The organism is Streptomyces sp. NPDC015139 (assembly GCF_043079785.1).
Taxonomy (GTDB): domain Bacteria; phylum Actinomycetota; class Actinomycetes; order Streptomycetales; family Streptomycetaceae; genus Streptomyces; species Streptomyces albidocamelliae.
The window spans coordinates 168,376-224,802 of sequence record NZ_JBIBUW010000010.1; the positions used below are offsets into that span (position 1 = coordinate 168,376).

Consider the following 56,427-nt stretch of genomic DNA (forward strand, 5'->3'; position numbering starts at 1 on the left):
TCGCCTTCGACCAGTACGAGAAGGACATCGCCAAGGGCCGCTACGGCGTCTACGTCAAGGGCTGGGTGCCCGACTACCCCGACGCCGACAACTTCACCGCACCCTTCTTCGGCAAGGGCAACGTGCTGGCCAACCACTACAGCAACCGCGCCATCACCGGATCCCTCATCCCCGGCACGGCCGCACAGAGCGACCGCGCCGCCACCGACAAGGACTTCGGCCGGCTCCAGGACATCGTCGCCGACGAACTGCCCATCCTGCCGGTCTGGCAGGGCAAGCAGTACGCCGTCGTCCGCGACGGCGTCTACGGCCTGGAGTACTGCCTGGACGCCTCCACGGTGTTCCGGTTCTGGGAACTCCACAAGAGCTGACCCCGGCCACGACAAGGGCGCCCCCTCCCACCCGGGAGGGGGCGCCCTTCGCCGTCGTACCGCCTACTGCGCGCCGGGCCGCACCAGCCCGCTCTCGTACGCGTACACCGCCGCCTGCACCCGGTCCCGCAGCCCCAGCTTGGTGAGCACATGCCCCACATGCGTCTTCACCGTCGTCTCACTGACGAACAGGTCCGCCGCGATCTCCGCGTTCGACAGCCCCCGCGCCACCAGCTTCAGCACCTCCACCTCACGGTCGGTGAGCGTGTGCAGGGTGTCCGGCACCGGCTCCTCACCCGACGGCAGATGCGTGGCGTACTTGTCCAGCAGCCGCCGGGTGATGCTCGGCGCCAGCATCGCCTCACCGCCCGCCACGACCCGGATCGCCTGCACCAGCTCGTTCGCCGGCGCGTCCTTCAGCAGGAAGCCGCTCGCACCCGCCCGCAGCGCCTCCACCACGTACTCGTCCAGATCGAACGTCGTCAGCACCAGCACCTTCGCCGGGCCGTCCCGCCCCGGCCCGGTGATCTGCCGGGTCGCCTCGACGCCGTCCATCCGCGGCATCCGGATGTCCATCAGCACGACATCCGGCTGCAGGGCCCGCACCTGGTCCAGGGCCTGCAGACCGTCGCCGGCCTCACCGACGACCGCGAGATCCTGCTCGGCCTCCAGGATCATGCGGAACCCGGTACGCAGCAGCGGCTGGTCGTCGACCAGTAGGACGCGGATCGCCACGTGACACTCCTTCGCTAGTCCGGCCCCATTCTGCCCTGCGCGCCCGCACCGACGGGCCGCCGGGGCACCCCCTGCACCGGCTCAGCCCGCCCCGGGACCGGGCTCCACGACCGGCAGCGGATAGGGCGGGGGAGTACCCCCGAACTCCGGGCAGTGCGCCCGGTGATCGCACCAGCCGCACAGCTTGGTCGGCCTCGGCCGCCACACCCCCGTCCGCGTGGCCTGCGAGATCGCCTCCCACAACGCGTGCAGCTTGCGCTCCACCCGCTCCAGGTCCGCGAGATCCGGGTCGTACGTCAGCACGTCCCCACTGCCCAGATAGACCAGCTGCAGCCGGCGCGGGACCACCCGCTTCAGCCGCCACACCACCAACGCGTAGAACTTCATCTGGAACAGGGCGCCCTCCGCGTACTCCGCCCGCGGCGCCTTCCCCGTCTTGTAGTCGACGATCCGTACCTCGCCCGTCGGCGCCACGTCCACCCGGTCGATGATCCCGCGCAGCCGCAGCCCCGACTCCAGCTCCGCCTCCACGAACAGCTCACGCTCGGCCGGCTCCAGCCGCGTCGGATCCTCCAGCGAGAACCAGCGCTCCACGAGCCGCTCGGCCTCCGCCAGCCAGCGGGCCAGCCGCTCGCCCTCCGGATCGTCCGCGAACAGCTCGGTCACCTCCGGCCTGCTCTCCCGCAACCGGTCCCACTGCCCCGGGATCAGCGCCTTGGCCCGCGGCACCGTCCGCTCCCCGGCCGGCGCGTCGAACAGCCGCTCCAGCACGGCGTGCACCAGCGTCCCCCGGGTCGCCGCCTCACTCGGCTTCTCCGGCAGCCGGTCGATCACCCGGAACCGGTACAGCAACGGACACTGCATGAAGTCACCGGCCCGCGACGGAGACAGCGACGAGGGCGCCACCGCGACCCGCCCGGCCTCCGGCGACCCTCCCGCGCCGGTCCCGGACTCCGTCTCACCGACCCCGGACTCCGTCTCACCGGTGCCGGCCGCCGCCGAACCGGGCACGGCCGCGTCCGGCTCCGGCCCGTCCGCGGCCCCGGCCATCGAGGGGACCGGTCCCACCTGGGCCGGCAGCGCCGCCCCGGGCACCCTCGGCCGCGACGGGGCGACCGGTTCCGTCTGATCGGCGCCGCCCGTCCGGGCCCCCGCCTCCTCGATGCTGCTGTCCATTCCACAGACCATACGGCCCGCCACCGACAGTGACCCAGCCCGCGACCGCGTCGGCCACCCCACCGCGGGGCAAACACAAGGGGTGCCGGGGCGAAACACGCCACCACGGCCGCATACCATCGACCAGAGACCCTTCCGCCCCGTCAGGCGCGGAAGACGCTTCGAACGAGGGGAAACCGTGGACGTGAGCGGCGGGAGCGGGCAGCCGCGGTCCGGCAACGACGAGCCGGCCGAGCACCCCGCAGGTCCAACGGCCCCGGCGACCGGACCCACCGATCACCCCGGCCCCGGGCCCGCACGGCCCGAGCCCCCCGCCCCCGAGCAGGACCGGCCCGAACGGTCCGAGACCCCCGCACCCGCACAGGACACCCCCCACCCGGACCACCCCACGGCCGACGACGAGCCCGCCCCGCAGCCGGACACCACCACCGGCACCCGCCCCGTGATGTCCGACGAGGACACCGGCACGACCGCCCCGGAACGGGGGACCGCCACCCCCGCCGAACCCGGCGGCACCGACAGCACCCCGCACGCCGACCACGCCGAGCACCGCACCCTCGCACACTCCGGGATCGCCAAGGGCGCACCGCCCCGGCCACGGCCCAAAGAACCCGGCGGCGGCATCCTCATGGGCCGCCCCTTCGGCGTCCCCGTCTACGTGGCCCCCAGCTGGTTCCTCGTCGCCGCCCTGATCACCTGGGTCTTCGGCGGCCAGCTCGACCGCGTCCTGCCCGAACTCGGCGCCGCCCGCTACCTCGTCTCCCTCTTCTTCGCGGTCGCCTTCTACGCCTCCGTCCTCGTCCACGAACTCGCCCACACCGTCGCCGCCATCCGCTTCAAACTCCCCGTCCGCCGCATCCAGCTCCAGTTCTTCGGCGGCGTCTCCGAGATCGAGAAGGAAGCCGAGACCCCCGGCCGCGAATTCGTCCTCGCCTTCGTCGGCCCCCTGCTCTCCCTCGTCCTCGCCGGCCTGTTCTACCTCGCCATGAAGCCGGTCGAACCCGGCACCGTCCCCGGCGTCCTGCTCGCCGGACTCATGGTCTCCAACCTCATCGTCGCGATCTTCAACCTCCTGCCCGGCCTGCCCCTCGACGGCGGCCGCATGCTCCGCGCCGTCGTCTGGAAGCTCAGCGGCAAACCCATGACCGGCACCGTCGCCGCCGCCTGGGTCGGCCGCGCCCTCGCCGTCTCCGTCCTCATCGGCCTGCCCCTGCTCAACCAGTCCGGCGCCCTCGGCGGCAGCGGCGAGGACACCGGCGGCATGGACACCGTCACCGACGCCCTGCTCGCCGCCATCCTCGCCGCCATCATCTGGACCGGCGCCGGCAACAGCCTCCGCATGGCCCGCCTGCGCGAACACCTCCCCGAACTCCGCGCCCGCACCCTCACCCGCCGCGCCGTACCGGTCGAGACCGACACCCCCCTCTCCGAAGCCCTCCGCCGCGCCAACGCCGCCGGCGCCCGCGCCCTCGTCATCGTCGACGCCGACGGCCACCCCCTCTCCCTCGTCCGCGAGGCCGCCATCGTCGGCGTACCCGAACACCGACGCCCCTGGGTCGCCGTCAGCGGCCTCGCCCAGGACCTCACCGACGGCATGCGCGTCTCCGCCGAGCTGTCCGGCGAGGAACTCCTCGACACCCTGCGCGCCACCCCCGCCACCGAGTACCTCGTCGTCGAGGAGAGCGGCGAGATCTACGGCGTCCTGTCCGCCGCCGACGTCGAACGGGCCTTCGTCAAGGCCATGGCCAGACCCACGCCGTAGTGGTCCGCGGCCCCGGCAAAGGCCGGTAGTCTGTTCACATGTCCGAACCGACCGGTGCTGCCCGCAGGCGCGGGCCCTTCAAGGTCGGGGACCAGGTACAGCTGACCGACCCCAAGGGTCGCCACTACACGTTCACGCTCGAAGCCGGGAAGAACTTCCACACCCACAAGGGCTCCTTCCCGCACGACGAACTGATCGGCGCTCCCGAGGGCAGCGTTGTCCGCACCACCGGCAACGTCGCCTACCTCGCGCTGCGCCCCCTGCTCCCCGACTACGTCCTGTCCATGCCCCGCGGGGCAGCCGTCGTCTACCCCAAGGACGCGGGGCAGATCCTCGCCTTCGCCGACATCTTCCCCGGCGCACGCGTCGTCGAGGCCGGCGTCGGCTCCGGATCGCTCAGCAGCTTCCTGCTGCGCGCCATCGGCGACCAGGGCATGCTGCACTCCTACGAGCGCCGCGAGGACTTCGCCGAGATCGCCCAGGCGAACGTGGAGCGCTACTTCGGCGGCCCGCACCCCGCCTGGCAGCTCACCGTCGGCGACCTCCAGGACAACCTGTCCGACACCGACGTCGACCGCGTCATCCTCGACATGCTCGCCCCCTGGGAATGCCTGGAGTCCGTCTCCAAGGCGCTCGTCCCCGGCGGCATCCTCTGCTGCTACGTGGCCACCACCACCCAGCTCGCCCGGACCGTCGAGTCCATCCGGGAGATCGGCTGCTTCAACGAGCCGACCGCCTGGGAGACCATGATCCGCAACTGGCACATCGAGGGCCTGGCCGTCCGCCCCGACCACCGCATGATCGGCCACACCGGCTTCCTGCTCACCGCCCGCCGCCTCGCGGACGGCGTCGAGCCCCCCATGCGCCGCCGCCGCCCCGCCAAGGGCGCCTACGGCGAGGACTACGCCGGCCCCAACGCCGACGGCGGCACCGGCCGCTGAACGGCCGCACACCCGAACAACGCCAGGGCGCCGTGCCCGAGTTCCCCCACCACAACGGGAACTCGGGCACGGCGCCTGTCTGTTGACAGGACACCAGGACTCCCACGCCCCCACGGCCCCGCCCGCCCCGGACACACCCGGGCGCGCCACCCGCGGAAATCCCGGACCCCGCCGTTCCCCCGCACTGTGACGTGTGGCACCATGCTGGCCACCCCCACCGGCACAGCCCTCACAGGAGACACTCCTAGTGCAGCAATCCGCCGTTCCGGAGCTCGCCCACACCCAGACCCGGCCCATCCACTGGGTGGCGACCGCCACCGCCGTCGCCGGCGTCGTCGCGCTCTCCTCCGTCGTCCAGCCCGGATCGGCCACCGCCGCCCAGGCCGCCCCCGGCATCCGGACCCAGTCCGCCCCCGCCGCCGCGGCCCCGCCCAGCACCACCGGCGTGGCCTTCCCGCTGCGGTGCGGACCCGTCAAGGCGGTCGTCGTCAAGAAGACCACCGGCGACCTCGACGGCGACGGCAGGCCCGAAACCGTCGCCGTCGTCCACTGCGACGCCCCCATGGGCACCCCGCCCGACGGGGTCTACGTCCTCACCCGCCCCGCCGGCGGCGCCAAGCCCCGCGTGGTCGCCACCCTCGTCGACCCCAAGGACCGCTTCACCGTCACCGACTTCGCGATACGCGAGCGGACGGTCGCCGCCACCCTCCTCGGCTACTCCTCGGACGACGTACCCAGTTGCTGCCCCGACGTGAAGACCCCGGCCACGTGGCGGTGGAACGGCAGCGCCTTCCTCCGCTCCACCCCGGCCGGGGCCCACAGCGTCTGAACCGGACTACTCCGCGTCGGGCCCGTACACCTCGACCTTGTCCGAAACCCGGCGCACATGGATGCACTCACCGGGACACTCCCTGGCCGAATCCACCACGTCCGTCAGCAGCGGCAGCGGCACCGGCGTCGTCGCACCGCCCGCCTGCAGCAGCTCGTCGTCCGCGCCCTTCACATAGGCCAGCCCGTCGATGTCCAGCTCGAACACCTCAGGGGCGTACTGGGCACAGATCCCGTCGCCGGTACACAGGTCCTGGTCGATCCAGACCTCCAGCGCCTCGCCGCCCGGGGCCTCCTGCTGCACGGTCATCTCTCCTGCCGTCGGTTCGCCGGGCGGTCCCGGCAACCCGAGGGCCAGCCGGTTCCGCTCCAGCGGCTGTTGAACACCCCCGACCCTACCTCCGCCCGGAACACGGCCGTCCTCCACCGCCCCGGGGTTTTTGGCCCCGGCCCCCGGGTACGAAGGCCCGACCGGAGACAGAGGTACCCCCGCCACGGACCCGCACACTTCAGGCCCCGCCCGCGGTGACCCCACCCGCCCGGACCGTCGCTCTGCGTGATGATCGTACGAGCGCCCTCAGGGCTGCCCGCGCCAGGGCCACCCAGCCCGACCGGACAACTCCGGCCAGTAATGAAGGAATTTGACCACCCCGTGCTTGGAACAGGCTGCTTCCCCATCACGTTGAGTGGGTATCCCCTCCGTGCGAGGGAGAGCGCACCGGGTGACCGACGACACACCTTGACAGTCTTTGTGATCTAGGGGTTTCAATCGACACCCACCCAGGTAGGGTCTGGAAGCGTCCAGCTCCCCTTGGAGGAGGTGAGGACCGTGGCAGCCCACGACGACGACATGAACCGCGGCATCCGCCCGGGACGAGGGTCCGACGACCCGGCCGGGCAGATCGCCTACCTTGAGCAGGAGATCGCCGTCCTGCGACGTAAGCTCGCCGACTCTCCGCGACACACGAGGATTCTCGAAGAGCGGATCGTCGAGCTGCAGACGAACCTGGCCGGCGTGTCCGCCCAGAACGAAAGACTGGCCAACACACTCCGCGAAGCCCGCGACCAGATCGTGGCCCTCAAGGAAGAAGTCGACCGGCTCGCCCAGCCACCGGCCGGCTTCGGAGTCTTCCTGCAGGCCAACGAGGACGGCACCGCCGACATCTTCACCGGCGGCCGCAAACTCCGCGTGAACGTCAGCCCCAGCGTCGAGCTCGACGACCTCCGGCGCGGCCAGGAAGTCATGCTCAACGAAGCGCTCAACGTGGTCGAGGCCATGGAGTACGAGAGCGTCGGCGACATCGTCACCCTCAAGGAGATCCTCGAGGACGGCGAACGCGCCCTCGTCCTCGGACACACCGACGAGGAACGAGTGGTCCGGCTCGCCGAACCGCTGCTGGACGTCACCATCCGCCCCGGCGACGCCCTGCTCCTCGAACCGCGCTCCGGATACGTCTACGAGATCGTCCCCAAGAGTGAGGTCGAAGAACTCGTCCTCGAAGAGGTCCCCGACATCGGCTACGAGCAGATCGGCGGCCTCGGCGGACAGATCGAGGCCATCCGCGACGCGGTCGAGCTGCCGTACCTCTACCCCGACCTGTTCCGGGAGCACGAGCTGCGCCCGCCCAAGGGCGTCCTGCTCTACGGCCCCCCCGGCTGCGGCAAGACACTCATCGCCAAGGCCGTCGCGAACTCGCTGGCCAAGAAGGTCGCCGAGGTCACCGGCCAGGCCGCCGGCAAGAGCTTCTTCCTCAACATCAAGGGCCCCGAGCTCCTCAACAAGTACGTCGGCGAGACCGAGCGGCAGATCCGCCTCGTCTTCCAGCGCGCCCGTGAGAAGGCCAGCGAGGGCACCCCCGTCATCGTCTTCTTCGACGAGATGGAATCCCTCTTCCGCACCCGCGGATCCGGCGTCAGCTCGGACGTGGAGAACACCATCGTCCCCCAGCTGCTCGCCGAGATCGACGGCGTGGAAGGCCTCCAGAACGTGGTCGTCATCGGCGCCTCCAACCGCGAGGACATGATCGACCCCGCCATCCTGCGCCCCGGCCGGCTCGACGTGAAGATCAAGATCGAGCGTCCCGACGCCGAGGCCGCCAAGGACATCTTCGGCAAGTACCTCACCGAACGCCTCCCCCTGCACGGCGACGACCTCGGCGAGCACGGCGGCGACAAGGCCACCACCGTCCAGAGCATGATCCAGACGGCGGTCGAGCAGATGTACGCCGAATCCGAGGAAAACCGCTTCCTGGAAGTCACCTACGCCAACGGCGACAAGGAAGTCCTCTACTTCAAGGACTTCAACTCCGGCGCCATGATCGAGAACATCGTGGGCCGCGCCAAGAAAATGGCGATCAAGGACTTCCTCGAAAAGAGCCAGAAGGGCCTCCGCGTCTCCCACCTCCTCCAGGCCTGCGTGGACGAGTTCAAGGAGAACGAGGACCTGCCCAACACCACCAACCCCGACGACTGGGCCCGGATCTCCGGAAAGAAGGGCGAACGGATCGTCTACATCCGTACCCTCATCACCGGAAAGCAGGGCGCGGACACGGGACGCTCCATCGACACGGTGGCGAACACCGGTCAGTACCTGTAAAAGCAGGGCGGCTGCGGGTGCCCTCACCGGGTACCCGCAGCCCTTGCGTTTTTCAGGCCACGACCGGAGCAGCCAATGACGCAAATGATCTCCCCACCAGCGCAAAGGCGTTCTAGGCTCGTTCCTACCGCCGAATCGCGCAGTGCGGGGACGGGCACCGCACACGCACCGGAGCGCCAGCGGTACTTGAGCGACGCCCACGACCGAGGGTGCCGCCGGGCAAGGAGGGCCGCATGACCGTACGGCGAGTAATGGGCATCGAGACGGAGTACGGGATCTCCGTCCCCGGCCACCCCAACGCCAATGCCATGCTCACCTCGTCCCAGATCGTCAACGCCTACGCCGCGGCGATGCACCGGGCCCGCCGGGCCCGCTGGGACTTCGAGGAGGAGAACCCGCTGCGCGACGCGCGAGGCTTCGACCTCGCCCGGGAGGCCGCCGACTCCAGCCAGCTCACCGACGAGGACATCGGCCTCGCCAACGTGATCCTCACCAACGGCGCACGCCTCTACGTGGACCACGCCCACCCCGAATACAGCGCCCCCGAGGTCACCAACCCCCGCGACGCCGTCCTCTGGGACAAGGCCGGCGAACGCATCATGGCCGAGGCCGCGGAGCGGGCCGCCCAGCTCCCCGGCGCCCAGCCCATCCACCTCTACAAGAACAACACCGACAACAAGGGCGCCTCCTACGGCACGCACGAGAACTACCTGATGAAGCGGGAGACCCCCTTCTCGGACATCGTGCGCCACCTCACGCCCTTCTTCGTCTCCCGCCAGGTCTTCGCGGGCGCCGGCCGCGTCGGCATCGGCCAGGACGGCCACGAACACGGCTTCCAGCTCAGCCAGCGCGCCGACTACTTCGAGGTCGAGGTCGGCCTGGAGACCACGCTCAAGCGCCCCATCATCAACACCCGCGACGAACCCCACGCCGACGCGGAGAAGTACCGCCGCCTGCACGTCATCATCGGCGACGCCAACCTCTCCGAGATCTCGACGTACCTCAAGCTGGGCACCACCGCCCTGGTCCTGTCCATGATCGAGGACGGCTTCATCGCCGTCGACCTGGCCGTCGACCAGCCTGTCCGCACCCTCCACCAGGTCTCCCACGACCCCTCCCTCAAGCGCCTCGTCACCCTCCGCAGCGGCCGCACGCTCACCGCCGTCCAGCTGCAGATGGAGTACTTCGAGCTCGCCCGCAAGTACGTCGAGGAACGCCACGGCGCCGACGCCGACGACCAGACCAAGGACGTCCTCAGCCGCTGGGAGGACACCCTCACCCGGCTGGAGAACGACCCCATGAGCCTCGCCGGCGAACTCGACTGGGTCGCCAAACGCGAACTCATGGAGGGCTACCGCCGCCGCGACGACCTCGACTGGGACGCCGCCCGGCTCCACCTCGTCGACCTCCAGTACGCCGACGTACGGGCCGAGAAAGGCCTCTACAACCGCCTGGCGGCCCGCGGACGCATCAAGCGGCTCCTGGACGAGGCCGAGGTCGACAAGGCCCGTACGAAGCCGCCGGAGGACACACGCGCGTACTTCCGCGGCCGCTGCCTCGAGCAGTACGCCGACGACGTCGCCGCCGCCTCCTGGGACTCGGTCATCTTCGATCTCCCCGGCCGCGACTCGCTGCAGCGCGTTCCAACCCTGGAACCGCTACGCGGAACGCGAAATCACGTCAAGGAGCTGCTCGACCGCTGCCGTACCGCGGAAGACCTGGTCAGGGTCCTGTCGGGCGGCTGAGCGCGACCAGCGGGTACTCGTACCGCTCCGGGCGGTCGGGGTGGAAATCCCACCGCTCGGGAATCATCGAGGTGGCCCCCGCACGTTGTGGAAACTGCGGGGCCGATGTCGGACCCGGCTTGTAGGGTCTGATCATCACCGATCGGCAGGCGAACTGAGCGGGGTGAGGGTTATGGCAACCAAGGACACCGGCGGCGGCCAGCAGAAGGCGACGCACTCGACCGAACAGGCCGAGGAGCAGACGCAGGAAGCGCAGGCCTCGGAAGACCTCAAGGAACGGCACGAGAAGCTGTCGGACGACGTGGACTCGGTGCTGGACGAAATCGACGATGTCCTAGAGGAAAATGCCGAGGACTTCGTGCGCTCCTTCGTTCAGAAGGGTGGAGAGTAGGTTCTTCCTTCGAATCGAAGGCTGCGGGGGAGTCGGAAGTTGGAAGGCCTAGACGACGCGAAGCGCTGCTCGCGGTGCAAGCAGAACAAGCCGCGGGCGGCGTTCGCGCGAAACAAGGCTATGCGTGACGGGCTGCAGGCCTATTGCCGGGAATGCGCGGCTGCCTACCATCAGGCGCGGCAACTGGCCAAAGGGAAAAACGTACGCCCCCCGGTGGAAACACCGGAGGGGCACAAGTTCTGTCGACGCTGCGGGGTGATCAAGCCGCACAGTGAGTGGCACCGCAACGCGACGGCTTCCGACAAGCTGTCGACAAGCTGTAAAGCCTGCCGTGCCCAGAAGGGGCGCGCCGATCACCTGAAGCGCAGTTACGGACTCACCGAGGCCGAGCGGGATGCGATGGTCGGCTCTCAGCGCGGACTCTGCGTGATCTGCCTGAACGCTCCGGCCGTACATGTGGATCACTGCCACAAGACGGGTAGGGTCCGTGGCGTACTGTGCTTCAACTGCAATTCGGCCATCGGCAAGTTGGGAGACGATCCCGACGCCGTCCGCCGGGCCGCCGCCTACCTGGAAGGAAACTCGTGGAAGCCAATACTCGTGGCACCGGGCGTCTACCAGCTGCCTTCCTGACGCCGGGATCCTCCTCGTTCATGGACTTCCTCTGCGAGCACCAGCCCGAGCTGCTGCCGGGCAAGCGGCAGCTGCCGCCCACGCAGGGTGTGCTCGAGGCGCCGCACGGGACGACGATCGTGGCGGTGACGTTCCCCGGTGGTGTGGTCCTCGCCGGTGACCGTCGGGCCACGATGGGGAACGTGATCGCGCAGCGGGACATCGAGAAGGTGTTCCCGGCGGACGAGTACTCGGCCGTCGGTATCGCCGGCACGGCGGGTCTCGCCGTGGAGATGGTGAAGCTCTTCCAGCTGGAGCTGGAGCACTTCGAGAAGGTCGAGGGCGCCCAGCTGTCGCTGGAGGGCAAGGCCAACCGGTTGTCGACGATGATCCGGTCGAATCTGGGGATGGCCATGCAGGGTCTGGCCGTCGTCCCGTTGTTCGCCGGGTACGACGTGGACCGGGAGAAGGGCCGGATCTTCTCGTACGACGTGACGGGCGGGCGTTCCGAGGAGACCAATTTCGCGGCGACGGGTTCCGGCTCGATCTTCGCGCGGGGCGCGATGAAGAAGCTGTTCCGTGGCGACCTGTCCGAGGAGCAGGCGACCACACTGGTGGTGCAGGCCCTCTACGACGCGGCCGACGACGACTCGGCGACCGGTGGTCCCGATGTCGCCCGCCGGATCTACCCGATCATCACGGTGATCACCGAGGACGGTTTCCGCCGGCTCACGGAGGAGGAAGCCTCCGGGATCGCGCGCGCGGTGCTCCAGAAGCGTCTGGAGGAGCCGGACGGTCCCAAGGCCGCCCTGCTCTGAGCGCGGGCTTGTGTGTGCAAGGTGATCCAGTGACCATGACAGAAAGGGACGGATAGCCGGTGTCGACGCCGTTCTATGTCTCACCTCAGCAGGCCATGGCCGACCGGGCGGAGTACGCCCGCAAGGGCATCGCCCGGGGCCGCAGCCTGGTCGTTCTCCAGTACGCCGACGGCATCGTGTTCGTCGGTGAGAACCCGTCCCGTGCGCTGCACAAGTTCAGCGAGATCTACGACCGGATCGGTTTCGCGGCCGCCGGGAAGTACAACGAATACGAGAATCTGCGCATCGGTGGTGTGCGGTACGCGGATCTGCGTGGGTACACCTATGACCGGGACGACGTGACCGCGCGTGGTCTGGCGAACGTGTACGCGCAGACGCTGGGCACGATCTTCTCCTCGGCGGCCGAGAAGCCGTACGAGGTGGAGCTGGTCGTGGCGGAGGTGGGGGAGACGCCCGAGGGCGATCAGATCTACCGGCTGCCGCACGACGGTTCGATCGTGGATGAGCACGGTTCGGTGGCGGTGGGCGGCAACGCGGAGCAGATCAGCAGTTTCCTCGATCAGCGGCACCGCGAGGGGATGACTCTGGCGGAGGCTCTGAAGCTGGCCGTGCAGGCCTTGTCGCGGGACACCAACGGCAGTGAGCGGGAGATTCCCGCGGAGCGGCTGGAGGTGGCGGTGCTGGACCGTACGCGTCCGCAGAAGCGGAAGTTCAAGCGGATCGTGGGTCGTCAGCTGGCGCGTCTGCTGGAGGCCGGCGGGGCGGCCACGGAGGCGGAGAGCGCCGAGGAGGAGTAGCCGTCGGTCCGTCGTGTGACGGTGTGTGCCCCGTCCGGGTTCTCCCGGGCGGGGCACGCGGCTGTTCAGGGGGTGCGTGGCGGGGCTGTGGAGCCGCGGACGACGAGTTCGACGGGGATGTCCTGGCGGTCGGGCTCGCGGCCGTCCAGGACGGCGAGGAGGGCGTGCATGCCGCGTTCGCCGAAGAGTTCGGCGTCGAGTCGGACGGTGGTGAGTTCGGGGTCGAGGGCGGTGGCGAGGGCGAGGTCGTCGAGGCCGGTGACGGAGATGTCGTCGGGGATGCGCAGGCCGAGGCGGCGCAGGGCCTTGTAGGCGCCGGCGGCGAGTTTGTCGTCGTCGCAGACGATGGCGGTGGGGCGGGGGCCGGGGGCGGTGAGTGCGGTGGTGGTGGCGGTGAGGGCGCCTTCGATGGAGATCGGGGCGTGGGCGGTGCGGAGGTGGGTGCCGGGTGCGGCGGCGATGCGGGCCGTGAGTTCTTGTCGGCGTACGTCGAAGGTCCAGGAGGGGACGTCGGCGGCGAGGTGGAGGGCGTCGCGGTGGCCGAGGGTGAGGAGGTGGTCGGTGACCTGGCGGACGCCGTCGGCGATGTCGAGGTTGACGGTGGCGGCGCCGAGGCTGCCGGTGGGGTCGCTGTCGAGCATGACGAGGGGGAGTTGGTCGCCGCGGATGGCGGTGAGGGCGTCGGCGGCCATGGAGGAGGCGATGACGCCGTCGAGGGCGGCCTGGGCGGAGGCGAAGGGGTCGCGGGCGGGGCCGATGCCTTCGGGGGAGGGGTAGAGGACGACGCCGAAGCCGTGGTCGGCGGCGACGCGTGCGGCGCCGGTGTAGACGCCGGCGAAGAATTCGGTGGTGAGGGCGGGGACGACGAGGAGGACGGTGCGGGTGTGGCCGAGGCGGAGGTTGCGGGCGGCGAGGTTGGGGCGGTAGCCGAGGTCGCGGGCGGCTTCGCGGACGCGTTCGGCGGTGGTCTCGGAGACTCGGCCGCGCCATTTGTCGCCGAGGACGAGGGAGACGGCGGCCTGGGAGACTCCGGCTGCCTGGGCGACGTCACGGCTGGTCGGGCGCGTGCTGCTGCGTGCCACCGTGGGCGTGCTCCTCTTCTGGTGGTGCGCCGTCGGGGTGTCCTGGGGCTCACTCACGGTCGTCTGGACGGGTGAACTGCGCACATGGTACGTATGACGGGGGACGTTATACGTAACACTTCGGGCCGTCGAGGCGTCCCGGGCGAGCCGTTGGAGGCTGGACATGGCCACGGGATACCTGGAGATCCTGCGGGCGCGGCACGCGCTGCGGCTGCTCACGGGCACTCTGGTGGGGCGACTGCCCAACGCGACGGCCGCGATCGCCCTGGTGCTGTTCGTGCGGGCGGAGGGGGGCACGTACAGCCTCGCGGGCGCGCTGGCGGCGGTGTACGGCGTGGCGAACGCCGTGGGCCAGCCGGTGCTGGGCCGGCTGGTGGACCTGTACGGGCAGCCGCGGGTGCAGTTTCCGGCGGCGGTGCTCTCGGCGCTCGCGATGACGGTCTTCGCCTTCTCGGGGACGGATCCGCTGCCGGTGGCGTACGCGGCGGTCGCGGCGTCCGGTCTGTTCACGCCGCCGCTGGAGGGCGGTCTGCGGGCGCTGTGGCCGTCGGTGCTGGGCCGTGAGGAGCAGGTGCACACGGCGTACGCGATGGACGCGGTGGCGCAGGAGATCATGTTCACGGTCGGGCCGCTGCTGGTGACGGTGTGCGTGTCGGTGTGGGACGAGCGGGCGGCTCTGCTGGTGCTGAGCCTGCTGGGTGTGCTGGGTGCGCTGTCGGTGGTGGTGTCGCCGCCTTCGCGCGCGTGGCGGTCGGCTCCGCGGGAGGCGCACTGGCTGGGTGCTCTGCGTTCGCCGGGGCTGCTGGCGCTGCTGGGGGCGTTCCTGTTCGTGGGGATCGCGCTGGGTTCCATCACGGTCGCGTCGGTGTCGTACGCGGACGGTCACGGTGGGGACGCGGTGTACGGGTGGCTGATGGCGGGGCTGGGGCTGGGGGCGCTGGCGGGCGGGACGGTGTACGGCGCCCGGCGGTGGGCGGGTGTGCCGGAGCGGCGACTGCGGGTGCTGGTGGCTCTTCTGGCGGTGTGTTACCTGCCGCTGATGCTGATGCCGGGTGCGGTGGCGATGGTGTTGCTGAGTGTGGTGTCGGGTGTGTTCCTGGCGCCGTGCATCGCCTGTGCGTTCATCATCGTGGACCGGCACGCGCCGGCGGGGACGGTCACCGAGGCTTTCTCCTGGCTTGTGACGACGTTCACCGTGGGTGCGTCGGTGGGAACGGGCCTGGCGGGGCCGGTGGTCCAGGCGGGTGGCACGCTGTGGGGTTTCGCGCTGCCGGGGGCCGCGGGGGCGGTGTCGTTGCTGGTCCTGCTGGCCACGGGGCGGGTCCTCGCAGCTCCCGTGCGGGGCGCGGTCGTTGCGGCTTCATCGGAAAATGATCCAAATCGTGCTGCCGAACCCCGTTTCAGCTCGGGGGATCGGGCGTAATGTTCAGTCATGGACCGCCGCATTTTCGGGCTGGAGAACGAGTACGGCGTCACGTGCACGTTCAGGGGACAGCGCCGCCTGTCGCCTGACGAGGTGGCGCGGTACCTCTTCCGCCGTGTCGTGTCATGGGGCCGTAGCAGCAATGTCTTTCTGCGGAACGGCGCCCGGCTCTATCTCGACGTGGGATCGCATCCGGAATACGCGACACCCGAATGTGACAACGTGACCGAGTTGGTCACCCACGACAAGGCCGGCGAGCGCATTCTCGAAGGACTCCTGGTGGACGCGGAACGACGCCTGCACGAGGAGGGAATCGCGGGCGACGTCTACCTCTTCAAGAACAACACCGACTCGGCGGGCAACTCCTACGGGTGTCACGAGAACTATCTGGTGGCACGGCACGGGGAGTTCTCCCGGCTCGCGGACATCCTCATTCCGTTCCTGGTGACGAGGCAGCTGCTGTGCGGTGCGGGCAAGGTGCTGCAGACGCCGCGCGGTGCGGTGTACTGCGTGAGCCAGCGCGCGGAGCACATCTGGGAGGGCGTCTCCTCGGCGACGACCCGTTCCCGGCCGATCATCAACACCCGCGACGAGCCGCACGCGGACGCCGAGCGCTACCGCCGGCTGCACGTCATCGTGGGCGACTCGAACATGTCCGAGACGACCATGCTGCTGAAGGTCGGGGCGACCGATCTGGTGCTGCGCATGATCGAGGCGGGCACGGTGATGCGTGACCTCACGCTGGAGAACCCGATCCGGGCGATCCGCGAGGTCAGTCACGACATCACGGGCCGGCGCAAGGTGCGTCTGGCCAGCGGCCGGGAGGCGTCGGCGCTGGAGGTGCAGCGCGAGTACTTCGACAAGGCCGTGGACTTCTGCGACCGGCGCGGGATCCGTACGGGTACGGTCGCGCAGGTGCTGGAGCTGTGGGGCCGCACTCTGGACGCGATCGAGACGGAGGAGCTCGACCGGATCGGGACCGAGATCGACTGGGTGATGAAGTACAAGCTCATCGAGCGGTACCGGGCGAAGCACAACATGACGATGTCGCATCCGCGGGTCGCGCAGATAGACCTCGCGTATCACGACATCCACCGTCGTCGTGGTCTGTACTACCTGCTGGAGAAGAAGGGGCAAGCCACCAGGATCTGCAACGACTTGAAGATCTTCGAGGGCAAGTCGGTGCCGCCGCAGACCACTCGGGCGCGGTTGCGCGGTGACTTCATCCGGCGGGCGCAGGAGCAGCGCAGGGACTTCACGGTGGACTGGGTGCATCTGAAGCTCAACGACCAGGCGCAGCGGACCGTGTTGTGCAAGGACCCGTTCCGTTCGGTGGACGACCGGGTGGAGAAGCTGATCGCCGGAATGTAGCGAAAAGCGGGCGAGTCAAGCGTTTGGGCCCTGAAATGCCGGAACGCCACACGGGCGCCGTACGTTTACCGTACGGCGCCCTTCTCACGTCGTAGAGTTGCGCGCACGCCCACCACAAGATCGACCGATTACGAGGCCTTCCGTGCGCCGACGTTCACTCCTCCTCGCCGCCCTTCCCGCGGGACTCGTCACGCTCTCCGCCTGCGGTGACGACAAGTCCGGCGCGAGCAAGGGCGCCTCGCCGTCGCCCTCGGTGTCGAGCGCGCCGCCGCCGAAGATCGTGGACGGGCCGTTGCCGGCGATCACGGCGGGCAAGAAGTTCGGTGAGAAGCCGACCGTGGCGAAGGGGACGGGGGAGCCGTCGCCGAACCTGGCGGTGAGGACGGTGATCGCGGGCAGTGGCCGGACGATCGCGGAGAACGACTTCATCGAAGCGAACTACCTGGGCCAGATCTGGGACACCGCCAAGGTCTTCGACAACTCCTACGACCGGGGGCGTCCGCTGCTGATGCAGCTGGCGCAGGGGACGATCATCGACGGCTGGCGGTATGCGCTGGCGGGCAAGAAGACCGGCAGCCGGGTGGAGATCGCGGTGCCGCCGAACCTGGGGTACGGCAAGGCGGGCCAGCCGGACGCGGGGATCAAGGGGACGGACACGCTGGTGTTCGTGATCGATCTGATCGAGTCCTTCAACTCCAAGAGCTCCGCCCAGGGCAAGCCGGTGGCGCAGGATGATCCGGCGCTGCCGAAGGTGGGCACGAACACCGACGGGCAGGTGCCCAAGGTGACGGTGCCGAAGTCGGACCCGCCGAAGAAGCTGGCGTCGGTGTATGTGCTGGAGGGCGACGGACCGGAGCTGAAGGCCGACCAGACGGTGCTGTGCCAGTTCCAGGGCCTGGTCTGGGAGGGCGGGAAGACCTTCCAGCGGACGTACGGCTCGGGCCGGCTGAGCCAGTTCTCGCTGGAGCAGATGCAGCAGACGGTGAAGGGTCTGGCGCAGGGGCTGACGGGCAAGAAGGTCGGCAGCCGGGTGCTGATCGTGGTGCCGCCGGAGCTGGGGTACGGCGACAACCCGCCGAGCGGTGGGGTCATCAAGAAGGACTCCACCCTGGTGTTCACGGTGGACATCCTCGCCGCGATGTAGCGGCGCGGTGCGTCCGTGGCGGGCGGGAGAGCTGCGGGGATGAAAGACTGTCCGCGTTTCGTGTCGTACACAAGCAGGAGCTTTTGACGTGAGCATCGAGAAGCCCGAGATCGACTTCCCGGGCGGCGAGCCCCCGGCGGACCTCGAGATCAAGGACATCTGGGAGGGCGACGGCGAGGTCGCCTCGGCCGGCGACTTCGTCAAGGTCCACTACGTGGGCGTCGCGTTCTCCACCGGTGAGGAGTTCGACGCCTCCTGGAACCGCGGTACCCCGCTGGACTTCCAGCTGGGTGTCGGCCAGGTCATCCAGGGCTGGGACAAGGGCGTGCAGGGCATGAAGGTGGGTGGCCGCCGTCAGCTGGTCATCCCCGCGCACCTGGCCTACGGCGACCGCGGTGCGGGTGGCCGCATCGCTCCGGGTGAGACGCTGATCTTCGTCTGCGACCTGGTCGGTGTGACCAGGCGCTGACCGGATCCGGTCGGAAGAGGGCCCGTGCGGTGCGCGCGGGCCCTTCTTCGTTGCCGCTTGCCGATCAGGAGGGGTCACCTTCCTGGTCCGGCTTTTGTCCGGACACCTGGGAGCGGTACGGTCATCGGTCGGAAGCACCATAGGGAAGGCGAAGGGCGTCGATGGCCATTGCCAAGGCCGAGCGGCTGATGAACCTCGCGTTGTGTCTGCTCGGGACACGACGGCCGCTCAGCAAGCGTGAGCTGCGCGAGTCCATTGAGGCCTATCTCGAAGCCGGGAGTGACGACTCGTTCAACCGGATGTTCGAGCGGGACAAGGACGACCTGCGCGAGCTGGGCCTGGTCATCGAGACGGTGGAGAACCTCGAGGGCGAGGTCGGCTATCTCGCGCGCCGGGACAGCAACCGGCTGCCGCCGATCACCCTGGACGCCGAGGAGGCCGCGGCCCTGGGTCTGGCCGCGAAGGTGTGGCAGCAGGCCCGGCTGGCCGGTGCGGCCAGCGGTGCCCTGCAGAAGCTGCGCGCGGCGGGGTTGCCGGAGGACGTCGATCCGTACGAGGCGCACGGGGCGCTGGAGCCGCGCATCCCGGTGCACGAGGCGGCCTTCGAGCCGTTGATGCTGGCCTGCCGGGACCGTCGGCCGGTGCTGTTCGACTACCGCAAGGCCTCCGCCGTGCATCCGGAGCCGCGGCATGTGGAGCCGTGGGCGCTGGAGTGCTGGCGCGGCCACTGGTATCTGGCGGGGTGGGACCGGGACCGGGGCGCCGAGCGTGTCTTCCGGCTGTCGCGGATCACCGGCCGGGTGCGCTCCCGTGGGACGGGTTTCACCGCGCCGGTGCCCGACGTCGTCACCGTGCGGGAGACCGTGGCGGGCTGGGCGGGGGAGATCGCGGACCGTTCGGCGCTGATCCGGCTGCGGTCGGGTGCTGGTTACCCCCTGCGGGCGAAGGCCGTCGGGGTGCGGGAACTCGGTGACGGCTGGGACGAGTTGGAGATTCCGTACGGGCACGGTCTGGACGCCTGGCTGGTGGAGTTCGGGCCCGACGTGGTGGTGCTGGAACCGGCCGAGCTGCGGGCGGACGTGGTGGACCGGCTGCGTGCCGTGGCCAAGGGCTGAGGGGGAGCAGGACAGTGGCAGGCAAACCGGCCAGGCCCGTGAACGCCATCGACCAGACCCGGCGGATGCTCTCCCTGGTGACCTATCTGCGGGAGCGTCCGGGGGCCCGGATCGCGGACGTCGCCCGTGCGTTCGGCATCAGTGAGGACGAGCTGGTCGCCGACCTCGATCTGCTGCCGATGTGCGGGACCAGTTTCCGCGGCGGGGATCTGCTGGACATCGACACCGACGGCGAGCGCATCTGGTGGCACAACCCGGCGGCGCTGGGCGAGGAGGCGGCGGAGCCGTTGCGGCTCGCCGCCGACGAGGCCACCGCGCTGCTGGTGGCGGCCCGTGCCGTCTCGACGCTGCCGGGGCTGCGCGAGGGCGACCGCCAGGCCCTGCTGCGGGCCACCGCGAAGGTGGAGACGGCGGCCGGTGAGGTGGCCGGTGCCAGCTCCCGGCTGTCGGTGACGTTCGAGTCCGAGGGCGGGGTGTTCGCCGACGTCGACCGGGCGATCTCCGAGCGCCGCCGGCTGTGGATCCGCTACTACTCACCGGCCCGTGACGAGGTCACCGAGCGCGAGATCGACCCGATCCGCCTGGTCAGTGTCGGGCACACGTACGTCGAGGCGTGGTGCCGCCGCTCGGAGGCCCGGCGCACCTTCCGGCTGGACCGGGTCGCGGAGATCCGGATTCTCGACGAGCCGTCCGCGCCGCCCGAGATCGAGCTGCGCGATCTGTCCGAGGCACTGGTGCAGCCGGCGGCCGAGGATCCGGAGGTCGTCGTCGAGGTCGGTCCGGGCGGTCGCTGGGTCGCCGAGTACTACCCGCACGACAGTGCCGATGAGCTTCCGGACGGCGGGTTGCGTATCACTCTGCGGACCCCCGATCCGGCCTCCCTGCGCCGGCTGGCGCTGCGGCTGGGCCGCGACGGCAGGATCGTCTCGCCGCCGGAGCTGGCCGACAGTGCCCGCAGGGCGGCCGGGGAGGCGCTGGCGGCGTACGACGTGCCGCCGGTCGCGGCGCGGGGTGCCGACGGCGGGGACGAGCGGCCGGAGTGAGCCGCGGCGGGGCGGCACCGGCCGCGGCGGCCCGGGCGTCGGCGACCAGCTACGAAGGAGCGAGGGATTTGAGCGAGTCTCCGGGGTCGGGCGCGGGTGAGATGACGGTGGCGGCGGCCTTCGCCGGGATGAGAAGAGTGGTCCCGGTGTTGTTCAGAGCCGGCTGCCCGGACTGCCGGGGCCGTTTCGAACTGGCGGCGAGTGCCCTGCGGCTCGCGATCGGCGGGAGCAGCCGGACGACGTTCTACTCCTTCACCTGCCCCGAGTGCGGGTCAGCGGTCCGCAAGCCGGCGGGGGAGCGTGTCGTGGAGCTGCTCACCGGCGGCGGGGTGCGCACCCTGCGGCTGCACTCCACGGCGTAGGCGGCTGCGTCCGGCGGCGCGGGACGGTCTAGGCTCGGCGGCATGTTCTGGCCGATGTTCGCGGTAGCCGTGGGTTTCCTGGGTCTCGCCGTTCTGGGGGTGCTCGCCGTCCGGGTCTTCGTGGAGGCGCGGCGTCTGGGGCGGCAGGTGGCGGCCTCGGCGAGCCGTATCGACCGGGCTGCCGAGGATCTGGAGCGGTCCGTGGCGAGCGCGTCGCGTGCGGTGGACGCGCTCTGAGCCGTCGCGGGGGCACGGGTGAGGCGGGCGGCACAAGCGGTTTGCGTCACTTCGCCCTGTCATGCTGCCCATCGGGAAAGGTACGCTGCTGGTCGTGGTGCGGCGAACGAGGCCCGTGCCGCTGACCGGGAGTACGCACGGGGATTGCCTGACGTTTACCCCTGAGCGTTACGATCGCTGACAGCACGACCATCGGACGCATGTCCGAAGGGTCGGACAGCACCCACCCCCAGCCGCCTCGGTGAGAAGGTAAAGACTTATGTTCGGAAGGCTCGGAGCTCCCGAGATCATTCTCATCCTCGTCGTCATCATCCTGCTGTTCGGCGCGAAGAAGCTTCCGGACATGGCCCGCTCGCTCGGCAAGTCCGCGCGCATCCTCAAGAGCGAGGCCAAGGCGATGAAGGAAGAGGGCAACTCCTCCCAGCAGGCGCCCGCGTCCAACGAGCAGCCCCCGGCCCAGCGCACCATCCAGGCGTCCCCCGGCGACGTGACCAGCTCGCGTCCCGTCAACGAGCCGACGGATTCCACCCAGCGCTGACGCAGGGCCGGACCGCTCCGGCCCGCCGCACGAGATGAGGACGTGGGTTGCTCAAGCCTGCCCGCAAGAAGGAGAGAGATCCCGAGGGGCGGATGCCCCTCGCGGATCATCTTCGTGAGCTCCGCAACCGGCTCGCGAAGGCCATGCTGGCCATCGTCATCGTGACGGTCGTCGCGGCCTTCTTCTACAACGACATCATCAACTTCCTGACGAAGCCGATCCTCGACTCGGTGGGTTGCCAGGAGACCTTCGAGCAGCTGGCGAAGTCCTCGGACCAGCACACCTGCGCGGAGATCACGATCAACGGCCTGCTCGCGCCCTTCACGCTGGCCCTGCAGGTCTCGCTGACGGCGGGTGTGGTCCTCGCGTCGCCGATCTGGCTCTACCAGCTGTGGGCGTTCGTCGCGCCGGGTCTGCACCAGCACGAGAAGAAGTACGCCTACGCCTTCGTCTTCACCGGCGCCCCGCTGTTCTTCGGCGGTGCGTTCTTCGCGTACAAGGTGCTGCCGACCACCGCGAAGGTGCTGATCGACTTCACGCCGAACGGCCACATCAAGAACCTGCTGCCGCTCGACGACCTGCTCCAGCTGGTCACCCGCATGGTGCTCGTCTTCGGTCTCTCCTTCGAGCTGCCGCTGCTGCTGATCATGCTCAACCTCACCGGGGTGCTGACGGGCCGGCGGATGCTCGGCTGGTGGCGGGCGATGATCCTCGGCATCACCGTCTTCGCGGCCGTGGCCACGCCGAGCACCGACCCGCTGTCGATGCTGGCGCTCGCGGGACCGATCTGGGTGCTGTACTTCGGGGCCGTCGGCTTCTCGCTGCTCAACGACCGCCGCAAGCTGCGCCGCGACGCGGCCGGACCCGGTGACGACGAGGCCTCCGAGCTGGACCTCACGCCCGAGGAGATCGGGGCGGTCGAGCCCGTCCCGGCCGCCCGGGTGCTGCCCGAGCAGGCGAGCACGGACCGGGTCAACGGCTACGACGACGTCACCTGAGCCGCGCCGGACCGCTGTGCGATGCCCTCGTCCCACCGGGACGGGGGCATCCGTGTTCTCCGGTCGATCGGCCCCCGTTCCCGATAATGATCGTCCTGTTGTCAGTGGGGCCCGGTACGCTCGAAAGTACGATGACAGAGGACCTCTCACCGGCCGAGCGGTACGCGGCAGCCCGCAGGCGGGCAGCCGAGCAGGCCACCGCGCTCGCGTCCTTCCGCGAGATGTACGACTTCGGCCTCGACCCCTTCCAGATCGAGGCCTGCCAGGCGCTCGAGGCGGGGAAGGGCGTGCTGGTGGCCGCCCCCACCGGCTCGGGCAAGACGATCGTGGGCGAGTTCGCCGTCCACCTCGCCCTCCAGCAGGGCAAGAAGTGCTTCTACACGACACCCATCAAGGCGCTGTCGAACCAGAAGTACGCCGACCTGTGCCGCCGTTACGGCGCCGACAAGGTCGGCCTGCTCACCGGCGACAACAGCGTGAACTCCGAGGCGCCGGTGGTCGTGATGACCACCGAGGTCCTGCGGAACATGCTGTACGCGGGCTCGCAGACCCTCCTCGGCCTCGGCTACGTGGTCATGGACGAGGTGCACTACCTCTCCGACCGCTTCCGCGGTGCCGTCTGGGAGGAAGTGATCATCCACCTGCCGGAGTCGGTGACCCTCGTGTCGCTGTCGGCGACCGTGTCCAACGCCGAGGAGTTCGGCGACTGGCTGGACACCGTCCGCGGCGACACCGAGGTGATCGTCTCCGAGCACCGGCCCGTGCCGCTGTTCCAGCACGTGCTCGCCGGGCGGCGGATGTACGACCTGTTCGAGGAGGGCGAGGGCCACAAGAAGGCCGTCAACCCCGATCTCGCCCGCCTCGCCCGCATGGAGGCCACCCGGCCGTCGTACCAGGACCGCCGGCGCGGCCGTGCGATGCGCGAGGCCGACCGGGAGCGGGAGCGCCGGCAGCGCTCACGGGTGTGGACGCCGGGCCGCCCGGAGGTCATCGAGCGTCTGGACTCCGAGGGCCTGCTGCCCGCGATCACGTTCATCTTCAGCCGCGCCGCCTGCGAGGCCGCGGTCCAGCAGTGCCTGTACGCGGGCCTGAGGCTCAACGACGAGGAGGCGCGGGACACGGTCCGCGCCCTGGTCGAGCAGCGCACGGCGCACATCGCGCCGGAGGACCTGCACGTCCTCGGCTACTACGAGTGGCTGGAGGGCCTGGAGCGGGGCATCGCCGCCCACCACGCGGGCATGCTGCCGACGTTCAAGGAGGTCGTCGAGGAGCTGTTCGTGCGCGGTCTGGTCAAGGCCGTGTTCGCGACCGAGACCCTCGCGCTCGGCATCAACATGCCCGCCCGTTCGGTGGTGCTGGAGAAGCTCGTCAAGTGGAACGGCGAGCAGCACGCCGACATCACGCCCGGCGAGTACACCCAGCTGACCGGCCGGGCCGGCCGCCGGGGCATCGACGTCGAGGGGCACGCCGTGGTGCTCTGGCAGCGCGGCATGAGCCCCGAGCACCTGGCCGGTCTCGCGGGCACGCGCACGTACCCGCTGCGCTCCAGCTTCAAGCCGTCGTACAACATGGCGGTCAACCTGGTCGAACAGTTCGGCCGGCACCGCTCGCGGGAGTTGCTGGAGACCTCCTTCGCGCAGTTCCAGGCCGACAAGTCGGTCGTCGGGATCTCCCGGCAGGTGCAGCGCAACGAGGAGGGCCTGGAGGGCTACAAGGCCTCCATGACCTGCCACCTCGGTGACTTCGAGGAGTACGCGCAGCTGCGCCGCCAGTTGAAGGACCGGGAGACGGAGCTGGCCCGCCAGGGTGCGAACGAGCGGCGTGCCGAGGCCGCCGTCGCCCTGGAGAAGCTCAAGCCGGGCGACGTGATCCATGTGCCCACCGGCAAGTACGCCGGCCTGGCGCTGGTGCTGGACCCGGGCCTGCCCGCCGGCCGTTCCAACGGGCATCGCGGCTTCGACCACCACGACGGTCCGCGCCCGCTGGTGCTGACCGCCGAACGGCAGGTCAAGCGGCTGGCGTCGATGGACTTCCCGGTGCCGGTCGAGCCGCTGGACCGGATGCGGATCCCGAAGAGCTTCAACCCGCGCTCCCCGCAGTCGCGTCGGGATCTGGCCTCGGCGCTGCGGACCAAGGCCGGGCACATCCCGCCGGACCGGGCCCGGAAGAAGCGCTCGCAGGCCGCGGACGACCGGGAGATCGCCCGGCTGCGGACGGCGATCCGCGCGCATCCCTGCCACGGCTGCAACGACCGTGAGGACCACGCGCGTTGGGCGGAGCGGTATCACCGGCTGCTGCGGGACACCTCGCAGCTGGAGCGCCGCATCGAGGGCCGTACGAACACGATCGCCCGGACGTTCGACCGGATCGTCGCCCTGCTGACCGAGATGGACTATCTGCGCGGCGACGAGGTCACCGAGCACGGCAAGCGGCTCGCCCGGCTGTACGGCGAACTGGACCTGCTGGCCAGCGAGTGCCTGCGCGAGGGCGTCTGGGAGGGCCTGAGCCCGGCCGAACTGGCCGCGTGCGTCTCGGCGCTGGTGTACGAGGCGCGGGTCGGCGACGACGCGATGGCGCCGAAGCTGCCGTCGGGCAAGGCGAAGGCCGCGCTGGGTGAGATGGTGCGGATCTGGGGCCGGCTGGACGCCCTGGAGGAGGACTTCCGCATCAGCCAGACCGAGGGTGTGGGGCAGCGCGAGCCCGATCTGGGATTCGCCTGGGCCGTGTACATGTGGGCCTCCGGGACGGCGCTCGACGAGGTGCTGCGGGAGGCGGACATGCCGGCGGGCGACTTCGTGCGCTGGTGCAAGCAGGTGATCGACGTGCTCGGGCAGATCTCGGCGGCCGCTCCGACCGAGGGCTCGACCGTGGCGAAGACGGCGCGCAAGGCCGTCGAGCAGGTGCTGCGGGGTGTCGTCGCCTACTCGTCGGTGGGCTGAGCGGGAGGCGGCCACCGGCCGCCGCACGGTGTGAACTCCGGGCCCCCGCCCGGTGGATGCGCCCCCTTCGCGAGGGGAGCGGATCCGCCGGGCGGGGGCCGTGTTTCGTCACGCGCCAAACGCCTTTTCACTCATCACGGTGAGTGACTTTCGTATGTCCATTCTCGGTGACCGAACGTGTTCGAATGGGAGCCGTGCGTGTAAATGGAGCTGAGCGTACTCCTGTCGCGCAAGGGATTTCCGGTGCTTGCCGAATATGACACAGCGATGATCCGGTCGGACTAAGCTCGCCCGCGGCGCACCGGGTTGAGGTGAATTCGGGCGCCTGTTCCCAAATCTCCCGAAGATCCCGTCAGTTCCATGAACCTTCCCCTCCCACGCTCCCCCGACACCCAGCCGATTCGTCTCAGAAGGCATCCATGGTGAGTGTTCAGAAGCCTCCCGGTCGCCGTGAACGTCCCTATGCGCGCGTCATGTTGCCGCCGGCCATAGTGATGGCCGCCGCGAGCGCGGTCGCCGTGGCCCTGGTGCCGGCGCCGGCCCGGCTCGCCGTCGGCCTGTGCGGGGCGCTGGCGGTGCTGCTGGTGCTCGTCACCGGCGCGGAGGCCGCCCGCCGGGGCCGCATCCTCCGCGAGACCAGGGCCGAGCACGCCCGTCACCGCGCGTATCTGGAACACCGGCTAGCCGCCCACGACGACCTGATCACCCGATTCGCCACGGACATCATCCCGACCGGCCTGCTCCGGCTGCGCGCCGGCGAACCGCTGCGGGACGTGCTGACCAACGTCTACGACGTCGACCCCGAACTGCGCGGACTGCACGAGTCGTACCGCGAGATGTTCCGCGTCTCGCTGCGCGGCGCCGACCACGAGATCTCGATGCGCGACGCCACCGAACGCTCCTTCGTGAGCATCGCCCGCCGCGTCCAGGCCATCGTCCACCAGCAGGCCAAGGAACTGCGGGAGATGGAGGAGGACCACGGCCGCAACCCCGAGGTCTTCGACGACCTCCTCCGCCTCGACCACGGCACCTCGCTGATCGGCCGGCTCGCCGACACCATCTCCGTCCTCGGCGGCGGCCGCCCCGGCCGCCAGTGGCCGCTGCCGGTCTCCCTCTACAGCGTGCTGCGCGGCGCCATGTCCCGCATCCTCGAGTACCGGCGCATCGAGCTGAGCTCCATCGTCAACATCAACATCAAGGGCACCGCCGTCGAGCCGGTCATCCACGCCGCCGCCGAACTCCTCGACAACGCCACCCGCTACTCGCCGCCCACGAACAAGGTGCGCGTCACCGCCGCCGAGGTGCAGGCCGGTATCGCCGTCGAGATCGAGGACGCCGGTGTCAGCCTCAGCGAGGAGTCCCGCGCGCGCATCGAGCAGATGATCGAGGACGCCAAGAACGGCGACGACGCGCAGAACCTCGGCGAGAACCCGCGCCTCGGCCTCGCCGTCGTCGGCCGACTCTGCAAGCACTTCGACATGGAGGTCTCGCTGCGTGCCTCCGCCTACGGCGGTGTCCGCGCGATCCTCATCATCCCGCGCGTCATGACCACCACCGAGCCCGGCGTCGGCGCCGCGCACGGCATCGGTGCCACCGGCGTGCCCCAGGCCGAACTCGGCGCCGTGGAAGGCCCCAAGCGCCCGCCGAAGCGCCGCCGCCCCACCAGCCCCAAGATCCCGGCCGGCATCTCCATGGAGGACGACGTCCCGGAGGTCACCGAGTGGACCGCGGGCGGCCTGCCCCAGCGCCGCAGCCGGGTGAAGACCTCGCTGACCCAGCGGTACGCCGAGCAGGCCGCCATCGAACGCGCCGAGCGCGAGGGCAGGCCGACCATCTGGTCCCAGACCCGGGCCGAGCCGGAACCCGAGCCCGAGATCGACCCCGAGCGCAAGAAGCTCATGGACCGGCCGCCCGGCATGTGGATGGAGGCCTTCTGGGACGGCCTGCGCAAGGGCATGCCCGAGGACGCCACCGCCTCCGAGCTGACCGACTTCACGCTCAACCCCACCAAGTACGTGCACCTGCTCAACGATTCGGACGACCCCATCGAGGGGGCCACCGAGGCCGACGACGAGGGGACTCTCAAGTGATCCAGCAGCGAGCGAACCTGGACTGGATGCTCAAGCAGCTCAACGACGGCGTGCCGGGCATCGAGATGATCGTGGTGCTGTCCGCCGACGGACTGCGTATCGCCCGCTACGGCGGCGACCCCGACGCCGCGGACCGGGTGGCCGCCGCCTGCGCGGGCGTGCAGAGCCTGGCCGGCGCCATCATCCAGGAGATCCCCGGCGCCGGGGACATGAAGGTCGTCGTCATCGAGATCGAGGGCGGCTACTTCTACCTGATGAACGCCGGCGCCAACGCCTACCTCGCCGTACTCGCCGACGTGACCTGCGAGCCGGGCCGGATGAGCGGCATGATGCGTGACCTCGTCGTCCGGATCGGCGCCCATCTCACCAGTCCGCCCCGGCGGAACGGGCAGACCGTATGACACCTCCACGACGCAAACGGCGCCAGCCGCAGCACCAGCGACAGCACCTGCCGCCCCCGCCTCCGCCCCCACCGTCCCCCCAGCCTGCGGGCGGCCAGGCGCCGCCCAGGAACCCCGAGCGGCTGTACACCATCGCCGGATCCGTGGACGGCGCACGGGCCGAACTCGACCTCGTGACGCTGATCGTGGCGCGTTCCGCACCCCAGCCGGCCGCGTCACCCGAGGAGTCGGCGGTGCTCCGGCTCTGCGCGGCCCCCCTGTCCGTGGCCGAGCTCTCGGCCTATCTCCAACTGCCGTTCAGCGCGATGACCGTACTGATCACCGAGCTGATCGCGGCCGAACTGGTGCAGGCGCGCGCCCCGATCGTCCGCCAGGCGCTCCCCGACCGTTCACTCCTCGAAGCGGTGATGCATGGACTTCAACGGCTCTGACACGCTCCCCGGCCCGCGCACCGAGGACCACCTGCCGCACACGGCGCAGGCCGCGGTGAAGCTGGTGATCGTGGGCGGTTTCGGCGTCGGCAAGACCACCATGGTCGGTTCGGTCAGCGAGATCAGGCCGCTGACCACCGAGGAGACCATGACCCAGGCCGGCATCGGCGTCGACGACAACTACGGCTCCGACTCCAAGACGGCCACCACCGTGGCCATGGACTTCGGCCGCATCAGCATCACCGACAAGCTGGTGCTCTACCTCTTCGGCACCCCCGGCCAGGAGCGCTTCTGGTTCCTGTGGAACGGCCTGTTCGAAGGCGCCCTCGGCGCGGTCGTCCTGGTCGACACCCGGCGCCTGGAAGTCAGCTTCGACGTCATGGGCCGGCTGGAGGAGCGCGGCGTGCCGTTCGTCGTCGCCGTCAACTCCTTCCCCGACGGGCCTCGCTACCCCGTGGAGGAACTGCGCACCGCGCTCGACCTGTCCCCGGAGATCCCGATCATCGAGTGCGACGTGCGCCGCCGCGCCTCCAGCAAGGACGTGCTCATGACGCTCATGCGCTTCCTGCACTCCCTGGCCATGTCCGGTGCCCTCACCTGACCCGCGGCCGACCGACCCCCCTCCATCCGTTCCGGAGCGATCACTGTGACGCCTGAACCCCAATCCCTCACCGGCACAGACCCCACCCCCGGCCCGCCGCCCGGCTGCCCGGCGCACGGGCTCGGCCCCGGGGGACTGCACCGGCTCTACGGCCCCGACGCCGAGGACCTCGGCGACCTCTACGAGCGGCTGCGCGACCAGCACGGCCCCGTGGCCCCCGTACTGCTCCACGACGACGTACCGATGTGGGTGGTCCTCGGGCACGCCGAGAACCTGCAACTCGTGCGCAGTCCCTCGCAGTACACCCGCGACAGCCGTATCTGGACGCCGCTGCTGGACGGCGAGGTCAAGCCCGACCACCCGCTCATGCCGCACATCGCCTGGCAGCCGATCTGCTCGCACGCCGAGGGCGACGAGCACCAGCGGCTGCGGGCCGCCGTCACCGCGGCCATGTCGACCATCGACCACCGCAGCGTCCGCCGGCACATCGGCCGCTCCACGCAGGCCCTGGTCAACAGCTTCTGCGAGCGGGGCCGGGCCGACCTGGTCTCGCAGTTCGCCGAGCACCTGCCGATGGCCGTCCTGTGCGAGATCCTCGGCATGCCCGAGGAGTACAACGACCGGATGGTGCAGGCCGCCCGGGACGCGCTCAAGGGCACCGAGACCGCCATCCAGAGCCACACCTACGTCATGGACGCGCTGAGCCGGCTCACCACCCGGCGCCGCGCCCGGCCCGAGGACGACTTCACCAGTCACCTCATCACCCACCCGGCCGGACTCGGCGACGACGAGGTGCGCGAACATCTGCGCCTCGTCCTGTTCGCGGCCTACGAGGCCACCGCCAACCTGCTCGCCAACGCGCTGCGGATGGTCCTCACCGAGCCGGGTTTCCGCGCCCAGCTCAACGGCGGCCAGATGACCGTGCCCGAGGCGATCGAGCAGTCGCTGTGGGACGAACCGCCGTTCAGCACGGTCCTCGGCTACTACGCCAAGCAGGACACCGAGCTGGGAGGGCAGCGCATCCGCAAGGGCGACGGGCTGCTCTTCGCGCCCGCCCCGGGCAACCTCGACCCGCGCGTCCGCCCGGACCTGTCGGCGGGCATGCAGGGCAACCGGTCCCACCTGGCCTTCGGCGGCGGCCCGCACGAGTGCCCCGGCCAGGACATCGGCCGTGCCATCGCCGACGTCGGTGTCGACGCCCTGCTGACCCGGCTGCCGGACGTCCAGCTCGACTGCGCGGAGGACGACCTTCAGTGGCGGGCGTCCATCGCGTCCCGGCACCTGGTGGCGCTGCCGGTGCGGTTCGAACCCAAGCCGCAGCAGGACGTCGACCTGCCGCCGCGGGCCATGCCCCTGCCGCAGCAGCGCGCCGACTGGCAGGTCGGCACCCTGAGCAGCGACCCCGCCCCGGCCGCCGAACCGCTGCCCGCCCAGCGCCCCGCGCCGGACTTCGTCCCCGCGGCGGCCGCACCGGCCCGGCCCAAGGGCGTCTGGCAGCGGCTGCTGCACTGGTGGCGCGGCGAGTGACCTAGGGCTGTTCGCCGCCGGCCCAGGTGTCGTACGACGACCAGGCGCGGAGCACGCGGCCGCTGACGAACGCGTGCTCCGCCCCGGTGACCGGATCGGTGAACGCCAGCCTGCGCGCCAGCAGTTGCAGCGGGCGCCGGAAATCGCCGGGCGGCACCGGGCCGGTCACCTCCGGGTACAGCGGGTCGCCGAGGATGGGCACGCCCAGCGTGTTCAGGTGCACCCGCAGCTGATGCGTCTGCCCGGTCGCCGGGAGAAGCCGGTACCGGGCCAGCCGTTCCCGGTGGGCGGCGAGTTCCACGTACGTCTCGGCGTTGGGCTCGCCCTCGACCTCGCGCGCCGCCTGCACTCCACGCTCCTTCACGATCCGGCTGCGCACGGTGCGGGGGAGGCGCAGCGCGGGGTCGTGGGGCGCGATCGCCTCGTACTCCTTGCGGACCAGCCGGTCGGCGAACAGCGACTGGTACGCGCCGCGCTCCTCGGGCCGCACCGTGAACAGCACCAGACCGGCCGTCAGCCGGTCCAGGCGGTGCGCGGCCGACAGCGTCGGGATGCCCAATTCGTGCCGCAGCCGGGCCAGCGCGGTCTGCGCGACGTGCGAGCCGCGCGGGGTGGTGGCCAGGAAGTGCGGCTTGTCGGCCACGACGATGTGCGCGTCCCGGTACACCACCTCCACCGGGAACGGCACCGGCACCTCGGGGGGCAGCTCCCGGTGGAACCACACGTACATCCCCGGCTCGTACGGCGCGCCCGGCGCCACCGGCCGTCCGTCGGCGCCGACGATCAGCCCCGCGTCGAACATCCCCTCGACGACGCCGGGCCCGGCCCCCGTCAGCCGCTCCACCAGGTGCTCGCGCACGGTGGCCCACGCCCCGTCCATGGGGAGCCGCACCCGCACGGGGTCGACCCCGTCGCGCTGGGGGAGCGGGGCGGGCGGCGGCGGGGTACGGCGTCTCATCGGCTCCCAGGGTACGAGGGGGGCGGTGCGTGCCGAACCGGTGTGGGACGGGCCCCGCGGTGGGCAGGATGTGGATCATGCCGTTCCTCACCAGCCCGGTGCTGCCTCCCGGGACCCTCGCCCGTACCCCCCAGCCGGTCCTTCCCACCGGCGACGGCCTCCTGCTGCGCCCCTGGCGGCCCGGGGACGCGCCCGCCGTCCACGCCGCCTTCCAGGACCCCTCCCTCCACCAGTGGCACATCAGGTCCTGCGACTCCGAGGAGGAGGCCGCCGGCTGGATCGCGCAGTGGCGGGCGGCGTGGGAGGGCGAGCGAGAGGTCCAGTGGGCGGTCGTGGACGAGGCGACGGACGTGTTGCGGGGCCGGGTCGCGCTGCGTCAGATCCTGCTCGGTGACGGTGTCGCCGAGGTCGCCTACTGGACGGTCGCCCGGGCGCGCGGCCGGGGTGTCGCGGCCCGCGCCGCCACCGCCCTGAGCCGCTGGGCCCTCGAGGACATCGGCTTCCACCGGCTCGAACTCTTCCACGCCACCGCCAACCCGGCCTCCTGTCGGGTCGCCGAGAAGGCCGGCTTCGCCCTGGAGGGCACCAAGCGCAGCGCCCTGCTGCACCGGGACGGCTGGCACGACATGCACTTCCACGCCCGCGTGCGCGGCGACTGACGGCCGGCGCGGCCCGCGGGGCGGGCAGGCCTCGGGCATCGACCGCGGGTGCGAGGCGGGCCGTGTCATGATGACGGGTCGTTTCCCGTCGTCCCTGGGTGTCCCGCATGCCGGTGTTCGAGCTCGCCGACCGACTTGTCGTCGGGGTGGCCTCCAGTGCCCTGTTCGATCTGCGGGAGTCGGACGCGGTGTTCCGGGAGCAGGGGGAGGAGGCCTACCGGGCCCACCAGGAGGAGAACGTCGACCGCACGCTCCGCCCGGGGGTGGCCTTCGCCTTCGTCCGGCGGCTCTTGTCCCTGAACGACCTGAGCGAGCCCGGAGACCCGCTCGTCGAGGTGATCATCCTCTCCCGCAACGACCCCGACACCGGCCTGCGGGTCATGCGGTCGATCCAGGCGCACGGCCTGCCGATCAGCCGGGCCATCTTCCGTCAGGGACGCTCCCCGTATCCGTTCATGACGGCGCTGAACATGTCCCTGTTCCTGTCCGCCGACGGGGGCGACGTGCGCGAGGCCGTCGCCGCGGGGCTGCCGGCCGGGCATGTGCTGGGGTCGGCGTACGCGGACGACCCCGCCGACCGGGACCTGCGCATCGCCTTCGACTTCGACGGCGTGCTCGCGAGCGACGCCGCGGAGCAGGTGTTCCAGTCCGGCGGTCTGGAGGAGTTCCGCGCGCACGAGGCCCGTAACGCGGCCACCCCGCACGACCCCGGGCCCCTGCGCGACTTCCTCGCGGGGGTGAACCGCATCCAGTTGCGTGAGGAGGAGCGGCGCAGGAGCGATCCCGGCTACGAGATGCGCGTCCACGTCTCCATCGTGACCGCCCGCAACGCGCCCGCGCACGAGCGTGCCGTGCGCAGCCTCAAGGAGTGGGGCGTACGGGTCAACGACGCCTTCTTCCTCGGCGGCATAGACAAGGGGGCGGTCATGAAGGTGCTGAACCCGCACATCTTCTTCGACGACCAGGTGACCCACCTGGAGAGCACGTCCCGGACCACGCCCAGCGTGCACGTCCCGTTCGGCAGGATCAACGAGACGGCGCCCTGAGCGCGGAGGGCTCACGCGGCGGCGGCGCCGCCCTCCTGCTCGGCCTCGATGCGGGCGTTCCAGTCCCGCTTGGAGGCCTGCCAGCCGTCCTCGTTGTGGCCGAGCCGCCAGTAGCCGGAGATCGACAGATCCTCGCGCGGGATCCCGAGGTCCATGCGGAGCAACCGGCGCAGCTCCTTGACGAAGCCCGCCTCGCCGTGCACGAAGGCGTGCGGCCGGCCCGCCGGGAAGTCCAGCGCCCGTACGGCCTCCAGCAGGGCCTCGCCGACCGGGCGGGTCCCGCGGTGCAGCCACACGACCTCCACCTCGGAGTCGATCTTCTGCTCCTCCTCGGGGCCGGACACCTCGACGAAGGCGTGCGCGCGGGCGCCGGCGGGCAGCGTCTCCAGGGCGCGGGCGATCGCGGGCAGCGCGCTCTCGTCGCCGGCGAGCAGGTGCCAGTCGGCGTCCGGGGCGGGCGCGTAGGCGCCACCGGGGCCCATGAAGCGGACCGGGTCACCGGGCCGTACGCGGGTGGCCCACGGTCCGGCCAGGCCCTCGTCGCCGTGGATCACGAAGTCCAGGGTCAGTTCCCGGTGTTCCGGGTCGAAGGCGCGCACGGTGTAGGTCCGGGTCACCGGCCATTGCTCGCGGGGGAACTCCGCGCGGATGCGCTCGAGGTCGAAGGGCTCGGGGTAGGTCACGCCGGGCGGCCCGAACAGCAGCTTCACGTAGTGGTCGGTGCAGGTGTCCGCGGCGAATCCGGCGAGGCCCTCGCCGCCCAGCACCACACGCTGCATGTGCGGGGTGAGGCGTTCGGTGCGCACAACCTGGGCGGTATGGGCCCTGCGCGGCTTACGTCCCGGGCGCTCTGCCATCACGGCCTCCTGCGAGATTGGTTAGGTTTACCTAAGTTAGCACCTCGCTCCGGGTGAACACCTCCCTCCCGAGGGCTCGGTGGGAGCCCTTTGCCGGAATATTTCCCACTGGGTCACTCCGCGAGCGTGCCCAGCAGCCGTTGCAGGGAGCCGCCCAGGCCCCAGCGCTTCGCCAGGTCCTCCAGTGCCGCCGGGTCGCGCGGGGTGTGCGGCAGGGCGGTGTCGACGTCCGGCAGCGGCACGTCGCCGGCCACCCGGACCACCTTCGGCGCGACCGCGACGTACGGCCGGGCCTCGGTGAGCCGCTTGCGCTGCGACGGCGTGAGCTTCGCCCGTGGGTCGTCGACCGCCGCCATGATCCCGGCCAGGTCGCCGAACTCGGCGAGCAGTTTGGCGGCCGTCTTCTCGCCGATGCCGGCCACGCCCGGCAGGCCGTCGCTCGGGTCGCCGCGCAGCAGCGCGAGATCCGCGTACCCCCGCCCGTCGACGCCATACTTCTCGCGCAGCGCCGCCTCGTCGGTCAGCTGCAACGTGCCGACGCCCTTGACCGGGTACAACACCCGGATCCCGCGCCCGTCGTCGACCAGCTGGTACAGGTCGCGGTCGCCGGTGACGATGTCGACCGGGCCGTCGGCGCGGGCGGTGAAGGTGCCGATCACGTCGTCCGCCTCGTACCCCGCGACCCCGACGCGGGCGATGCCGATCGCGTCCAGGACGTCCTCGATGACCGGCACCTGCGGGGAGAGGGTGTCCGGCACCTCCTCCTCGTCCGGGCCGACCTCGTGCTCCTCGGCCACCCGGTGCGCCTTGTAGGTGGGGATCAGGTCGACCCGCCACTGCGGGCGCCAGTCGGCGTCCATGCAGGCGACCAGCCTGTCCGGGCGGTGGTCCTTCACCAGGCGGTCGATGAAGTCCAGCAGCCCGCGCACGGCGTTCACGGGCGTGCCGTCGGGCGCCTTCACGGAGTCCGGGACGCCGAAGTAGGCGCGGAAGTACAGCGAGGCGGTGTCGAGGAGCATCAGTCGTCCGGTCACGCTCGCATCATGCCGTACGGCACCGACAGCGGTCCCGCGCGCCGGAACGAGTTGCGTGCTGCGCATCGCCGTGAGCCCCGCCACTTGTGCGTTTGTCCTGGTCGGACGGGGGGAGGTGCGGTTCTCGGAGCGAGGCTGTTGCACTTTTCAACTGTTCACGGCCGTTCGTCTCCTGTTCCTGTCCCCGGAGACGAGAGGTACGCGTGCGAGCCAGGCTTGAGGCGGAGCACCTGTTCAAGGTGTTCGGCAGACGACCGGACGCAGCAGTGGAAGCCCTGAAGCAGGGCACCGACCGGGAGGATCTGCGCGCGGACGGCACGACCGCCGCAGTGATCGACGCGTCCTTCGGGGTGGAGGCCGGCGAGATCTTCGTCGTCATGGGGCTGTCGGGCTCCGGGAAGTCCACCCTCCTGCGCATGCTCAACGGCCTGCTGGAGCCGACCGCGGGCACCGTCCGCTTCGACGGGCAGGACCTGACCGGGCTCGCCGACCGCGAGCTGCGCGAGCTGCGGTCGAAGAAGATCAGCATGGTCTTCCAGCACTTCGCGCTGTTCCCGCACCGCAGCGTCCGCGACAACGCCGCCTACGGCCTGGAAGTGCAGGGCGTGCCCCGCGCCGAGCGCGGACGCCGCGCCGACGAGGCGCTCGCCCTGTGCGGCCTGGCCGGCTGGGAGACGTCCTGGCCCGACGAGCTGTCCGGCGGCATGCAGCAGCGCGTCGGCCTGGCCCGCGCGCTCGCCACCGACGCCGACCTGCTGCTGATGGACGAGTCCTTCAGCGCCCTGGACCCGCTCATCCGGCGGGACATGCAGGACCAGCTGCTGGAGCTGCAGAAGACGCTGAAGAAGACGATCGTCTTCATCACCCACGACCTCAACGAGGCGATGCGGCTCGGCGACCGCATCGCCGTCATGCGCGACGGCCGCATCGTGCAGACCGGCACGGCCGAGGACATCCTGCTGCGCCCCGCGAACGACTACGTCGCCTCCTTCATCCAGGACGTCGACCGCTCCCGCGTGCTGACCGCCGCCGCCGTGATGGACACCGCCCTGCGCGGCGACGAGGCCGACTGCGACTGCGAGACCGCGGCACCCGGCACGCCGTTCACCGAGCTGTGCGCGATCAGCGCCCGGCTCAGCCACCCCGTCGCCGTCGTCGACGGCGACGGCACCCTCGTCGGCGTCGTGCCCCGGCAGCGCCTGGTCGGCTTCCTCGGCGACGAGACGAACGAGCCCGCGGTGTGCGGCGACAGCCCGAAGAAGGTGACCGCCCGTGCCTAGGCTGCCCCTCGGCGACTGGGTCGACTCCGGTGTGAACTGGCTCGTCGACCACTTCTCCTGGCTCTTCGACGCCGTCAAGGCGGTCATGGAGGGCATGTACGACGGCATCGACGCCGTGCTCACCGCGCCCGCACCGCTGCTGATGGCCGGCATCCTCGCCGTCGTCGCCTGGTGGCTGCGCGGCCTGCTCGCCGGTGTCCTGGCCTTCGCCGGATTCGCGCTGGTCGACTCGCTCGACCTGTGGGACCGCGCCATGTCCACGCTCGCGCTGGTCCTCGTGGCGACCGTGATCGCCCTGGTGATCTCGCTGCCGCTGGGCATCTGGGCGGCCCGGTCCAAGGCGGTCAGCGCGGCCGTACGGCCCGTGCTGGACCTTCTGCAGACCATGCCGTCGATGGTGCTGCTGATCCCGGCCATGCTCTTCTTCGGCCTGGGCACCGCCGCCGGTGTGGTCGCCACCCTGATCTTCGCGCTCGCCCCCGGCGTCCGTATGACCGAGCTGGGCATCCGCCAGGTCGACGCCGAACTGGTCGAGGCGGCGGAGGCGTTCGGCACCACTCCGCGCAACACCCTGTGGCGCGTGCAGCTGCCGCTCGCCCTGCCGACCATCATGGCCGGCGTCAACCAGGTGATCATGCTGGGCCTGTCCATGGTCGTCATTGCGGGCATGGTCGGCACCGGCGGCCTCGGCGGCGCCGTCAACGAGGCCATCGGCCAGCTCGACATCGGCTACGGCTTCGAGGCGGGCGTCGGCATCGTCGTCCTCGCCATCTACCTGGACCGGATCACCGGCGCGCTCGGCACCCAGCTGTCCCCGCTGAGCCGCCGGGCCGCCGCGAAGGCCCCCACGCGCGCGTGGTCGTACCGCCCCCGGCCGGCGGTGGCCCTCGCCGGTGTGGTGATCCTCGCCCTCGTCGCGGGCGGGCTCGGCATCTTCGGCGACTCCGCCGGCACCTCCGAGGCCTCCGGCACCGACGTCGGCAAGGGCAGGGAGATCAAGATCGGCTACATCCCCTGGGACGAGGGCATCGCCTCCACCTTCCTCTGGAAGGAGCTCCTGGAGGAGCGCGGGTTCAAGGTGACCACCACCCAGTACGCGGCCGGCCCCCTCTACACCGGCCTCGCCACCGGCCAGCTCGACTTCGAGACCGACTCCTGGCTGCCCACCACGCACGCCGAGTACTGGCGGAAGTACGGCAAGCAGCTCGACGATCTCGGCAAGTGGTACGGCCCCACCTCGCTGGAGCTGACCGTCCCGTCCTACGTCAAGGACGTGAACTCCCTGGCGGACCTGAAGGCCCACTCCTCCGAGTTCGGCGGGAAGATCGTCGGCATCGAGCCCAGCGCGGGCATGATGGGCCTGCTCAAGGACAAGGTGCTGGGGGCGTACGGCCTGAAGGGCGACTACGAGGTGATCGACGGCTCCACGCCGGCGATGCTCGCCGAGCTCAAGCGCGCCTATGCCAAGAAGCAGCCGGTCGTCGTCACCCTCTGGTCGCCGCACTGGGCCTACAGCGACTACGGCCTGAAGAAGCTGAAGGACCCGAAGGGCGCCTGGGGCAGGGGCGACGGCGTGCACACGCTCGCCCGCAAGGGCTTCGCCGCCGACAATCCCGAGGTCGGCCGCTGGCTGGAGGACTTCTCCATGACCGAGAAGCAGCTCACCGGCCTGGAGGCGGGGATCCAGAAGACCGGCAAGGGCAAGGAGCAGGACGCCGTGCGCGACTGGCTCAAGCGCAACCCGGGCCTGGTCGACAAGTGGGCCCCGGTCGCCAAGGGCGGCACCGACAGCCAGGCGGCCGGGTGACCTGACGGGCCCGGACCGCCTGCCGAGGGGCGGACAGCACCGTACGACGGCGGCTGTCCGCCCCTCTCGGCTTCCCGGCCCCGCCGATCCGCCTACGGAAGCGATTCGGCCAATCACACCACGTGATGACCATGGGTGCGGGCGGAGCGCCGCCTCCCGGTCGGGCGGCGTATTCACGTCCGGTGCAGGCGTGTTCCGGCCGGGCGCGCGCCCGCGACGGGGTGGCGCGAACCGTGAGGGTGCGCTCCCATGCGCATGTCAGCAATATGGCAGCCGCGTGAAACGGTTTGCCGAACATGCGTAGGGTGCAGAGAAGTCATCGGAAGAGGCATGCCTCCCGGCGAGCACCCGGAGAGCGGCACGACGAGCGAGGGAGGGAGCCGAGGCGATGGGCGACCACAAAGAGCAGCAGCCCGTGCGGGTGGGCGCGGCCGTCCGGCGGCGCCGCCGTGCCCTGGAGCTGACCCTCGCGGGCCTCGCCGAGCGCACCGGACTGTCGGTGCCCTTCCTCAGCCAGGTCGAGAACGACAAGGCCCGCCCCAGCCGCAGTTCCCTGGAGAAGCTGGCCGACGCCCTGCGCACCACGGCCGTGGAACTCCTCGCCGCCGCCGACCCCGCCGCCAGCGTGGACGTCGTCCGTGCCGAATCGGTCGCGGACGGCGACTTCGCGCCGCGCACGCGCTCCCTGGTGCGCGGCCACCACCAGCTGCACGCCTCCGAGTTCACCGGCGACCACGACGCCGGCCGCGAGTTCCAGCACCGCAACGACGAGCTGATGTACGTCGCCGACGGTGCCGTGGAGATCGAGGCCGAGGGCCGCGCCCACCGCCTCGGCCGCGGCGACACCCTGTACCTGACCGGTGGCGTGCGGCACCGCTGGCGGGCCACCGTCCCGGACACCAGGATCATCGTGGTCGCGGTCGCCGAGCACATCGAGGCGGTCAAGGACAGGTCGCGCTGACGTTCCGCGCGGACAGGAGGGCGTGACCCGTGGTGGACCCCGGGACCGTCGGCGGTGGCCGGCCGGGCGGCTCCCCGCGCCCTGCCGCGGCGCGGGTCGTCTCCCTGGTGCCGTCCCTGACCGAGGCGGTGGCCGAGACCCTGCCCGGAGCCCTCGTCGGCGCCACGGACTGGTGCAGCCGTCCGGCGGACCTGGCGGTCACCCGGATCGGCGGGACGAAGAACCCGGCGGTCGACCGGATCCTCGCCCTCGCCCCCGACCTCATCGTCGCCAACGAGGAGGAGAACCGCGCCCCCGACCTGGACGCGCTGCGCGCGGCCGGCCTGACCGTGCTGGTCACCGAGGTGCGGACGGTGCCGCAGGCCTTCACGGAGCTGGACCGGGTGCTGACCGCGTGCGGGGCGCGGAGCCGCCCCCGCTGGCTGGACGAGGCGGAGGCGGCCTGGGCCGCGCTGCCGGAGCCGTCCGGCCGCACCACGGCGGTCGTCCCGATCTGGCGGCGCCCCTGGATGGTCCTCGGCCGTGACACCTTCGCCGGGGACGTCCTGACCCGCCTCGGCGTCGACCACCGCTACGCCGGCCATTCCGAGCGCTACCCCCGTGTCCCCCTGGAGGAGCTGCGTGCCGCGGCCCCGGACCTGGTCGTCCTCCCCGACGAGCCCTACCGGTTCACCGCCGAGGACGGCCCGGAGGCCTTCCCCGGGCTGCCCTGCGCGCTGGTCAGCGGACGGCACCTGACCTGGTACGGCCCCTCACTGGCGCGGGCGCCGCGGGTGCTGGCCCGGGCCCTGCGGGCAGCGCGCCGCTGAGCAGTCCGCGCACAGTGCCGGAGGCGGCCGCGAGCCAGGCCGCCACCAGCACGGCGTACAGGCCGACGGCGAGGGCGCCGTACGCCGTGAGACCGGTGTGCCGGGCGAGGGCCGCGGCCCCGGTGACACAGGTGCCGACCGGGAAGGTGAACGCCCACCAGGTCATCGAGAACCCCATGCCGTGCCGCCGGGCCCGCACCACGTGGGCGGTCGCGAACGCCAGCCACAGCAGCGCGAACCCCATGACCGGCACCCCGTACAGCACGGCGAACACCTCCAGACCGCGCGCGTACGGGGCCGGTACGGCACCGGGAGCGGCCTCCGCGATCAGCGCGACCGCGGTGGTGGACTGCCCGAGCGGGCCGAGCACCAGGAACAGGGTCGGGGCGAGCGCGAGCGGCGGCGGGCCCGAGGTGACCAGCCGGGCGAAGACCAGCGGCAGCATCAGCAGCGTGGCGAACAGGCTCAGCCCGAACAGCGCCAGGCAGGCCAGCAGCAGGGTCTCGCGGGGCTGCCCCGGCGGCAGGTGCGGAACGAGCAGCGGGCCGACGGCGGCCGACACCATGGGGGCGACCACCGGCAGCAGCCAGACCGGACCGGCCTGGGACGGCTCGACGCGGTGCCGTACGGCCATCAGGTACGGGACGGCCACGGCGGCGGCCAGCCCGACCACCGTGCCCGCGGTGAACAGCACCGAGCCCAGCACCACGGCGGCCGCGCTGCCGAGCAGGGGTCGCCCGGCCGTCATGGCACCGCCGCCCACCGCCAGCAGGGCCATCGCCAGACAGCCGTAGAAGGGCGCCGCCGCCGGGTCCAGCAGATCGCCGCGGGCTCGGTCCCGGTGGCGGGCCCGGCGCAGCGCCCGGGCTGCCAGCAGGGTCACCAGCGCGACCAGCGACAGCACCCAGAACCCCGCCAGGGGCGTGCGCAGGCCCTCCGGATGCCCGGGCAGCGCGGCACCGGCCGAACCGATGACGGCGGTGCCCATGACGGACGCGTACCAGTTGGGCCCGAGGTGCCCGAGGCGGGCCGGGCACGGGCCGGCGGAGGCGACGGAGGCGGGCGGGGGCGGGGCTACGGTGACCATGGCTCCACGCTCCCGCCGCCGTCCCGGCCTGACCAGGGAGTTCCTCCCTATGAGGGCATAAGCTTGTCTTATGAGCGAGTCGGAGGGGCAGCGCGAGCGCGGACAGTCGCTGGCACACCGGGTTCCCGATCTGGCCGGGCTGGAGCTGCTGCTGGCGGTGGCGCGGCTGGGCAGTCTCGGCGCGGCCGCGCGGGAGGTCGGCATCACCCAGCCGGCCGCGAGCAGCCGGCTGCGCTCCATGGAACGGCAGCTGGGCGTCGCGCTGGTCGACCGCTCGCCACGCGGCTCCCGGCTCACCGACGCGGGCGCCCTGGTGACGGACTGGGCCCGCCGGGTCGTGGAGGCGGCGGCCGCGTTCGACGCCGGCGCGCGTGCCCTGCGGGACCGGCGGGACTCGCGCCTCAGGGTCGCGGCCAGCATGACCATCGCCGAGTACCTGCTGCCCGGCTGGCTCCTCGCGCTGCACGCCGAGCGCCCCGACACGGCCGTCTCGCTGCTCGCGGGCAACTCGGCGAAGGTCGCCGAGCTGCTGCTGGCCGGCGAGGCGGACCTCGGCTTCGTGGAGGGGCTGACGGTGCCGACCGGCCTGGACTCCGTGGTCATCGCCCATGACCGGCTGATCGTCGTCACCGCCCCGGGTCACCCCTGGGCCCGCCGCCGGCGCCCGCTGACCCCCGAGGAGCTCGCGGCGACCCCGCTGATCCTGCGCGAGCGCGGATCCGGCACCCGGCAGGTGCTGGACGCGGCGCTCGGCGGCCTCGCCCGCCCCCTGCTCGAACTCTCCTCCACCACGGCGGTCAAGGCCTCGGCGGTCACCGGCGCGGGCCCGTCGGTGCTGAGCGAACTGGCGGTGGGGGAGGAGCTAGCGATGCGGCGCCTGGTGAGCATCCCGGTGGAGGGCGTCTCCCTGCGCCGTGACCTGCGTGCGGTCTGGCCCACGGGCCACCGCCCGGCGGGCCCGGCCCGCGAACTGCTGTCGCTGACGCGCGGTTGAGGCGTGCGGGCGCCCGGCGGCGACCCCCGGGTGGGAGTGTGTCACCCGGCGGAAAACGCTTGGCCGGGCGTCGGTCCGCTCCGTCATCATGATCGGCATGACTCTCACCGCCCCGCCCGCCACCGGCGTCCGCGCCCCCTGGGAAGACCTGCCGCGTGCCGTGCGGGACGCGGTCGGCGGGGTGCTCGGGGCGCCGGTCGTCCGCGCCGTGACCCAGAGCGGCGGCTTCTCGCCGGGCGTGGCCGCGCGGGTGCGCACCGCGGCCGGCGGCACCGGCTTCGTCAAGGCGGTGAGCGCCGCGGCCAACCCGGACAGCCCCGCGCTGCACCGCAGGGAGGCGCGGATCGCCGACGCGCTCCCGGCCGGCGTGCCCGCGCCCCGGCTGCTCGGGTCCTACGACGACGGCACCTGGGTCGCCCTGGTCTTCGAGGAGGTGACGGGGCGCCAGCCGCACGTGCCCTGGCAGCCGGCGGAGCTGCGCCGGGTGCTGGACGCCGTCACCCTCCTCGCCCGCACCGCCGGCCGGGCGCCGCTCGTCGCCCCGCCCGTGGGTGAGGCCCTGGCCGACGTCTTCACCGGCTGGCGCGCACTCGCCGACCACGGGCCGACGACCTGCGGGGCGGACTCGGCGCATGGGCCGCGGCCCACCTGCCGGAGCTCGCCGCGCTGGAGGCCCGGTGGGCGAAGGGCGCGGCCGGGGACACCCTGGCCCACGGCGACCTCCGCGCGGACAACGTCCTGTTGACGGCCGACGGCCGCGTCGTCCTCGTGGACTGGCCGCACGCCGTGCGGGCCGCCGCCTGGTTCGACCTGCTGGTGATGCTGCCGTGCGTGCGGGCCCAGGGCGGGCCCGACCCCGAGGAGGTGTTCACCGCGCACCCGCTCGGCCGCGCGGCGGACCGGGACGCGGTGACCGCCGCGCTGGCCGCCCTCACCGGCTACTTCCTGCGCGGTTCGCTGAAGCCCGCCCCGCCCGGACTGCCCACCCTGCGGCCCTTCCAGCGGGTCCAGGGCGAGGCCGCCCTGGCCTGGCTCAGGAGGCGGCTGTGACCAGGGCCCGCATCACCCGCAGGTCCTCGCCCATCTCCGGATGCCACTGGACGCCCAGCACCCAGCCCCGCTCCCGCGGCAGCTCGACCGCCTCCACGGTGCCGTCCGCCGCGTAGGCCGACGGCACGAGCCCCGCGCCGAGGGTCTCCACCGCCTGGTGGTGGTACGTCGGCACCGTCACCTCCTCCGGGACGATCCCCGCGTACAGGGTGCCCGGCACCGGCTTCACCGGGTGGCCGCCGAACACGCCGACCACCTCCGCGTGCCCGTCCAGGTGCTGCACGAGGGTCCCGCCGAGGGCCACGTTCAGCAGCTGCATGCCCCGGCAGACGCCGAGCAGCGGCACGCCCGCCGTCAGGGCCGCGTCGATCAGGGCCAGCTCCCAGGTGTCCCGCTCGTGCGCCGGCGGCCCCGTGCGCGGCGAGCGGTCGGCGCCGTAGCGGGCGGGATCGACGTCCGGGCCGCCCGCGATCACCAGCCCGTCCAGGCGGGCGACGGCGGCCGCCGCGTGCGCGGGAGCGTCCGGCGGCAGCATCGCCGCCAGTGCCCCGGCGCGCTGCACCAGCCGGGGATAGGCGGCCGGCAGCAGCGCCGCCGCCAGCTCCCAGACGCCCCAGCGCGCACCGGCCTCCAGGTAGGTGCTCACACCGATCAGCGGTCGTACGGTCATGCTGCCCTTCCCGGAGAGCTCAAAGGTGCCCACGCACACCTTTGCAGAAGCGGGCTCAGGTCAGGAAGCCCCGCAGCAGGGCCGCCGTGCCCGCGCAGTGCTCGCGCATCATCTCCCGCGCGCCGTCAGCGTCGCCGTCCAGCACCGCCTCCACCAGCGCGGTGTGCTGGCGCTGGGAGTGCTCCAGGTTGCGCACCAGCAGCGGGATGCAGTCCAGCAGGTCGTTGACCGTGGCCCGGACGGCCGCGTACTGGGCGGTCAGCGACGGCGAACCGCACAGCTCGGCGAGCGTCAGGTGCAGCAGCGTGTCCTGCCGCCGGTAGTCGGCGAGCGGCGCCTCGTGCGTACGGTGCAGCGCCTCCCGGAGCCGGCCGGCCCGCGCGTCCGTCAGCCCGTGCGCCGCGCACAGCCCGGCCGCCCCCACCTCCAGCACCTCGCGGAAGCGCAGCACGTCCTCGACGTCGACCCCGGCGACGCGCCGCCGCAGCTCGTCCTCGCCGCCCGCGTCCGCGCGCGGCAGCACGAACGTTCCGCCGTACCGCCCGCGCCGCGCCTCCACCAGCCCCTGGTCCTGCAGCACCTTCAGCACCTCGCGCAGGGTCACCCGGCTGATCCCGAGCCGCTCCGCCAGCTCCCGCTCGGCGGGCAGCCGCTCGCCGCCCGGCACCAGGCCCAGCCGGACGACCTGGAGGATCTGCTCCAGTGCCTCCTCGAAGCCGTTGCCCGCCCGCACCGGCCGCAGCACCGGAGCGAGGCGGTCGCCGATCCCCCCGGTGCCCGCCCGCTGCCACTCCGTCTCCCGCGACACCCGCCGTACCCCCTTCCCAAGCAATGGTTCTGAGCAATACCTTATGGCTCCCGGCCCGGCCGAAGAGGCGCGAAGGCGCCGAAGGAGGCTCTCCCGTGGCAGACCGCACAGCCCCGCTCAGCGTCGAGGAACTGCACGCCCTCGTCGCGGGCGGTGAGATCGACACTGTCGTGCTGGCCTTCCCCGACATGCAAGGGCGTCTCCAGGGCAAGCGGTTCGCGGCCCGCTTCTTCCTGGACGAGGTCCTGCACCACGGCACCGAGGGCTGCAACTACCTCCTCGCCGTCGACACCGAGATGAACACCGTGGACGGCTACGCGATGTCCTCCTGGGACCGCGGCTACGGCGACTTCGCCATGCACCCCGACCCGTCCACCCTGCGCCGCATCCCCTGGCACCCCGGCACGGCGCTGCTCGTCGCCGACCTCGCCTGGAACGACGGCTCCCCGGTGGTCGCCGCCCCGCGCCAGATCCTGCGCCGCCAGCTCGACCGCCTCGCCGGTCTCGGCCTCACCGCCCAGGTCGGCACCGAGCTGGAGTTCATCGTCTTCAAGGACACCTACGAGCAGGCCTGGAACGCGAACTACCGCGGCCTGACCCCGGCCAACCAGTACAACATCGACTACTCCGTCCTCGGCACCGGCCGCATCGAGCCCCTGCTGCGCCGCCTGCGCAACGACATGGCAGGCGCCGGCCTCACCGTCGAGTCCGCCAAGGGCGAGTGCAACCCCGGCCAGCACGAGATCGCCTTCCGCTACGACGAGGCCCTCGTCACCTGCGACCAGCACGCCCTGTACAAGACCGGCGCCAAGGAGATCGCCGCCCAGGAAGGCGTCTCGATCACCTTCATGGCCAAGTACGACGAGCGCGAGGGCAACTCCTGCCACATCCACCTCTCGCTCGCCGACGCCGACGGCGCCAACGCCATGGCCGACGACGAGGGCGGCATGTCGGAGGTCATGCGGCACTTCCTCGCAGGCCAGCTCGCCGCACTGCGCGACTTCTCGCTCCTCTACGCGCCGAACGTCAACTCCTACAAGCGCTTCCAGCCCGGCTCCTTCGCCCCGACCGCCGTCGCCTGGGGCCACGACAACCGCACCTGCGCCCTGCGGGTCGTCGGCCACGGCCGCTCCCTGCGCTTCGAGAACCGCCTCCCCGGCGGCGACGTCAACCCCTACCTCGCCGTCGCCGGACTCGTCGCGGCCGGCCTGCACGGCATCGAGCAGAAACTCGAACTCCCCGAGCCGTGCCCCGGCAACGCCTACACCGCCGACTTCGAGCACGTCCCGACCACCCTGCGGGAGGCCGCCGGACTCTGGGAGAACAGCCCTCTCGCGAAGGCGGCGTTCGGCGAGGAGGTGGTGGCCCACTACCGCAACATGGCGCGCGTCGAACTGGACGCCTTCGACGCCGCGGTCACCGACTGGGAGCTGCGCCGCTCCTTCGAACGCCTGTGATGCGAACGCCCGTGAAAGGTCACCACGTGTCCGATCCGCACGAGCTGACGGTCCTCAACCCCGCCACCGAGGAGACCGTCGCCACCGTCCCCGCGGCGAGCGCCGAGGACGTCGGCGCCGCCGTCGTACGCGCCGTACGCGCCCAGACCCGGTGGGCCGCCCTCGCCCCCGCCGACCGGGCCCGGCTGCTCCGCCGGTTCGCCGACACCGTCGACGCCCACCTGGAGGAACTCGCCCAGCTGGAGGTCCGTGAGGCCGGCCACACCGTCGGCAACGCCCGCTGGGAGGCCGGCAACGCCCGCGACCTGCTCCTGTACGCGGCCGGCGGGGCCGAACGTCTGCTCGGCGCGCAGATCCCGGCCCCCGGCGGCTTCAACGTCACCTTCCACGAACCCCTGGGCGTCGTCGGCGTCATCGCGCCCTGGAACTTCCCGATGCCGATCGCCGCCTGGGGCTCCTTCCCGGCACTGGCGGCGGGCAACGCGGTCGTCCTCAAGCCCGCCGAGACCACCCCGCTCACCGCGCTCCGCCTCGCCGAACTCGCCCTGGACGCGGGCCTGCCCGAGCACGTGTTCCAGGTGCTGCCCGGCCACGGCCACATCGCCGGACGCGCCCTCGTGGACCACCCCGACGTCGCCAAGATCGTGTTCACGGGCTCCACGACCACCGGCCGCGAGGTCATGGAGCGCTGCGCCCGCCTGGTCAAGCCGGTCACCCTGGAACTCGGCGGCAAGAGCCCCAACGTGGTCTTCGCCGACGCCGACCTGGAAGCCGCCCTCGACCCCTTCTCCTTCCTGGACAACTCCGGCCAGGACTGCTGCGCCCGCACCCGCGTCCTGGTGCAGGAGACGGTGTTCGAGGAGGCCCGGGAGTTCCTCGCCGACGCGCTGGCCGCCGTCGTCGTGGGCGACCCGGCCGACGGCAAGACGCAGATGGGCCCGCTGATCTCCCGGCAGCAGCTGGACCGCGTCCGCTCCTACGTCCCCGAGGACGCCCCGGCCCTGCGCGGCACCGCCCCCGAAGGCCCCGGATTCTGGTTCCCGCCGACCGTCCTCACCGGGGAACGGGAGGACGGCCGGGCCGCCCGCGAGGAGATCTTCGGCCCCGTCGCCGTCCTCCTGCCCTTCGCCGACGAGGCCGACGCCGTCCGCCTCGCCAACGACACCCCCTACGGCCTCTCCGGCTCCGTCTTCACCCGCGACCTGGGCCGCGCCCTGCGCGTCTCGCGGGCCGTCCGCGCGGGCAACCTGTCCGTCAACTCCCACTCCAGCGTCCGCTACTGGACCCCGTTCGGCGGCTTCAAGCAGTCCGGCCTCGGCCGGGAACTCGGCCCCGACGCCCTGACCGCCTTCACCGAGACCAAGAACGTCTTCATCAGCACGGAGGGCCCCGCACAGTGACCGACACCACCGTCTGCCGCCGCCTGGTCGGCCGTACCGCCGTCGTCACCGGAGCCGGCAGCGGCATCGGCCTCGCCGCCGCCCGCCGGCTCGCGTCCGAGGGCGCCCACGTGGTCTGCGCCGACGTGGACGAGACCCGGGGCAAGGCCGCGGCCGAAGAGATCGGCGGCCTCTTCGTGAAGGCCGACGTCACCGACCCCGAGCAGGTCGATGCCCTCTTCAGGGCCGCCCACGACACCTACGGCAGCGTCGACATCGCCTTCAACAACGCCGGCATCTCCCCGCCCGACGACGACTCCATCCTGGAGACCGGACTGGACGCCTGGAAGCGCGTCCAGGAGGTCAACCTCACCTCCGTCTACCTGTGCTGCAAGGCCGCCATCCCCTACATGCGCCGCCAGGGCAGGGGCTCCATCATCAACACCGCGTCCTTCGTGGCCCGGATGGGCGCGGCCACCTCGCAGATCTCGTACACCGCCTCCAAGGGCGGCGTGCTGGCCATGTCCCGCGAACTGGGCGTGCAGTTCGCCCGCGAGGGCATCCGGGTGAACGCCCTGTGCCCCGGCCCGGTCAACACCCCCCTGCTCCAGGAGCTGTTCGCCAAGGATCCGGAACGGGCCGCCCGCCGCCTCGTCCACATCCCCGTCGGCCGGTTCGCCGAGGCCGAGGAGATCGCCGCCGCCGTCGCCTTCCTCGCCAGCGACGACTCCTCCTTCGTCAACGCCACCGACTTCCTGGTGGACGGCGGGATCTCCGGCGCGTACGTCACCCCGCTGTAGGGGACGAACGGTACGGTCCACGCGTATGCGACATCTTCTCGCGTGGACCCTGGCCGCGGCCGCCGTCCTGGCGGCCGCGCCCGCCGCGGCCCCGGCCGCCCGGCAGTGCCCCCGCCTGACCACCCGCTGGTACGGCGACAACCGCGCCCGCCTCCAACAGGTCGTCGACGCGTACGGCAGCTGCTCCGGCCGTTTTGGTGCCGTCGCCGTCTTCGACTGGGACAACACCGTCACCAAGAACGACGTCACCGACGCCACCCTGTCCTGGGCGCTGCGGCACGACAGACTGCCGCGCCCCGCCCGCTGGAAGGACACCAGCGCCTGGCTGACGGACACGGCCGACCGCGCCCTCACCGAGGCCTGCGGCAGGGGCACCGCCGCACCCCTGCGGACGTCCACGCGCCCCCGCTGCACGGACGAGATCGTGGAGATCCGCGAGAACGGCACCACCACGAGCGGCGCCCCCGCCTTCGCCGGCCGCTGGAACCACCGGCGCACCGTCCCGCAGTACGCCTGGGTCCCCCAGCTCTTCGCCGGCCGCACTCCCGCCGAGCTCGCCTCCTACGCCCGCGCCGCCCGCCGCGAGGCCCTCGCCGCCCCGCTCGGCGCCACCCGCACCCTCGGCACCCACACGGTCCCCGCCGCCGTCCGCTACTACGACCAGCAGCGCGACCTGATCCGCACCCTCCAGCGGGCCGGCTTCCGGATCTACGTCGTCTCGGCCGGCGCCGAGCCCGTCACCGAGGTGTGGTCGCGGGCCGTCGGCGTCGACGCCGCCCACACCATCGCCATCCGCTCCGTCCTCGACGGGCACGGCCGGATCACCGTGCGCAACGAGGGCTGCGGCGGCGTTCCCGACACTCGGGGCGCGGTGATCCCGTACATCGACGGCAAACGCTGCTGGATCGCCCAGGAGATCTACGGCGTCCGGGGCGCCCGGGCCTGGCAACGGCAGCCCGCGTGGCTCCGGCCCGCCCTCGCCGCCGGCGACGCCGACACCGACGTCACCTTCGTCGGCGACGCCACCGGCGCCCACCTCGTGATCAACCGGAACAAGCCCGAGCTGATGTGCCGGGCGTACGACGACGAGGACCGCCGCTGGCTGGTCAACCCCATGTTCCTCGCGCCGCTGCCGCGCCGGACCGCGCCCTACCCCTGCTCGACCACCGCCCGCACCGCGCCCGACGGCAGCCGCGGGCCCCTGCGCCGTTCGGACGGCACGGTGGTGCCGGACCAGCCGGACGGCGTGCACTGACCGCAGGTCAGAGGAACGTCCGCCCCTCGCCCCGGTAGGTCGGCACGGTCGCCGTGACCTCGTCGCCCGCGATCAGGTGCAGGACCTCGAACCGCTCGCACAGCTCGCCCGCCTTGGCGTGCCGGAACCACACCTTGTCCCCGATGAGCAGGTCGTCGGCGGGCGAGCCGAGCAGCGGGGTCTGCACCTCGCCGGGACCCTCCTGCGGGTCGTACGCCAGCCCCTCCGGCAGGTACGGCACCGGCAGCCGGTCCGGTCCGGCGGCGCCGGAGGCCGGGTAGCCGCCGCCGAGCACGGTGACGACGCCCACCCCGGGCCGCCGGACGACCGGCTGCGCGAAGAGGGCGGCCGGGCGGCCCGTGAACGAGGTGTAGTTGTCGAAGAGCCGTGGCAGGTACAGCCCCGATCCGGCCGCGATCTCCGTCACCGCGTCCTCGGCGGCGGTCTGCTGCACGCTGCCGGTGCCACCGCCGTTGACGAACTCCAGGTCCGGGACGACGGACCGCACCGCACGCACCACGGCCGCCCGCCGCTCGGCCAGCTCCCGCCGGGCCGCGGCCTGCATCAGCCGGATCGCCCGTGAGCGCAGCGGCCGGCCGGCCACCGCGTCGCCGACCCCGGCGATGTGCCCCTCGTACGCCATGATCCCCACCAGCCGGAAACCCGGCCGCCGGGCCACCGAGCGTGCCAGCTCGGCGAGTTGCGCGGGGGAGCGCAGCGGCGAGCGCCGGGCCCCGACCCGCATCCGGCCGCCGAACAGCTGCAACGAGGTGTCCAACTCCAGGCAGACGCGCACCGCTTCGCGACCGCCGTCGCGCGCCGCCTCGATGAGGTCGAGCTGCGCCGGGTCGTCCACCATCACGGTGACGGCGGCGGCGAGCTTCGGATCGGCGGCCAGTTCCCCGAACCCGGCGCGGTCGGCCGACGGGTAGGCCAGCAGGACGTCGTCGAACCCGGACCGAGCGAGCCACAGCGACTCGGCCAGGGTGAACGACATGATGCCCCGGAAGCCGTCCCTGGTCAGGACCCGCTCCAGCAGGGCGCGGCAGCGGACCGACTTGCTGGCGACCCGCACGGGCTTGCCGGCGGCGCGGCGCACGAGGTCGTCCGCGTTGGCGTCGAAGGCGTCCAGATCGACGATCGCGAGGGGGGCGTCGAGATGGGCGGTGGCCCGGTCGTAACGGGCCCGGTCGGCGGCGAGCGCAGTCATGACGGAAGCCTGCCAGACAGGCCTACCGCAGGGTAGGGGGATGTTCCGGGCAGATGCCCCGGGGGCCGTCCACGGGTTCTCTGCCGGTGCCCGACAACCCGTAGAGTGACGCGCACGAACGGCGGAACGCACCCGGCGCACATCTGAACCGGGATGCCGGTCCGGCCGTACGGGTATGCGTGCCCGGAGGGATCTTCCGCACCGGGCGCGGCCGAGCGGCAGGACGGCCCGCGTACGTGAGCGGCCCGGGCACGAGGGAACGGGGGGTGCATGAGCACGGAAGCGCGCCACGCCCCGATTCCGCCGCGCCCCTCCACTCCCCCCGGCACCGCCCGCGAGCCGTCGCCCCAGGGCACGCCGGCACCGGCACGCGACACCCGCCCGCCCCACGTCACCCCGCCCCGCCCGGCCCACCCGCCCACACCCCCCGACCCCGAGGACGAACCCTCCGTCTTCACCCCCAAAGCCCCCGGCGCCCCCGCCCGGCCCCGGGCCCACGACTCCCGGCTGCCCGCCGGGGGCCCGCGTGACGGCCGTCCGTCGGCAGGCGGCGCTCTCCGTGACGGGCTGCCGTCCGCCGGTGGACGCGGTGACGGACTTCCTGCGGGGCCCGCTCGTGACGGTCGGCTGCCCGCCGGGGGCTCCGCGCGTGCCGGCGGCCCGCCGGCCGATGGTGCTGCTCGTGGCGGCCTGCCGGCGGCGGGTGGTCGCGGTGTGGGGCTGTCCGCCGGGGGCCCCGCTCGGGACGAGCGGGTGTCCGGGGGCGGGCGCGGGGAGAGCCCGGGGCGCAGCCGTGCCGTGGACCCGTCGGCTCCCGCCGTGCCCGAGATCGCCGACCTCGTGAGTCCGCCTCCGCCCCCCGCGTCCGCCCGTTTCCCCGACGCGCCGCCGAGTGCGCGCCGTGCGGCTGCGGCCGGTCCGGCCCACCGGCCCGGCAGGCCGCCGGCGCCGGGGGAGTCCGCCTCGGAGACGACGACCCGGCTCCGTCCCGCGGGGGAGCCCCGCCGCCAGGCGGCTCCGCGGGAGACTCCCGCCGAGACGACGACCCGGCTCCGTCCGATCCGCTCGGCTCCGCCCTCCGCCCCGGCGCCCGCCGCCGAGCGCCGTACCGGCACTGAGACCGGCACACCGGCGGTGGCCGAGGGCACCGCTCCCCGGCGCCCCGAGCCGGCCCCGAAAAGGCCCACCTGGAGCCCCGCCCCGCCGCCGGCCCCGCCCACCGCGCCGGACCCGGCCCTCTCCTGGAGCGCCGGATCCGCCGCCCGGCCGTACGTGTCGTTCGCGGAGCCCGAGGCGTTCGCCGAGCGCCGGCGTCCGCGGATACGGCCGCGCACCGCCGCTGCCGCCGCCTGCCTCGTGCTCGGCCTCGGACTCATCGGCGGTGCCGTGACCGGCAGTTGGCTCACCGGGGACGGCACGGAGGGCACCACGGGCAACGCGTACGCCACCGCCGGCACGCTGTGGCACAGCGTGCCCGTCGACCAGCTCTTCCCCCGCACCGTCGAGGGCACCGGCGCCGGACCCGGCGGCGCCGACCGCACCTGGACCCGTATCGCCGTGGCCCCGGACAGCGGCTGCGCCCAGGCCTTCGACCCGCTGCTGCGCAAGGCCCTCGCCCCCGTCGGCTGCCGGCGGCTGCTGCGTGCCACCTACACCGACGCCACGCAGAGCTACGTCACCACGGTCGGCCTGCTGTTCACCAAGGCCGACCCCGCCGCCATGTCCGCGCTCGCCCGGCGCTTCGGCGACGAGCGCCTGGACCGGCGCGACGACCTGATCCCCCGGCCCTACGCGGCCAAGGGCACGGTCGCCGCCCACTTCGGCGACGCGCAGCGCGCCTCCTGGACCGTCTCCGTCGTCACCGACGCACCCGTCGTCGCCTTCGCCGTCTCCGGCTGGGCCGACGGCCGAACGGTCGACTCACCGCAGCCCGCCGCGGAAGCGGCCCGCTCCGGCGCCACCACGGCACCGGCCCAGGCGGGCCTCGGCAACGAGGCCCAGGGCCTGGCCGACCGCATCGAACGGCGCCTGCGCCGGACCATCGGCACGGCCGCGGAGAAACCCTCATGAGGCGATCGATACCCGGCCACCGCCGTACCGGAGCCGCGCTGAGCGCGTTGCTCGCCGCCTCCCTCGTCCTGCTGCCGTCCACCGCCGCCCACGCCGACGGCATCCGCGCCCAGCAGTGGGCCCTGTCCGCGCTCCATCTGACGGAGGCCTGGCAGACCACCAAGGGCCGGGGCGTCACCGTCGCCGTCCTGGACACCGGCGTCGAGGCGGACCACCCCGACCTCGCCGGAAACGTGCTGCCCACCAAGGACATGATCGGCTTCGGCGCGGGTCCGGGCGACCGCGACTGGGCCCGGCACGGCACCGCCATGGCCGGCATCATCGCCGGACACGGCCACGGACCCGGCGACACCGACGGCGTGCTGGGCGTCGCGCCGGAGGCGAAGATCCTGCCGGTCCGGGTGATCCTGGAGGACGGCGACTCCGCCCGCACGAAGGCCCGCACCACCCGCGGCAACGCCCTCGCCGACGGCATCCGCTGGGCCGCCGACCACGGCGCCGACGTCATCAACCTCTCCCTCGGCGACGACTCCGACTCCGCCCACCCGGAACCCAGCGAGGACGAGGCCGTGCAGTACGCCCTGAAGAAGGGCGTGGTCGTCGTGGCCTCCGCGGGCAACGGCGGCGCCAAGGGCGACCACGTCTCCTACCCGGCCGCCTATCCCGGCGTCATCGCCGCCACCGCCGTCGACCGCTACGGCACCCGCGCCTCCTTCTCCACCCGCCGCTGGTACGCCGCGGTCAGCGCGCCGGGCGTCGGCGTCGTCATCGCCGACCCCGACCACAAGTACTACGAGGGCTGGGGCACGAGCGCGGCCTCGGCGTTCGTCTCCGGCGTGGCGGCCCTGGTCAGGTCCGCCCACCCCGGCCTGAAGCCGGCCCAGGTCAAGAAACTCCTGGAGGACAGCGCCCGGGACGCCCCGGTGGGCGGCCGGGACGACTCCCGCGGCTTCGGCATGATCGATCCCGCGGCGGCCCTCCGGTCGGCCGCCCGCCTCAAGCCGCGGGGCGTCCGCGCGGCGTCCTACGACGGCACGTACTTCGGCCCCGGCCCGGACACCCCCGGCACCACCGGCAGCACCGCCGACTGGGCGGCCCCGCTCGCCGGCGGTATCGGTGGAGTGCTCCTGGTGGCGGGCGTGATCCTCTGGCGGGGACGCAGGACCACCCCGTAGGGCGGCGGACCGATCCGCGGACCGGGGCACCTACGGCACCGGCCCCCACGGGGCCCCCGCGGCACCCGGACCCCTACGGCACCGACGCGAACGACCCCACCGCGGCCTCGGCCGCGGCCTCCACCAGCGCGATCCCCTTCGCCTGCGTCACCGTCCCCCGGGACAGCACCGCCACCAGGTACTCGGCCGAGTCCACCGACACCCGCCCGATGCTGTTCACGTCCCACAGCCCGGTCGAACTCCGGGGCAGCCACCCGTTCTTCAGCGCCCAGGAACCGCCCTCGGCGGCGGCCGAGACCCCCCACCGCTGATCGGCCTCCACCCCCTGCATCAGCCCCCGCACATACGTCCGCGACGCGGCACTCAGCCGCGACTCCTCCCCGAACACCTGCTGGAGCAGCACCAGTTGGTCGGCGGCCGTCGTCTGCGTCAACCCCCACAGATCCCCGGAGCCCCCCGAGGTGCCCGTCAGCCCGAACCGCTCGTTCGCCGCGTCCAGCCCCTCCGCGCCGCCGATCGAGTGCCACAGCTCGGTCGCGGACGCGTTGTCGCTGTTCTCGATCATCTTCGTGGCGCACGCCCGCTCGGCCGCCGTCAGCCTCCTGCCCGCGTCCTGCGCCTGGAGCAGCAGCGCGGCCAGGATGTCGACCTTGACGATGCTCGCCGAGTCGAAGGCGGCGTCCCCGTGCACGGCGCTCTCACCGGAGCCCAGCTCCAGGACCGCCACCGACACCGCCGCGCCCGACGGCACGGCCACCTTCGCCATCGCCCTGTCCAGCAGCGCCTTCCGGTCCACCGCCGCGGGCCTGGTCACGGGCTCCACCGATGCCTCCTCGCCCGCCCCGGCCGAGGGGGAGGCCGAGGGCTTCGCCGCCGACGATACGGCCGCGGACACCGGGTGCGCCCGCGTCCGCAGGTACCCCGAGCCGCCGGCCATGACTCCGGTCACGGCGACGACGGCGAGCGCGCCGACGAGAAGGGGGCGGCGCCGGGACGGGCGCGCACGGCGGCCGCGGCGGGCTCCGGGGGACTCCATGCCGGCGATGCTCGGCGCCCGGACTGTGCGCCCCGTGGGACGGACCTGAGACCCGGATCAGGGAACCCTGAGATTCCTGTGAGGACGGGGCGACGGGAGGCCGGCCCGGCCCCGTACGGGCCCGGCGCCCACCCCCCTATAGGGTCGGTGACCGTGGCGAACAAGAACATCCCCGACCCCGGCTTCTCCGACGACGACGGCTCCGCCGACCCGCGGCTGAGCGCGGCGCTCGCCGCCTGGGCCGAGGACCGCGGCGCGTCCGGCCCCGTCCTGGAGGCGCTCAAGGGCGCCCGGCTGCTGGTCCCCGTCGTCGCCGTGCTCGGCGAGGTCGAGGAGGACGAGAACGGGCTGCGCCGCGAGAAGACGAGCGACATGGCCGTACCCACCCTGAAGGCCGGCCACCGCACCGCTCTGCCCGCCTTCACCTCCACCGACTCCCTCGCCCGCTGGGACCCCGCGGCCCGCCCGGTCGCCGTACCCCTGCACCAGGCCCTGGAGGCCGCCGCGCACGAGAAGGCGGACACCGTCGTCCTGGACCTCGCCGGGCCCGTGCCGTTCGAGCTGACCGGGCCCGCGCTGCTCGCCCTCGCCGAGGGGCGCACCAGCACCGACCCGCTGGCGGACCCGGCCGTCGTCGAGGCCGTCCGTACGGCCGTGGCGGCGGAGCCCGCCGTGCTCCGCGCCCACCTCGGGCCCGGGCAGGCCGACGGCACCCTCGCGCTCGTCCTCGACCCGGCCGCCGCGCCCGCCGAGGCCGCCCGGGCGGTCGCCGAGCGGCTCGCGGCCGACGAAACACTGAGGGCCCGCCTGGTGCGCGGCCTCGACCTGGCACTGCTGCCGGCCGGGACGACGCCTCCGGGCGAGCCCCTGTACGTGAAGGAGTAGCTCAGTTGTAGACGGGCCCGGTGTACTTCTCACCGGGACCCTGGCCCGGCTCGTCCGGGACGATCGAGGCCTCGCGGAACGCCAGCTGCAGCGACTTCAGACCGTCGCGCAGCGGTGCCGCGTGGAAGGAGCTGACCTCGGTCGCGCCCGCGTCCAGCAGGCCCGCGAGCGCGGTGATCAGCTTGCGGGCCTCGTCGAGGTCCTTGTACTTCTCGCCCTCCTCGCTGAGCCCGAGCTTCACGGCGGCGGCGCTCATCAGGTTGACGGCGACCGTCACGATCACCTCGACGGCGGGGACCTCGGCGATGTCCCGGGTCATCGCGTCGAAATCGGGGGACTCGGCAGGGGTGTCACTCATGCCCCACACGATAGGTGGTCCGGCCCGGCCTCCCTCAATTAGCCCTTGTCAAGCGATCCTGCTAACCTGATGGACGACCGGCCGGACATGCCATGAGCGCAATCAGGGCATCCGGCCCACAAGTGGAGGCTCCGATCTCCCACCTGACCGTCCTCCGGGACGGCGGGTCCCCGGTCAGGCGGCCACCATCGTTCCGTACGGACGATGGAGTCGCCCGAAAGCGCGCCCCGCGACATCGC

At 72.1% G+C, this 56,427-nt stretch carries 54 protein-coding genes (1 of these 54 only partly in view); 41 read left to right on the forward strand and 13 right to left on the reverse strand.

From position 1 onward, the window contains the following. Nucleotides 1-371, forward strand: the final stretch of a protein-coding gene (locus ACF08B_RS26205; RefSeq protein ID WP_392319665.1) for an ABC transporter substrate-binding protein. The gene continues 1,210 nt to the left of window position 1, outside the view; only the last 371 of its 1,581 coding nucleotides appear in the window; the start codon falls outside the window, past its left edge; the stop codon is at nt 369-371. Nucleotides 372-434: 63 nt separating this feature from the next. On the opposite strand, the gene ACF08B_RS26210 is transcribed toward ACF08B_RS26205, so the two are convergent. Beyond that, nucleotides 435-1,106 carry a response regulator transcription factor gene (locus ACF08B_RS26210; protein ID WP_073899715.1) on the reverse strand — a complete coding sequence of 224 codons (672 nt, stop codon included), beginning with the start codon at nt 1,104-1,106 and terminating at the stop codon, nt 435-437. A gap of 81 nt (nt 1,107-1,187) precedes the next feature. Beyond that, on the reverse strand, nt 1,188-2,156 hold the full coding sequence (locus ACF08B_RS26215) for a RecB family exonuclease (protein WP_392319804.1): 969 nt from the start codon (nt 2,154-2,156) through the stop codon (nt 1,188-1,190). 304 nt (nt 2,157-2,460) lie between these two features. On the opposite strand from ACF08B_RS26215, the gene ACF08B_RS26220 reads away from it, so the two are divergent. From ACF08B_RS26220 to ACF08B_RS26230, 3 genes are all read left to right on the forward strand, one after another. After that, nucleotides 2,461-4,044, forward strand: coding sequence for a site-2 protease family protein (locus ACF08B_RS26220; protein ID WP_392319666.1), 1,584 nt, complete (start codon nt 2,461-2,463; stop codon nt 4,042-4,044). 38 nt (nt 4,045-4,082) lie between these two features. Further along, a complete protein-coding gene (locus ACF08B_RS26225; protein ID WP_073899711.1) occupies nt 4,083-4,985 on the forward strand; it encodes a tRNA (adenine-N1)-methyltransferase in 903 nt (300 codons plus the stop codon). Between the two features lie 247 nt (nt 4,986-5,232). After that, complete coding sequence (locus ACF08B_RS26230; RefSeq protein ID WP_392319667.1) at nt 5,233-5,814, forward strand: hypothetical protein; 582 nt, start codon at nt 5,233-5,235, stop codon at nt 5,812-5,814. A gap of 6 nt (nt 5,815-5,820) precedes the next feature. Here the strand turns inward: ACF08B_RS26230 and ACF08B_RS26235 are convergent, their stop codons facing one another. Next, the gene (locus ACF08B_RS26235; protein ID WP_093479036.1) at nt 5,821-6,123 is read right to left on the reverse strand and encodes a ferredoxin; all 303 of its coding nucleotides are present in this window, start codon (nt 6,121-6,123) and stop codon (nt 5,821-5,823) included. Between the two features lie 519 nt (nt 6,124-6,642). Between ACF08B_RS26235 and arc the strand changes: the two genes are divergently transcribed. From arc to prcA, 6 genes are all read left to right on the forward strand, one after another. Beyond that, the gene (gene arc, locus ACF08B_RS26240) at nt 6,643-8,409 is read left to right on the forward strand and encodes a proteasome ATPase (RefSeq protein WP_073899705.1); all 1,767 of its coding nucleotides are present in this window, start codon (nt 6,643-6,645) and stop codon (nt 8,407-8,409) included. A gap of 233 nt (nt 8,410-8,642) precedes the next feature. Then, the gene (dop, locus tag ACF08B_RS26245; RefSeq protein WP_371127819.1) at nt 8,643-10,154 is read left to right on the forward strand and encodes a depupylase/deamidase Dop; all 1,512 of its coding nucleotides are present in this window, start codon (nt 8,643-8,645) and stop codon (nt 10,152-10,154) included. Nucleotides 10,155-10,326: 172 nt separating this feature from the next. Beyond that, nucleotides 10,327-10,545: a ubiquitin-like protein Pup gene (locus tag ACF08B_RS26250; RefSeq protein WP_073899701.1), complete on the forward strand. Its 219-nt coding sequence runs from the start codon at nt 10,327-10,329 to the stop codon at nt 10,543-10,545. Between the two features lie 120 nt (nt 10,546-10,665). Then, complete coding sequence (locus tag ACF08B_RS26255; RefSeq protein ID WP_392319668.1) at nt 10,666-11,178, forward strand: endonuclease VII domain-containing protein; 513 nt, start codon at nt 10,666-10,668, stop codon at nt 11,176-11,178. Further along, nucleotides 11,130-11,975: a proteasome subunit beta gene (gene prcB, locus ACF08B_RS26260; protein WP_392319669.1), complete on the forward strand. Its 846-nt coding sequence runs from the start codon at nt 11,130-11,132 to the stop codon at nt 11,973-11,975. The genes ACF08B_RS26255 and prcB overlap by 49 nt, the downstream gene beginning before the upstream one ends. A gap of 59 nt (nt 11,976-12,034) precedes the next feature. After that, nucleotides 12,035-12,772 (forward strand): proteasome subunit alpha, encoded by a 738-nt coding sequence (gene prcA / locus ACF08B_RS26265; protein WP_073899694.1) that lies wholly within the window; start codon nt 12,035-12,037, stop codon nt 12,770-12,772. Nucleotides 12,773-12,837: 65 nt separating this feature from the next. Here the strand turns inward: prcA and ACF08B_RS26270 are convergent, their stop codons facing one another. Beyond that, entirely contained in the window at nt 12,838-13,854 is a 1,017-nt protein-coding gene (locus ACF08B_RS26270) for a LacI family DNA-binding transcriptional regulator (protein WP_392319670.1), read from the reverse strand. A gap of 163 nt (nt 13,855-14,017) precedes the next feature. Between ACF08B_RS26270 and ACF08B_RS26275 the strand changes: the two genes are divergently transcribed. The 16 genes from ACF08B_RS26275 to ACF08B_RS26350 all read left to right on the forward strand — a co-directional run bounded on the left by ACF08B_RS26275 (nt 14,018) and on the right by ACF08B_RS26350 (nt 30,543). After that, nucleotides 14,018-15,277: an MFS transporter gene (locus ACF08B_RS26275; RefSeq protein ID WP_392319671.1), complete on the forward strand. Its 1,260-nt coding sequence runs from the start codon at nt 14,018-14,020 to the stop codon at nt 15,275-15,277. A gap of 9 nt (nt 15,278-15,286) precedes the next feature. Further along, nucleotides 15,287-16,648, forward strand: coding sequence for a Pup--protein ligase (pafA, locus tag ACF08B_RS26280; RefSeq protein WP_020938995.1), 1,362 nt, complete (start codon nt 15,287-15,289; stop codon nt 16,646-16,648). Between the two features lie 142 nt (nt 16,649-16,790). After that, nucleotides 16,791-17,792: an FKBP-type peptidyl-prolyl cis-trans isomerase gene (locus ACF08B_RS26285; RefSeq protein ID WP_392319672.1), complete on the forward strand. Its 1,002-nt coding sequence runs from the start codon at nt 16,791-16,793 to the stop codon at nt 17,790-17,792. Between the two features lie 88 nt (nt 17,793-17,880). Further along, nucleotides 17,881-18,261 carry an FKBP-type peptidyl-prolyl cis-trans isomerase gene (locus tag ACF08B_RS26290; protein WP_073899684.1) on the forward strand — a complete coding sequence of 127 codons (381 nt, stop codon included), beginning with the start codon at nt 17,881-17,883 and terminating at the stop codon, nt 18,259-18,261. 161 nt (nt 18,262-18,422) lie between these two features. Continuing rightward, nucleotides 18,423-19,376 carry a helix-turn-helix transcriptional regulator gene (locus ACF08B_RS26295; protein WP_392319673.1) on the forward strand — a complete coding sequence of 318 codons (954 nt, stop codon included), beginning with the start codon at nt 18,423-18,425 and terminating at the stop codon, nt 19,374-19,376. A gap of 14 nt (nt 19,377-19,390) precedes the next feature. Next, nucleotides 19,391-20,419: a helix-turn-helix transcriptional regulator gene (locus ACF08B_RS26300; RefSeq protein ID WP_392319674.1), complete on the forward strand. Its 1,029-nt coding sequence runs from the start codon at nt 19,391-19,393 to the stop codon at nt 20,417-20,419. Between the two features lie 101 nt (nt 20,420-20,520). Beyond that, on the forward strand, nt 20,521-20,781 hold the full coding sequence (locus tag ACF08B_RS26305) for a hypothetical protein (protein WP_392319805.1): 261 nt from the start codon (nt 20,521-20,523) through the stop codon (nt 20,779-20,781). Nucleotides 20,782-20,823: 42 nt separating this feature from the next. Then, a complete protein-coding gene (locus ACF08B_RS26310) occupies nt 20,824-21,018 on the forward strand; it encodes a hypothetical protein (RefSeq protein WP_073899678.1) in 195 nt (64 codons plus the stop codon). Nucleotides 21,019-21,277: 259 nt separating this feature from the next. Next, the gene (gene tatA, locus ACF08B_RS26315; RefSeq protein ID WP_093479055.1) at nt 21,278-21,556 is read left to right on the forward strand and encodes a Sec-independent protein translocase subunit TatA; all 279 of its coding nucleotides are present in this window, start codon (nt 21,278-21,280) and stop codon (nt 21,554-21,556) included. A gap of 47 nt (nt 21,557-21,603) precedes the next feature. Next, entirely contained in the window at nt 21,604-22,554 is a 951-nt protein-coding gene (gene tatC / locus ACF08B_RS26320) for a twin-arginine translocase subunit TatC (RefSeq protein WP_392319675.1), read from the forward strand. 86 nt (nt 22,555-22,640) lie between these two features. Further along, a complete protein-coding gene (locus ACF08B_RS26325) occupies nt 22,641-25,493 on the forward strand; it encodes a DEAD/DEAH box helicase (RefSeq protein ID WP_392319676.1) in 2,853 nt (950 codons plus the stop codon). 473 nt (nt 25,494-25,966) lie between these two features. Then, entirely contained in the window at nt 25,967-27,583 is a 1,617-nt protein-coding gene (locus ACF08B_RS26330; RefSeq protein WP_392319677.1) for an ATP-binding protein, read from the forward strand. Continuing rightward, nucleotides 27,580-27,984 (forward strand): roadblock/LC7 domain-containing protein, encoded by a 405-nt coding sequence (locus tag ACF08B_RS26335; RefSeq protein WP_073899668.1) that lies wholly within the window; start codon nt 27,580-27,582, stop codon nt 27,982-27,984. Before ACF08B_RS26330 ends, ACF08B_RS26335 begins: the two co-directional genes overlap by 4 nt. Next, a complete protein-coding gene (locus ACF08B_RS26340; protein ID WP_392319678.1) occupies nt 27,981-28,415 on the forward strand; it encodes a DUF742 domain-containing protein in 435 nt (144 codons plus the stop codon). Before ACF08B_RS26335 ends, ACF08B_RS26340 begins: the two co-directional genes overlap by 4 nt. Further along, nucleotides 28,396-29,016: an ATP/GTP-binding protein gene (locus ACF08B_RS26345; RefSeq protein ID WP_392319679.1), complete on the forward strand. Its 621-nt coding sequence runs from the start codon at nt 28,396-28,398 to the stop codon at nt 29,014-29,016. Before ACF08B_RS26340 ends, ACF08B_RS26345 begins: the two co-directional genes overlap by 20 nt. 45 nt (nt 29,017-29,061) lie before the next feature. After that, nucleotides 29,062-30,543: a cytochrome P450 gene (locus ACF08B_RS26350; protein ID WP_392319680.1), complete on the forward strand. Its 1,482-nt coding sequence runs from the start codon at nt 29,062-29,064 to the stop codon at nt 30,541-30,543. A gap of 1 nt (nt 30,544) precedes the next feature. Here ACF08B_RS26350 and ACF08B_RS26355 read toward each other — a convergent pair whose 3' ends face one another. Further along, entirely contained in the window at nt 30,545-31,501 is a 957-nt protein-coding gene (locus ACF08B_RS26355) for a pseudouridine synthase (protein WP_392319681.1), read from the reverse strand. 77 nt (nt 31,502-31,578) lie between these two features. Here ACF08B_RS26355 and ACF08B_RS26360 point away from each other — a divergent pair, with 77 nt between their 5' ends. Both ACF08B_RS26360 and ACF08B_RS26365 read left to right on the forward strand, forming a co-directional pair. Then, nucleotides 31,579-32,160: a GNAT family N-acetyltransferase gene (locus ACF08B_RS26360; protein WP_392319682.1), complete on the forward strand. Its 582-nt coding sequence runs from the start codon at nt 31,579-31,581 to the stop codon at nt 32,158-32,160. A 107-nt stretch (nt 32,161-32,267) separates the two neighbouring features. After that, entirely contained in the window at nt 32,268-33,206 is a 939-nt protein-coding gene (locus ACF08B_RS26365) for a 5'-nucleotidase (RefSeq protein WP_093479067.1), read from the forward strand. An 11-nt stretch (nt 33,207-33,217) separates the two neighbouring features. Here ACF08B_RS26365 and ACF08B_RS26370 read toward each other — a convergent pair whose 3' ends face one another. Both ACF08B_RS26370 and ACF08B_RS26375 read right to left on the reverse strand, forming a co-directional pair. Continuing rightward, nucleotides 33,218-34,063: a siderophore-interacting protein gene (locus tag ACF08B_RS26370; RefSeq protein ID WP_392319683.1), complete on the reverse strand. Its 846-nt coding sequence runs from the start codon at nt 34,061-34,063 to the stop codon at nt 33,218-33,220. Between the two features lie 113 nt (nt 34,064-34,176). Then, the gene (locus tag ACF08B_RS26375) at nt 34,177-35,097 is read right to left on the reverse strand and encodes a 5'-3' exonuclease H3TH domain-containing protein (RefSeq protein WP_392319684.1); all 921 of its coding nucleotides are present in this window, start codon (nt 35,095-35,097) and stop codon (nt 34,177-34,179) included. A 203-nt stretch (nt 35,098-35,300) separates the two neighbouring features. On the opposite strand from ACF08B_RS26375, the gene ACF08B_RS26380 reads away from it, so the two are divergent. The 4 genes from ACF08B_RS26380 to ACF08B_RS26395 all read left to right on the forward strand — a co-directional run bounded on the left by ACF08B_RS26380 (nt 35,301) and on the right by ACF08B_RS26395 (nt 39,954). Further along, entirely contained in the window at nt 35,301-36,377 is a 1,077-nt protein-coding gene (locus ACF08B_RS26380) for a glycine betaine/L-proline ABC transporter ATP-binding protein (protein ID WP_392319685.1), read from the forward strand. Continuing rightward, nucleotides 36,370-38,184, forward strand: a complete 1,815-nt coding sequence (locus ACF08B_RS26385; protein ID WP_392319686.1) for an ABC transporter permease/substrate binding protein — start codon at nt 36,370-36,372, stop codon at nt 38,182-38,184. The genes ACF08B_RS26380 and ACF08B_RS26385 overlap by 8 nt, the downstream gene beginning before the upstream one ends. 388 nt (nt 38,185-38,572) lie before the next feature. Then, a complete protein-coding gene (locus tag ACF08B_RS26390; RefSeq protein WP_392319687.1) occupies nt 38,573-39,145 on the forward strand; it encodes a helix-turn-helix domain-containing protein in 573 nt (190 codons plus the stop codon). 32 nt (nt 39,146-39,177) lie between these two features. Next, a complete protein-coding gene (locus tag ACF08B_RS26395) occupies nt 39,178-39,954 on the forward strand; it encodes a helical backbone metal receptor (RefSeq protein ID WP_392319806.1) in 777 nt (258 codons plus the stop codon). Here the strand turns inward: ACF08B_RS26395 and ACF08B_RS26400 are convergent. Further along, nucleotides 39,866-41,041 (reverse strand): TDT family transporter, encoded by a 1,176-nt coding sequence (locus ACF08B_RS26400; protein WP_392319688.1) that lies wholly within the window; start codon nt 41,039-41,041, stop codon nt 39,866-39,868. The genes ACF08B_RS26395 and ACF08B_RS26400 overlap by 89 nt on opposite strands. 70 nt (nt 41,042-41,111) lie before the next feature. On the opposite strand from ACF08B_RS26400, the gene ACF08B_RS26405 reads away from it, so the two are divergent. Both ACF08B_RS26405 and ACF08B_RS26410 read left to right on the forward strand, forming a co-directional pair. Continuing rightward, the gene (locus tag ACF08B_RS26405) at nt 41,112-42,035 is read left to right on the forward strand and encodes a LysR family transcriptional regulator (RefSeq protein WP_093479076.1); all 924 of its coding nucleotides are present in this window, start codon (nt 41,112-41,114) and stop codon (nt 42,033-42,035) included. Nucleotides 42,036-42,647: 612 nt separating this feature from the next. Continuing rightward, the gene (locus ACF08B_RS26410; RefSeq protein WP_392319807.1) at nt 42,648-43,085 is read left to right on the forward strand and encodes a phosphotransferase family protein; all 438 of its coding nucleotides are present in this window, start codon (nt 42,648-42,650) and stop codon (nt 43,083-43,085) included. Here the strand turns inward: ACF08B_RS26410 and ACF08B_RS26415 are convergent. Together ACF08B_RS26415 and ACF08B_RS26420 are read right to left on the reverse strand one after the other, a co-directional pair. Next, nucleotides 43,069-43,755 carry a gamma-glutamyl-gamma-aminobutyrate hydrolase family protein gene (locus ACF08B_RS26415; protein WP_392319689.1) on the reverse strand — a complete coding sequence of 229 codons (687 nt, stop codon included), beginning with the start codon at nt 43,753-43,755 and terminating at the stop codon, nt 43,069-43,071. The two genes, ACF08B_RS26410 and ACF08B_RS26415, sit on opposite strands and share 17 nt — an antisense overlap. Nucleotides 43,756-43,810: 55 nt before the next feature. Continuing rightward, on the reverse strand, nt 43,811-44,521 hold the full coding sequence (locus ACF08B_RS26420) for a FadR/GntR family transcriptional regulator (protein ID WP_093699036.1): 711 nt from the start codon (nt 44,519-44,521) through the stop codon (nt 43,811-43,813). Nucleotides 44,522-44,658: 137 nt separating this feature from the next. Here ACF08B_RS26420 and ACF08B_RS26425 point away from each other — a divergent pair, with 137 nt between their 5' ends. The 4 genes from ACF08B_RS26425 to ACF08B_RS26440 are packed head-to-tail and all read left to right on the forward strand — an operon-like array spanning nt 44,659 to nt 49,454. After that, nucleotides 44,659-46,020 (forward strand): glutamine synthetase family protein, encoded by a 1,362-nt coding sequence (locus ACF08B_RS26425; RefSeq protein ID WP_392319690.1) that lies wholly within the window; start codon nt 44,659-44,661, stop codon nt 46,018-46,020. 26 nt (nt 46,021-46,046) lie between these two features. After that, nucleotides 46,047-47,420 (forward strand): aldehyde dehydrogenase family protein, encoded by a 1,374-nt coding sequence (locus ACF08B_RS26430; protein WP_392319691.1) that lies wholly within the window; start codon nt 46,047-46,049, stop codon nt 47,418-47,420. Continuing rightward, complete coding sequence (locus tag ACF08B_RS26435; RefSeq protein ID WP_392319692.1) at nt 47,417-48,199, forward strand: 3-oxoacyl-ACP reductase; 783 nt, start codon at nt 47,417-47,419, stop codon at nt 48,197-48,199. The genes ACF08B_RS26430 and ACF08B_RS26435 overlap by 4 nt, the downstream gene beginning before the upstream one ends. Before the next feature lie 25 nt (nt 48,200-48,224). After that, entirely contained in the window at nt 48,225-49,454 is a 1,230-nt protein-coding gene (locus tag ACF08B_RS26440; RefSeq protein ID WP_392319693.1) for a haloacid dehalogenase-like hydrolase, read from the forward strand. A 7-nt stretch (nt 49,455-49,461) separates the two neighbouring features. Here the strand turns inward: ACF08B_RS26440 and ACF08B_RS26445 are convergent, their stop codons facing one another. Further along, the gene (locus tag ACF08B_RS26445; RefSeq protein WP_392319694.1) at nt 49,462-50,664 is read right to left on the reverse strand and encodes an amino acid deaminase/aldolase; all 1,203 of its coding nucleotides are present in this window, start codon (nt 50,662-50,664) and stop codon (nt 49,462-49,464) included. Between the two features lie 819 nt (nt 50,665-51,483). On the opposite strand from ACF08B_RS26445, the gene ACF08B_RS26450 reads away from it, so the two are divergent. Both ACF08B_RS26450 and mycP read left to right on the forward strand, forming a co-directional pair. Continuing rightward, complete coding sequence (locus tag ACF08B_RS26450) at nt 51,484-52,734, forward strand: hypothetical protein (RefSeq protein ID WP_392319695.1); 1,251 nt, start codon at nt 51,484-51,486, stop codon at nt 52,732-52,734. Continuing rightward, nucleotides 52,731-53,909 carry a type VII secretion-associated serine protease mycosin gene (gene mycP, locus ACF08B_RS26455; protein WP_392319696.1) on the forward strand — a complete coding sequence of 393 codons (1,179 nt, stop codon included), beginning with the start codon at nt 52,731-52,733 and terminating at the stop codon, nt 53,907-53,909. The genes ACF08B_RS26450 and mycP overlap by 4 nt, the downstream gene beginning before the upstream one ends. Before the next feature lie 73 nt (nt 53,910-53,982). Here mycP and ACF08B_RS26460 read toward each other — a convergent pair whose 3' ends face one another. After that, nucleotides 53,983-54,945 (reverse strand): serine hydrolase, encoded by a 963-nt coding sequence (locus tag ACF08B_RS26460; protein WP_392319697.1) that lies wholly within the window; start codon nt 54,943-54,945, stop codon nt 53,983-53,985. 153 nt (nt 54,946-55,098) lie between these two features. Between ACF08B_RS26460 and ACF08B_RS26465 the strand changes: the two genes are divergently transcribed. Then, nucleotides 55,099-55,830 carry an SseB family protein gene (locus ACF08B_RS26465; RefSeq protein WP_392319698.1) on the forward strand — a complete coding sequence of 244 codons (732 nt, stop codon included), beginning with the start codon at nt 55,099-55,101 and terminating at the stop codon, nt 55,828-55,830. A 1-nt stretch (nt 55,831) separates the two neighbouring features. On the opposite strand, the gene ACF08B_RS26470 is transcribed toward ACF08B_RS26465, so the two are convergent. After that, complete coding sequence (locus ACF08B_RS26470; protein ID WP_392319699.1) at nt 55,832-56,188, reverse strand: DUF1844 domain-containing protein; 357 nt, start codon at nt 56,186-56,188, stop codon at nt 55,832-55,834. Nucleotides 56,189-56,427 lie beyond the last annotated feature (239 nt).

Coding starts and splice junctions, on each gene's coding strand:
- ACF08B_RS26215 (WP_392319804.1), bottom strand. CDS start 2,156: ATGGCCGGGGCCGCGGACGGGCCGGAGCCGGACGCGGCCGTGCCCGGT.
- ACF08B_RS26225 (WP_073899711.1), top strand. CDS start 4,083: ATGTCCGAACCGACCGGTGCTGCCCGCAGGCGCGGGCCCTTCAAGGTC.
- ACF08B_RS26235 (WP_093479036.1), bottom strand. CDS start 6,123: ATGACCGTGCAGCAGGAGGCCCCGGGCGGCGAGGCGCTGGAGGTCTGG.
- dop (WP_371127819.1), top strand. CDS start 8,643: ATGACCGTACGGCGAGTAATGGGCATCGAGACGGAGTACGGGATCTCC.
- ACF08B_RS26250 (WP_073899701.1), top strand. CDS start 10,327: ATGGCAACCAAGGACACCGGCGGCGGCCAGCAGAAGGCGACGCACTCG.
- ACF08B_RS26255 (WP_392319668.1), top strand. CDS start 10,666: ATGCGTGACGGGCTGCAGGCCTATTGCCGGGAATGCGCGGCTGCCTAC.
- ACF08B_RS26275 (WP_392319671.1), top strand. CDS start 14,018: ATGGCCACGGGATACCTGGAGATCCTGCGGGCGCGGCACGCGCTGCGG.
- pafA (WP_020938995.1), top strand. CDS start 15,287: ATGGACCGCCGCATTTTCGGGCTGGAGAACGAGTACGGCGTCACGTGC.
- ACF08B_RS26295 (WP_392319673.1), top strand. CDS start 18,423: ATGGCCATTGCCAAGGCCGAGCGGCTGATGAACCTCGCGTTGTGTCTG.
- ACF08B_RS26305 (WP_392319805.1), top strand. CDS start 20,521: ATGACGGTGGCGGCGGCCTTCGCCGGGATGAGAAGAGTGGTCCCGGTG.
- ACF08B_RS26310 (WP_073899678.1), top strand. CDS start 20,824: ATGTTCTGGCCGATGTTCGCGGTAGCCGTGGGTTTCCTGGGTCTCGCC.
- tatA (WP_093479055.1), top strand. CDS start 21,278: ATGTTCGGAAGGCTCGGAGCTCCCGAGATCATTCTCATCCTCGTCGTC.
- ACF08B_RS26325 (WP_392319676.1), top strand. CDS start 22,641: ATGATCGTCCTGTTGTCAGTGGGGCCCGGTACGCTCGAAAGTACGATG.
- ACF08B_RS26330 (WP_392319677.1), top strand. CDS start 25,967: ATGTTGCCGCCGGCCATAGTGATGGCCGCCGCGAGCGCGGTCGCCGTG.
- ACF08B_RS26340 (WP_392319678.1), top strand. CDS start 27,981: ATGACACCTCCACGACGCAAACGGCGCCAGCCGCAGCACCAGCGACAG.
- ACF08B_RS26345 (WP_392319679.1), top strand. CDS start 28,396: ATGGACTTCAACGGCTCTGACACGCTCCCCGGCCCGCGCACCGAGGAC.
- ACF08B_RS26355 (WP_392319681.1), bottom strand. CDS start 31,501: ATGAGACGCCGTACCCCGCCGCCGCCCGCCCCGCTCCCCCAGCGCGAC.
- ACF08B_RS26360 (WP_392319682.1), top strand. CDS start 31,579: ATGCCGTTCCTCACCAGCCCGGTGCTGCCTCCCGGGACCCTCGCCCGT.
- ACF08B_RS26365 (WP_093479067.1), top strand. CDS start 32,268: ATGCCGGTGTTCGAGCTCGCCGACCGACTTGTCGTCGGGGTGGCCTCC.
- ACF08B_RS26370 (WP_392319683.1), bottom strand. CDS start 34,063: ATGGCAGAGCGCCCGGGACGTAAGCCGCGCAGGGCCCATACCGCCCAG.
- ACF08B_RS26390 (WP_392319687.1), top strand. CDS start 38,573: ATGGGCGACCACAAAGAGCAGCAGCCCGTGCGGGTGGGCGCGGCCGTC.
- ACF08B_RS26400 (WP_392319688.1), bottom strand. CDS start 41,041: ATGGTCACCGTAGCCCCGCCCCCGCCCGCCTCCGTCGCCTCCGCCGGC.
- ACF08B_RS26405 (WP_093479076.1), top strand. CDS start 41,112: ATGAGCGAGTCGGAGGGGCAGCGCGAGCGCGGACAGTCGCTGGCACAC.
- ACF08B_RS26415 (WP_392319689.1), bottom strand. CDS start 43,755: ATGACCGTACGACCGCTGATCGGTGTGAGCACCTACCTGGAGGCCGGT.
- ACF08B_RS26440 (WP_392319693.1), top strand. CDS start 48,225: ATGCGACATCTTCTCGCGTGGACCCTGGCCGCGGCCGCCGTCCTGGCG.
- ACF08B_RS26445 (WP_392319694.1), bottom strand. CDS start 50,664: ATGACTGCGCTCGCCGCCGACCGGGCCCGTTACGACCGGGCCACCGCC.
- mycP (WP_392319696.1), top strand. CDS start 52,731: ATGAGGCGATCGATACCCGGCCACCGCCGTACCGGAGCCGCGCTGAGC.
- ACF08B_RS26460 (WP_392319697.1), bottom strand. CDS start 54,945: ATGGAGTCCCCCGGAGCCCGCCGCGGCCGCCGTGCGCGCCCGTCCCGG.
- ACF08B_RS26470 (WP_392319699.1), bottom strand. CDS start 56,188: ATGAGTGACACCCCTGCCGAGTCCCCCGATTTCGACGCGATGACCCGG.